Origin of the sequence: Streptomyces sp. NPDC057424, from assembly GCF_042803315.1 — a bacterium.
Taxonomy (GTDB): domain Bacteria; phylum Actinomycetota; class Actinomycetes; order Streptomycetales; family Streptomycetaceae; genus Streptomyces.
Genome location: NZ_JBHVCP010000016.1, coordinates 67884 through 123486 on the forward strand (window position 1 = coordinate 67884; position 55603 = coordinate 123486).

Annotated in this window: 54 protein-coding genes, 2 pseudogenes and 1 riboswitch (1 of these 57 running past the window's edge); of the genes and pseudogenes, 28 read left to right on the forward strand and 28 right to left on the reverse strand. The window is 72.3% G+C overall.

Translation table 11 applies throughout. The features are described from left to right. Positions 1 to 205, reverse strand: a pseudogene (locus ACFU3E_RS15825) (carboxymuconolactone decarboxylase family protein); the annotation flags it as partial. Next, entirely contained in the window at positions 202 to 720 is a 519-nt protein-coding gene (locus ACFU3E_RS15830; RefSeq protein ID WP_384157333.1) for a carboxymuconolactone decarboxylase family protein, read from the reverse strand. The pseudogene ACFU3E_RS15825 and the gene ACFU3E_RS15830, both read right to left, overlap by 4 nt. Before the next feature lie 47 nt (positions 721 to 767). Here ACFU3E_RS15830 and ACFU3E_RS15835 point away from each other — a divergent pair, with 47 nt between their 5' ends. Beyond that, positions 768 to 2156: a PLP-dependent aminotransferase family protein gene (locus ACFU3E_RS15835; RefSeq protein ID WP_384157336.1), complete on the forward strand. Its 1389-nt coding sequence runs from the start codon at positions 768 to 770 to the stop codon at positions 2154 to 2156. Between the two features lie 48 nt (positions 2157 to 2204). Beyond that, positions 2205 to 2675 carry a carboxymuconolactone decarboxylase family protein gene (locus ACFU3E_RS15840; RefSeq protein WP_384157338.1) on the forward strand — a complete coding sequence of 157 codons (471 nt, stop codon included), beginning with the start codon at positions 2205 to 2207 and terminating at the stop codon, positions 2673 to 2675. Between the two features lie 57 nt (positions 2676 to 2732). Here ACFU3E_RS15840 and ACFU3E_RS15845 read toward each other — a convergent pair whose 3' ends face one another. From ACFU3E_RS15845 to ACFU3E_RS15875, 7 genes are all read right to left on the reverse strand, one after another. Then, the gene (locus ACFU3E_RS15845; protein WP_384157497.1) at positions 2733 to 3533 is read right to left on the reverse strand and encodes an aminotransferase class IV; all 801 of its coding nucleotides are present in this window, start codon (positions 3531 to 3533) and stop codon (positions 2733 to 2735) included. A gap of 13 nt (positions 3534 to 3546) precedes the next feature. Next, positions 3547 to 4725 (reverse strand): FAD-dependent monooxygenase, encoded by a 1179-nt coding sequence (locus tag ACFU3E_RS15850; RefSeq protein ID WP_384157341.1) that lies wholly within the window; start codon positions 4723 to 4725, stop codon positions 3547 to 3549. Continuing rightward, positions 4722 to 6302: an AMP-binding protein gene (locus tag ACFU3E_RS15855; protein ID WP_384157344.1), complete on the reverse strand. Its 1581-nt coding sequence runs from the start codon at positions 6300 to 6302 to the stop codon at positions 4722 to 4724. Before ACFU3E_RS15855 ends, ACFU3E_RS15850 begins: the two co-directional genes overlap by 4 nt. A gap of 23 nt (positions 6303 to 6325) precedes the next feature. Beyond that, entirely contained in the window at positions 6326 to 7849 is a 1524-nt protein-coding gene (locus ACFU3E_RS15860; protein ID WP_384157347.1) for an AMP-binding protein, read from the reverse strand. Further along, positions 7846 to 10464: an aminodeoxychorismate synthase component I gene (pabB, locus tag ACFU3E_RS15865; RefSeq protein ID WP_384157350.1), complete on the reverse strand. Its 2619-nt coding sequence runs from the start codon at positions 10462 to 10464 to the stop codon at positions 7846 to 7848. The genes ACFU3E_RS15860 and pabB overlap by 4 nt, the downstream gene beginning before the upstream one ends. Before the next feature lie 30 nt (positions 10465 to 10494). After that, positions 10495 to 11073, reverse strand: coding sequence for an antibiotic biosynthesis monooxygenase (locus ACFU3E_RS15870; RefSeq protein ID WP_384157353.1), 579 nt, complete (start codon positions 11071 to 11073; stop codon positions 10495 to 10497). A gap of 127 nt (positions 11074 to 11200) precedes the next feature. Then, positions 11201 to 12046, reverse strand: a complete 846-nt coding sequence (locus ACFU3E_RS15875) for a hypothetical protein (protein WP_384157500.1) — start codon at positions 12044 to 12046, stop codon at positions 11201 to 11203. Between the two features lie 126 nt (positions 12047 to 12172). Between ACFU3E_RS15875 and ACFU3E_RS15880 the strand changes: the two genes are divergently transcribed. From ACFU3E_RS15880 to ACFU3E_RS15890, 3 genes are all read left to right on the forward strand, one after another. After that, entirely contained in the window at positions 12173 to 12526 is a 354-nt protein-coding gene (locus ACFU3E_RS15880) for a hypothetical protein (protein WP_384157356.1), read from the forward strand. A gap of 16 nt (positions 12527 to 12542) precedes the next feature. Next, positions 12543 to 13724, forward strand: a complete 1182-nt coding sequence (locus ACFU3E_RS15885) for a glutathionylspermidine synthase family protein (RefSeq protein WP_384157359.1) — start codon at positions 12543 to 12545, stop codon at positions 13722 to 13724. A gap of 148 nt (positions 13725 to 13872) precedes the next feature. Then, positions 13873 to 13958, forward strand: a riboswitch (ZMP/ZTP riboswitch). Next, the gene (locus ACFU3E_RS15890) at positions 13958 to 15439 is read left to right on the forward strand and encodes a glycine hydroxymethyltransferase (protein ID WP_384157362.1); all 1482 of its coding nucleotides are present in this window, start codon (positions 13958 to 13960) and stop codon (positions 15437 to 15439) included. It overlaps the preceding riboswitch by 1 nt. 13 nt (positions 15440 to 15452) lie before the next feature. Here ACFU3E_RS15890 and ACFU3E_RS15895 read toward each other — a convergent pair whose 3' ends face one another. Continuing rightward, entirely contained in the window at positions 15453 to 16160 is a 708-nt protein-coding gene (locus tag ACFU3E_RS15895; protein WP_384157365.1) for a hypothetical protein, read from the reverse strand. Positions 16161 to 16435: 275 nt separating this feature from the next. Between ACFU3E_RS15895 and trpS the strand changes: the two genes are divergently transcribed. Then, positions 16436 to 17449, forward strand: coding sequence for a tryptophan--tRNA ligase (trpS, locus tag ACFU3E_RS15900; RefSeq protein ID WP_384157368.1), 1014 nt, complete (start codon positions 16436 to 16438; stop codon positions 17447 to 17449). Between the two features lie 139 nt (positions 17450 to 17588). Continuing rightward, a complete protein-coding gene (locus ACFU3E_RS15905; RefSeq protein WP_384157371.1) occupies positions 17589 to 18167 on the forward strand; it encodes a 2'-5' RNA ligase family protein in 579 nt (192 codons plus the stop codon). Positions 18168 to 18179: 12 nt separating this feature from the next. On the opposite strand, the gene ACFU3E_RS15910 is transcribed toward ACFU3E_RS15905, so the two are convergent. Continuing rightward, the gene (locus tag ACFU3E_RS15910) at positions 18180 to 18935 is read right to left on the reverse strand and encodes a decaprenylphospho-beta-D-erythro-pentofuranosid-2-ulose 2-reductase (protein ID WP_384157373.1); all 756 of its coding nucleotides are present in this window, start codon (positions 18933 to 18935) and stop codon (positions 18180 to 18182) included. A 22-nt stretch (positions 18936 to 18957) separates the two neighbouring features. After that, the gene (locus ACFU3E_RS15915; RefSeq protein ID WP_384157377.1) at positions 18958 to 20340 is read right to left on the reverse strand and encodes an FAD-binding protein; all 1383 of its coding nucleotides are present in this window, start codon (positions 20338 to 20340) and stop codon (positions 18958 to 18960) included. A gap of 133 nt (positions 20341 to 20473) precedes the next feature. Between ACFU3E_RS15915 and ACFU3E_RS15920 the strand changes: the two genes are divergently transcribed. The 4 genes from ACFU3E_RS15920 to ACFU3E_RS15935 are packed head-to-tail and all read left to right on the forward strand — an operon-like array spanning position 20474 to position 23286. Beyond that, on the forward strand, positions 20474 to 20995 hold the full coding sequence (locus ACFU3E_RS15920) for a phosphatase PAP2 family protein (protein WP_384157380.1): 522 nt from the start codon (positions 20474 to 20476) through the stop codon (positions 20993 to 20995). Beyond that, positions 20988 to 21932: a decaprenyl-phosphate phosphoribosyltransferase gene (locus ACFU3E_RS15925; RefSeq protein ID WP_384157383.1), complete on the forward strand. Its 945-nt coding sequence runs from the start codon at positions 20988 to 20990 to the stop codon at positions 21930 to 21932. The genes ACFU3E_RS15920 and ACFU3E_RS15925 overlap by 8 nt, the downstream gene beginning before the upstream one ends. Beyond that, the gene (locus tag ACFU3E_RS15930) at positions 21929 to 22381 is read left to right on the forward strand and encodes a GtrA family protein (protein WP_384157386.1); all 453 of its coding nucleotides are present in this window, start codon (positions 21929 to 21931) and stop codon (positions 22379 to 22381) included. The genes ACFU3E_RS15925 and ACFU3E_RS15930 overlap by 4 nt, the downstream gene beginning before the upstream one ends. Then, complete coding sequence (locus tag ACFU3E_RS15935; protein WP_384157389.1) at positions 22369 to 23286, forward strand: YihY/virulence factor BrkB family protein; 918 nt, start codon at positions 22369 to 22371, stop codon at positions 23284 to 23286. The genes ACFU3E_RS15930 and ACFU3E_RS15935 overlap by 13 nt, the downstream gene beginning before the upstream one ends. Here the strand turns inward: ACFU3E_RS15935 and ACFU3E_RS15940 are convergent. Continuing rightward, positions 23234 to 24538: a D-alanyl-D-alanine carboxypeptidase family protein gene (locus ACFU3E_RS15940; RefSeq protein WP_384157392.1), complete on the reverse strand. Its 1305-nt coding sequence runs from the start codon at positions 24536 to 24538 to the stop codon at positions 23234 to 23236. The two genes, ACFU3E_RS15935 and ACFU3E_RS15940, sit on opposite strands and share 53 nt — an antisense overlap. Before the next feature lie 91 nt (positions 24539 to 24629). Between ACFU3E_RS15940 and ACFU3E_RS15945 the strand changes: the two genes are divergently transcribed. Then, on the forward strand, positions 24630 to 24869 hold the full coding sequence (locus ACFU3E_RS15945) for an SCO4848 family membrane protein (protein ID WP_190902210.1): 240 nt from the start codon (positions 24630 to 24632) through the stop codon (positions 24867 to 24869). A gap of 22 nt (positions 24870 to 24891) precedes the next feature. After that, on the forward strand, positions 24892 to 26535 hold the full coding sequence (locus tag ACFU3E_RS15950; RefSeq protein WP_384157396.1) for a metallophosphoesterase: 1644 nt from the start codon (positions 24892 to 24894) through the stop codon (positions 26533 to 26535). Positions 26536 to 26591: 56 nt separating this feature from the next. On the opposite strand, the gene ACFU3E_RS15955 is transcribed toward ACFU3E_RS15950, so the two are convergent. From ACFU3E_RS15955 to ACFU3E_RS15965, 3 genes are read right to left on the reverse strand one after another with little or no spacing between them, the layout of a single operon-like run. Further along, positions 26592 to 27335, reverse strand: coding sequence for a TetR/AcrR family transcriptional regulator (locus tag ACFU3E_RS15955; RefSeq protein ID WP_384157399.1), 744 nt, complete (start codon positions 27333 to 27335; stop codon positions 26592 to 26594). Positions 27336 to 27367: 32 nt separating this feature from the next. Continuing rightward, complete coding sequence (locus tag ACFU3E_RS15960; RefSeq protein ID WP_384157402.1) at positions 27368 to 27862, reverse strand: thiol-disulfide oxidoreductase DCC family protein; 495 nt, start codon at positions 27860 to 27862, stop codon at positions 27368 to 27370. Between the two features lie 12 nt (positions 27863 to 27874). Beyond that, on the reverse strand, positions 27875 to 28282 hold the full coding sequence (locus ACFU3E_RS15965) for a hypothetical protein (RefSeq protein ID WP_384157405.1): 408 nt from the start codon (positions 28280 to 28282) through the stop codon (positions 27875 to 27877). A gap of 119 nt (positions 28283 to 28401) precedes the next feature. Between ACFU3E_RS15965 and ACFU3E_RS15970 the strand changes: the two genes are divergently transcribed. Both ACFU3E_RS15970 and ACFU3E_RS15975 read left to right on the forward strand, forming a co-directional pair. Further along, positions 28402 to 28794, forward strand: a complete 393-nt coding sequence (locus ACFU3E_RS15970; protein WP_384157407.1) for a hypothetical protein — start codon at positions 28402 to 28404, stop codon at positions 28792 to 28794. Then, positions 28794 to 31283 carry a DUF4132 domain-containing protein gene (locus ACFU3E_RS15975; RefSeq protein WP_384157410.1) on the forward strand — a complete coding sequence of 830 codons (2490 nt, stop codon included), beginning with the start codon at positions 28794 to 28796 and terminating at the stop codon, positions 31281 to 31283. The genes ACFU3E_RS15970 and ACFU3E_RS15975 overlap by 1 nt, the downstream gene beginning before the upstream one ends. Before the next feature lie 221 nt (positions 31284 to 31504). Here ACFU3E_RS15975 and ACFU3E_RS15980 read toward each other — a convergent pair whose 3' ends face one another. From ACFU3E_RS15980 to ACFU3E_RS16005, 6 genes are all read right to left on the reverse strand, one after another. Beyond that, a complete protein-coding gene (locus tag ACFU3E_RS15980; RefSeq protein WP_384157413.1) occupies positions 31505 to 32161 on the reverse strand; it encodes a Uma2 family endonuclease in 657 nt (218 codons plus the stop codon). 152 nt (positions 32162 to 32313) lie between these two features. After that, positions 32314 to 33093, reverse strand: coding sequence for a succinate dehydrogenase iron-sulfur subunit (locus ACFU3E_RS15985; RefSeq protein ID WP_384157416.1), 780 nt, complete (start codon positions 33091 to 33093; stop codon positions 32314 to 32316). Continuing rightward, positions 33093 to 34847, reverse strand: a complete 1755-nt coding sequence (gene sdhA, locus ACFU3E_RS15990; protein WP_384157419.1) for a succinate dehydrogenase flavoprotein subunit — start codon at positions 34845 to 34847, stop codon at positions 33093 to 33095. The genes ACFU3E_RS15985 and sdhA overlap by 1 nt, the downstream gene beginning before the upstream one ends. A gap of 19 nt (positions 34848 to 34866) precedes the next feature. Continuing rightward, a complete protein-coding gene (locus ACFU3E_RS15995; RefSeq protein ID WP_107455798.1) occupies positions 34867 to 35349 on the reverse strand; it encodes a succinate dehydrogenase hydrophobic membrane anchor subunit in 483 nt (160 codons plus the stop codon). A gap of 5 nt (positions 35350 to 35354) precedes the next feature. Continuing rightward, positions 35355 to 35735, reverse strand: a complete 381-nt coding sequence (gene sdhC / locus ACFU3E_RS16000; protein WP_031107855.1) for a succinate dehydrogenase, cytochrome b556 subunit — start codon at positions 35733 to 35735, stop codon at positions 35355 to 35357. Positions 35736 to 35927: 192 nt separating this feature from the next. Further along, a complete protein-coding gene (locus tag ACFU3E_RS16005) occupies positions 35928 to 36422 on the reverse strand; it encodes a 2-oxo-4-hydroxy-4-carboxy-5-ureidoimidazoline decarboxylase (RefSeq protein WP_384157422.1) in 495 nt (164 codons plus the stop codon). A gap of 290 nt (positions 36423 to 36712) precedes the next feature. Here ACFU3E_RS16005 and ACFU3E_RS16010 point away from each other — a divergent pair, with 290 nt between their 5' ends. From ACFU3E_RS16010 to ACFU3E_RS16025, 4 genes are all read left to right on the forward strand, one after another. Beyond that, the gene (locus ACFU3E_RS16010) at positions 36713 to 38308 is read left to right on the forward strand and encodes a glycoside hydrolase family 20 protein (protein ID WP_384157503.1); all 1596 of its coding nucleotides are present in this window, start codon (positions 36713 to 36715) and stop codon (positions 38306 to 38308) included. 95 nt (positions 38309 to 38403) lie between these two features. Continuing rightward, complete coding sequence (locus tag ACFU3E_RS16015) at positions 38404 to 38910, forward strand: hypothetical protein (protein ID WP_384157425.1); 507 nt, start codon at positions 38404 to 38406, stop codon at positions 38908 to 38910. A 108-nt stretch (positions 38911 to 39018) separates the two neighbouring features. Further along, a complete protein-coding gene (locus ACFU3E_RS16020) occupies positions 39019 to 39573 on the forward strand; it encodes a hypothetical protein (RefSeq protein WP_384157428.1) in 555 nt (184 codons plus the stop codon). Between the two features lie 156 nt (positions 39574 to 39729). Beyond that, entirely contained in the window at positions 39730 to 40125 is a 396-nt protein-coding gene (locus ACFU3E_RS16025) for a hypothetical protein (protein WP_384157431.1), read from the forward strand. 2 nt (positions 40126 to 40127) lie between these two features. On the opposite strand, the gene ACFU3E_RS16030 is transcribed toward ACFU3E_RS16025, so the two are convergent. Then, entirely contained in the window at positions 40128 to 41336 is a 1209-nt protein-coding gene (locus ACFU3E_RS16030; protein ID WP_384157434.1) for an N-acetylmuramoyl-L-alanine amidase, read from the reverse strand. A gap of 216 nt (positions 41337 to 41552) precedes the next feature. Here ACFU3E_RS16030 and ACFU3E_RS16035 point away from each other — a divergent pair, with 216 nt between their 5' ends. The 4 genes from ACFU3E_RS16035 (at position 41553) to ACFU3E_RS16050 (ending at position 45252) form a co-directional block, all read left to right on the forward strand. Further along, positions 41553 to 42170, forward strand: coding sequence for an RNA polymerase sigma factor (locus ACFU3E_RS16035; protein WP_384157437.1), 618 nt, complete (start codon positions 41553 to 41555; stop codon positions 42168 to 42170). A gap of 156 nt (positions 42171 to 42326) precedes the next feature. Beyond that, positions 42327 to 43112 carry a hypothetical protein gene (locus ACFU3E_RS16040; RefSeq protein ID WP_384157440.1) on the forward strand — a complete coding sequence of 262 codons (786 nt, stop codon included), beginning with the start codon at positions 42327 to 42329 and terminating at the stop codon, positions 43110 to 43112. A 383-nt stretch (positions 43113 to 43495) separates the two neighbouring features. After that, positions 43496 to 44170 carry an RNA polymerase sigma factor gene (locus tag ACFU3E_RS16045; protein ID WP_384157442.1) on the forward strand — a complete coding sequence of 225 codons (675 nt, stop codon included), beginning with the start codon at positions 43496 to 43498 and terminating at the stop codon, positions 44168 to 44170. Next, a complete protein-coding gene (locus ACFU3E_RS16050) occupies positions 44170 to 45252 on the forward strand; it encodes a hypothetical protein (RefSeq protein ID WP_384157444.1) in 1083 nt (360 codons plus the stop codon). The genes ACFU3E_RS16045 and ACFU3E_RS16050 overlap by 1 nt, the downstream gene beginning before the upstream one ends. A gap of 156 nt (positions 45253 to 45408) precedes the next feature. Here ACFU3E_RS16050 and ACFU3E_RS16055 read toward each other — a convergent pair whose 3' ends face one another. Continuing rightward, on the reverse strand, positions 45409 to 46257 hold the full coding sequence (locus ACFU3E_RS16055) for a L,D-transpeptidase family protein (RefSeq protein WP_384157447.1): 849 nt from the start codon (positions 46255 to 46257) through the stop codon (positions 45409 to 45411). 140 nt (positions 46258 to 46397) lie between these two features. Between ACFU3E_RS16055 and ACFU3E_RS16060 the strand changes: the two genes are divergently transcribed. From ACFU3E_RS16060 to ACFU3E_RS16070, 3 genes and pseudogenes are all read left to right on the forward strand, one after another. Further along, positions 46398 to 47978, forward strand: a complete 1581-nt coding sequence (locus ACFU3E_RS16060) for a methylmalonyl-CoA mutase (protein ID WP_384157450.1) — start codon at positions 46398 to 46400, stop codon at positions 47976 to 47978. Positions 47979 to 48029: 51 nt separating this feature from the next. After that, entirely contained in the window at positions 48030 to 48677 is a 648-nt protein-coding gene (gene leuE, locus ACFU3E_RS16065; RefSeq protein ID WP_384157453.1) for a leucine efflux protein LeuE, read from the forward strand. 23 nt (positions 48678 to 48700) lie between these two features. Beyond that, positions 48701 to 48787, forward strand: a pseudogene (locus tag ACFU3E_RS16070) (TetR family transcriptional regulator); the annotation flags it as partial. A gap of 23 nt (positions 48788 to 48810) precedes the next feature. Here the strand turns inward: ACFU3E_RS16070 and ACFU3E_RS16075 are convergent. The 4 genes from ACFU3E_RS16075 to ACFU3E_RS16090 form a co-directional block, all read right to left on the reverse strand. Further along, complete coding sequence (locus ACFU3E_RS16075) at positions 48811 to 49728, reverse strand: class I SAM-dependent methyltransferase (RefSeq protein WP_384157456.1); 918 nt, start codon at positions 49726 to 49728, stop codon at positions 48811 to 48813. Between the two features lie 63 nt (positions 49729 to 49791). Then, entirely contained in the window at positions 49792 to 50943 is a 1152-nt protein-coding gene (locus tag ACFU3E_RS16080) for an acyltransferase family protein (RefSeq protein WP_384157459.1), read from the reverse strand. 172 nt (positions 50944 to 51115) lie between these two features. Continuing rightward, a complete protein-coding gene (locus ACFU3E_RS16085) occupies positions 51116 to 52447 on the reverse strand; it encodes an alpha-2,8-polysialyltransferase family protein (protein WP_384157462.1) in 1332 nt (443 codons plus the stop codon). Next, positions 52447 to 53433, reverse strand: a complete 987-nt coding sequence (locus tag ACFU3E_RS16090) for a glycosyltransferase family 2 protein (protein ID WP_384157465.1) — start codon at positions 53431 to 53433, stop codon at positions 52447 to 52449. The genes ACFU3E_RS16085 and ACFU3E_RS16090 overlap by 1 nt, the downstream gene beginning before the upstream one ends. 198 nt (positions 53434 to 53631) lie before the next feature. On the opposite strand from ACFU3E_RS16090, the gene ACFU3E_RS16095 reads away from it, so the two are divergent. Together ACFU3E_RS16095 and ACFU3E_RS16100 are read left to right on the forward strand one after the other, a co-directional pair. Further along, positions 53632 to 55005 (forward strand): DUF6716 putative glycosyltransferase, encoded by a 1374-nt coding sequence (locus ACFU3E_RS16095; protein ID WP_384157468.1) that lies wholly within the window; start codon positions 53632 to 53634, stop codon positions 55003 to 55005. Between the two features lie 35 nt (positions 55006 to 55040). Then, a protein-coding gene (locus ACFU3E_RS16100; RefSeq protein WP_384157471.1) for a cytidylyltransferase domain-containing protein crosses the window boundary here: on the forward strand, positions 55041 to 55603 show its 5' portion. The gene runs 715 nt beyond the window's last position; the window shows 563 of its 1278 coding nt (coding positions 1–563); the start codon lies at positions 55041 to 55043; the stop codon falls past the right edge of the window.

Below are 55603 nucleotides of genomic sequence, written 5' to 3' on the forward strand. Positions count from 1 at the left end.
TGGCGGCCTGCTCGTACACCTCCTGCGGCACGAAGCCTTCGGTCAGCACGGTCACCGCCTCCGTCAGCGCCGGCGCGGCCCGCTCCCGCTCGGCGAAGACGAGTTCGGCGAGGGCCGGATCGCCGAGTCCCTTCTTCGCCGTGGCGCCGAGAGCCGGCATGGCCCGGCCGACCGCCGGGTCCAGCAGCCGGGTGCGGGGCGTCACTTGTACTGCACCGGCTGGTAGTGCCCCGGCGCCATCCGGCAGGTCACCCCGAACCGGTTCCAGGCGTTGATCACCGTGATCGCGGCGATGACCTGCGCCAGTTCGGCCTCGTCGAAGTGCTTGGCGGCCTGCTCGTACACCTCCTGCGGCACGAAGCCTTCGGTCAGCACGGTCACGGCCTCCGTCAGCTCCAGCGCCGCGATCTCCTTCGCGGTGTAGAAGTGCCGTGACTCGTCCCAGGCGCTGAGCTGCACGATCCGCTCGACGCTCTCACCCGAGGCGAGGGCGTCCTTGGTGTGCATGTCGATGCAGAAGGCGCAGTGGTTGATCTGGGAGGCGCGGATCTTCACCAGCTCGTACAGCGTGTGGTCGAGGCCCTTCCGGACGGCGGTGTCCAGCCGGACCATCGCCTTGTAGACCTCGGGCGCGTGCTTGGCCCAGTCCAGGCGGGCGGGCTGCTCGGGGGCGTACTCCACCGTCGTCGTGGTCGTCGTCTCGTCGGGATGCGTCGTCATGCCCTCGACCCTAGGAAGGAAGCAGCCCAGGAGTATGGTCCATTTCCATGGCGGAATCCTGGGCCACTCTGGGCATCGACCTGCATGTGGAGCCGGCCGGGCCGGGCCTGCGCCGGGGGCTGACCGACGCCCTGCGTGAGGCGGTGCGCTCCGGCCGGCTGACCCCCGGCACCCGGCTTCCCTCCTCCCGCGCGCTCGCCGCCGACCTGGGCATCGCCCGTAACACGGTCGCCGACGCCTACGCCGACCTGGTCGCCGAGGGCTGGCTCACCGCGCGGCAGGGCTCGGGCACCCAGGTCGGCGAGCGCCGGGTCGTCCCGCCGTCCGGCACGGCACCCCACCCCCGCGCACCCACCCGCCCGGCCTACGACCTGCGCCCCGGCAGCCCCGACCTCGCGGCCTTCCCGCGCGCGGAGTGGCTCAGGGCCGCCCGCCGTGCCCTCACCGCCGCCCCGCACCACGCGCTCGACTACGGCGACCCGCGTGGCCGGCCCGAGCTGCGGGCCGCGCTCGCCGGATACCTCTCACGGGCCCGGGGTGTGCGCGCGGACCCCGGACACATCGTGGTGTGCGCCGGGTTCGCGCACGGCCTGAAGCTGCTCGGCGCCGTCCTGCGGGCGCGTGGCGCCCGGACGGTCGCGGTCGAGTCGTACGGCCTCGACGTGCACGGGAGGATCCTGGCCGGCTCCGGCCTGGACACCGCCCCGCTGCCCTTCGACCGACAGGGCACCGACCCGGGCGGGTTGTCCGGAGCCGACGCGCTGCTGCTCACCCCGGCCCACCAGTTCCCCATGGGCGTGCCCCTGCACCGGGACCGCCGTACGGCCGTCGTGGACTGGGCGCGGCACACCGGCGGGCTGGTGCTGGAGGACGACTACGACGGTGAGTTCCGCTACGACCGGCAGCCCGTCGGAGCCCTCCAGGGCCTGGACCCCGACCGGGTGGTCTACCTGGGCACGGCGAGCAAGTCCCTCGCCCCCGGGCTGCGGCTGGCCTGGATGGTGCTGCCGCCGGGCCTCGCCGAGGAGGCCGCCGCGGCGAAGGGGGGCGTCGACACCTGCGGCGTGCTGGACCAGCTGACCCTGGCCGAGTTCCTCACGTCCGGCGCCTACGACCGGCACGTCCGCGCGGCCCGCCTGCGCTACCGGCGCCGCCGGGACGCCCTGGTCGCCGCTGTGACCGCCAGGGCCCCGCAAGCCCGTGTCACCGGCATCGCGGCCGGTCTGCACGTCCTGCTGCGGTTGCCGCCCGGTACCGAGCAGCCGGTGGTCCAAGCGGCGAAGTGGCGGGGCCTCGCGCTCCACGGTCTCGCCCGCTACACCAACCCCGCCGCGCGGACCGAGCCCGTCGACGCCCTGGTCGTCGGATACGGCACACCACCGGACCATGCTTGGTCGGGGGCGCTGGACGCGCTGTGCGCGGTACTGCCCGGATAATCGCGCGAATTCCCCTTCGAAATACCATCAGAACGATATGGTCACCCCATGACTGAAGGTTCTTCCATATCCCGCGTGGCCCTGAAGGAAATCACCCCCGACGTCTCCACGGCAATGGGATCCCTGCACGCCGCCGCCGTTTCCGCGGCCCAGGACGCGAAGCTCGAACCGGAACTGCTGGAACTGGTGAGGATCCGCGCCTCGCAGATCAACGGCTGCGCGTTCTGCCTCGACATGCACACCAGGGACGCCCGCGAACGGGGCGAGACCGAGCAGCGCATCCACACTCTGAACGCCTGGCGGGAGACGCCCTTCTTCACCGGACGCGAGCGCGCCGCCCTGGCGTTGACCGAGGCGGTGACGCTGGTCCACGACGGCCGCGTACCGGACGCGGTCTACGCCGAGGCGGCCGAGGTGTTCGACGAGAACCAGATCGCGGCCCTCATCTGGTCGGCCACCGTCATCAACGCCTACAACCGCATCGCGATAGCGACGCGCATGGTCCCGAAAAGCCGATAAAGGAAAGGGGAAAGCCGCCGGGTCGAATTCGGCCCGGCGTTGCTGTTTCCCTTCGATTCAGCCGGCCGGCAGCGGCTCCGGCATTCCGTCCAGCCATGTCCGCCATTCCCCGGCCCGTTCCACCGGAGGCACCCGCATCGGCCGTCCGGTCCAGCCCGTCACGGGCCGGATCCCGTGCAGCGCGTTCACCAGCCACACCTCACAGCCGTCCAGCTCGGCCACGGTCCGCTCGCGGTGCGCGATCCGGAACCCCGAGCGCAGCGCCCGCTCCTGGAGCAGCCCGGCCGTCACACCCGGCAGCACGGGCAGCCGCGGCGGGGGCAGGCACAGGGTGTCGTCCTCCCACCACAGGACACTGGCGGTGGCCGACTCCAGGACCGTGCCCGAGGGGGTGATCAGCACCGCCTCCTCCGCGCCCTCACCCGTGGCCCGGCGGCGCACCCGGGCCAGGGTGTCCAGGTCCGGGCCCTTGCGGCGGGGCACGGCCCGCGGGTCGGACTGACCCGCGGCCCACAGGCGCACCCCCGCGCCGAGCGGCGGAGCGGGCCGCAGCAGCAGCCGCAGCTCCAGGGACCCCGCCGCCAGTTCCACCCGGGGGAACCACACCCCCGTGCGCGGCAGCGCCGCGGTCACGTCCTGCCAGAACGCGACGAGCCGGCGCGGCTCCGGCCCGCCGCACTCACCACAGGACCGCGAGAACCGCTCCCGGTGCCGGCCGTAGGCCCGCACCTCACCCTCACGCAGCAGCCACGAGTCCGCGACGAGCAGCCGCCCTCCCGCCGTCCGCTCCGGAGCCGGGGCCAGGCCACGGCCGGGCGCCCACGCCCACAGGCCCTCCGCCACCGCCGGTCTTGTCACCACGACGTCCTCCTCAGTACCTGCGGCCCGCGACGGCGGACGCCCCGTGCCGGGGCCCGTACGGCGCGTGCTCCAGCCAGGATCCACACCACGGCAGGACCGGCGCCAGGGCCGCCGCGGCCCGCTGCCCGACCCGGACGATCCGGCGGCGCGGCCGCAGATGGTCCAGGGCCCTACCGGCGGCGGCCATGTTGAACAGGCCCGCCGCGCGCCGCACGTCGGCGAAGTGCGCGACCGCCTCGCCGGTTCCCGCGGCGATCGCCTCGGCGGCGGCCGCCGCGTCCGCGATGCCGCTGTTCATCCCGCGCGCCCCGAACGGCGGGAAGAGGTGCGCCGCCTCACCGGCCAGCAGCACCCGCCGGTGGGGATCGGTGAACGAGGCCGCCACCTTGCGCAGGAAGCGGTACGTCGACACCCACAGGAGCCGGTCGCCGTAGCCGTCCCCGACGATCGCGGGCAGCCAGCGCCGTACGGCCTCCTCGGTGCCGAACTCCTCCGGCCGGTCGTCGTCGCGGCACTGGAGGTCGATCTGGAAACCCCCGGTGAACGGCACCCGCATCACACTGCGCCCACCGGCCCCGGGATGCTCGTAGTGGAAGACCCGCTCCAACGGCAGCTCGGCACCCGGCACATCGGCGACGTCCACGACGACGTGGAAGCCCTCGCCGCGGGTGCCCTCCAGCTCGATGCCCAGCTCGCGCCGGACCGCGGAGCGTGCCCCGTCGGCGGCGACGACGTGGGAGGCGCTCCACTCCCGGCCGTCCGCACCCGACAGCCGGACCCCGCTCCCCGTGCTGTGCACGCCCGTCACCCGGGCGCCCCACACGACGTCGGCCCCGGCCCGTTCACAGGCCGCGCGCAGAAAGCGTTCGGTGTCCCTCTGGCGCAGGCTGGTGAAGGGCGGCGGGCCGGACGGGGGCGGGAAGGTCCGGGCGTAGACCTCGCGGCCCCGGTAGCAGGTGCGCCTGGTGTGCCAGGTCCGCCCGTACGAGGTGATCTCGGCGGCGAGGCCGGGCAGCATCGCGTCCAGCAGCGAGAGCGTCTCCCGGTGCACGAACAGGGCCCGGCTGCCCGGACGTTCGCGGTCCCTGGGGTCGGCCTCCAGCAGCGTGACCGGCAGGCCGTGCGCCCGCAGCGCGAGGGCCGCCGACAGGCCCACGGGCCCGGCGCCCACGACCACGGCCGGGGTCATGCCCGGGCGCCTTCGACCCTGGAATCCGGCACACCGGACAGCATCCGGGCGATCTCCACCCGCTTCACCTTCCAGGTCGCCGTCATCGGCAGCTCCTCGAACCGCCACTGCCGCGGCTCGGCCATCGCCGGCAGCCCGGCCGTGGCCCGCCGCCAGCGCCCCGGATCCAGGGGCCGCTCGCCGCGCACGCACACCACCGGCACCGGCTCACGGTCCGCGCCGGGCACGATCACGACCTCGCGCAGCTCCTCCAGCCGGGACATCAGCGTGTCCTCGACCTCCAGGTTGCTGTGCACGGCGTCGATCCGGTCGATCTCCCGGTCTATCAGGTACAGCGCGCCCAGACGGCTGCGGTGGCCCAGGTCGCCCATCTCCCACCAGCCGTCGGTGAGCTGACGGTCGTAGAGCTCCGGCATGCCGAGGTAGGTGAGGATCCGGCCCCGGGTCCGCGCCTCGATACGGCCCGGTGTGCCGGGCGGGACCCGCCCGCCCCCGGCGCCGGTCACCCGGACCCGGGTGAAGCCGGGTATCCCGAACCCGACCCGGCGGCCGTCCGCCCGGGCCGCACTGCGCCGGGTCACCACCTGGAACGCCACCGGGCCCGTCTCACTCTGCCCGTACAGCTGGATCAGCCAGGGCGTACGGCGCCGGGACGCGCCCAGCAGCCGCCGCACGGTGCGCGGATGGATCGCGTCGAACGTCGAGCCGTACGACCGGACCCGGGACAGCGGCGCTCCGGGCGCGCCGGCCAGCTCCTCCCACAGCACGAACGTGTTGGGGTGCGTCTCCACGATGCCGGGCCGGTGCCGGACCAGCAGCGGGCCGACCGCGGCCGGGTCCGGGTCGGTGATCAGCACGAGCGGGCTGCCGAAGTGCAGCAGCACGCCGAGCAGATGGTAGAAGCGCGAGTGCACGAAGGACAGGTGCAGCGCGGCGGGCTCGCCCCGGGTGGGCCAGCCCATCGCCAGCTGCGGCACGAGCCGGTTCCACATGGTCCGCGCGCAGTGCACGGCCAGTTTGGGGACGCCGGTGGTGCCCGAGCTGTGGGTGATCAGGGCGGGTTCGCCCGGGTGGAGCCGGACGGGCGGAGGCGGTTCGGCGCCGGTGTACGTCGCGAGCGGCTCGGCCCCGGGCGCGTCGTCCACGGACAGCGTCCGCCGCACGAGCCCGGACAGGGCGACGTCCTCCAGCCCGCCCAGCGTCGCGCCGTCGGTGATCAGCCAGGGCCGCCGCAGCCGTGCGAGGAGCTGCCCCGCCACCGCCGGGGCCAGGGCGGGCGACAGCAGCACGGGAACGGCCCCGATACGGGAGACGGCACAGGTCAGCAGCATGATGTCGACGTTGTCGGCCTTGTGTACGACGACCTGTTCCGAGGGCCGCACCCCGGCCTCCCACAACCGGCCGGACAACTCCTCGACCACCTCGGCCAGCACGCTGTAGCTCAGGTCGACCCCGAGGGAGGGGGCGACGTCGAGCGGCCGGTCGAGGGTGACGAAGACCGCCCCGTGCCGGTCGGCCGCACGCCGGAAGACCGGTCCCAGGTAGAAGCCGCGGTCGGCGAGCAGGGGCTGTCGCATGGGCTCGTTCCTCTCCGTGGTGTTCACCAGGCGCCCTTCCGGACCAGATGGCGGCGGAGCTTCCCGGTCGGGGTACGGGGCAGCGACGGGACGAAGCTGACGCTGCGGGGGACCTTGAACGCGGCGAGGTTCTCGCGCGCCAGGCCGGTCAACTCCTCGGCCAGACCGTCCCGGACGGGCGGGACGGGAACCACGAAGGCCCGCAGCCGGCTCGCGCCGCGCCCGTCGGGAACGGCCGCGACCGCCACCTCCCGCACTGCCGGGTGGCCGCGCAGCACGGCCTCCACCTCCAGCGGGGAGAGGGTGATGCCGCCGGCCATCTCCATGTCGTCGGCGCGGCCCAGGTGCCGGAAGGTGCCGTCCGGTTCGCGGCGGGCCAGGTCCCGCGTGGCCAGCCAGCCGCCCACGAGGGCCCGGGCGGTCTCCTCGGGCCGGTTGAGATAGCCGGGCGTCACCGTCGGGCCGCGCACCCACATCTCGCCCTCCTCGCCGTCCGGCACCGGACGGCCGTCATGGTCGCGCAGCTCCACCTCGAAGCCGGGAACGGGAGGGCCGACGGTGCCCGGGTGGTTGTGGGCGAAGCCGTTGGCGCAGAACGCGTGACCGGCCTCGGTGGATCCGATCTGCTCCAGCACCGGCGCGCCCAGCAACGCGGTCACCTGCCGGGCCAGCTCCTGCGGCAGCGCCTCACCGGCCGACACCGCGGCCCGCACCGAGGCGAAGCAGCCCTCGTGCCCGCGACCCCGCTCGGCGACCAGCGTCGCGTACGCGGACGGCACGGAGTACAGCAGTGTCACCCGGTGCCGGGCCACGAGTTCGTCGACGGCGGCCGGACCGGGCCGCCGGTCCACCAGCACGGCGGACGAGCCGGAGAACAGCGGGAAGACGAAGGCGTTGCCGAACCCGTAGGCGAAGAACAGCTTCGACACCGACAGGGTGACGTCCTCCGCGGTGATCCGCAGCACCCGCCGGCCGACCAGGTCGTGGTACGTCCGTGGATCTCCGTGTGTGTGCACCACGCCCTTGGGGCGGCCCGTGGTGCCGGAGGTGTACTGCACGTAGAGCGGGGTGTGCGCGTCGACCTGGTGGGCGGGGGCGGGCCCGGCGGTGGGGGCGAGGGCCATCAGCTGGTCGGCGCCCAGGGCCGCCCGGCCGGCGAACCGCTCCTCCAGACCCGGCCCCGTCACACACAGCGCGGCGTCGGTGTCCTCGGCCAGGAACGCGTGATCGGCGGCGGGGAGTTCGGGGTTGACCAGGACCGCGACGGCGCCGAGGCGGGCGGTGGCGAGGAACGCCGTGACCCAGGCGAGGGAGTCCGGCAGCACGAGCAGCACCCGGTCGCCGGGGCGCACCCCGTGACCGGCCAGCACGCCGGCCGCGCGGGCGGCGAGGCCGTGTACCTCACCGTGGGTCCAGGCCCGGTGCCCCTGGTGGAAGGCGGCCCGCCCGGCCCACCCGCGCCGCTCGGTGAGCTCCGCCAGGTGGGCCGCGAGATTCCCGGGCGCCTCGGTCGCGGCCGGGCTGAGCGTGACCTGCGGACTGGTCATCGCCTGGCCTCCCCGGCCGCCCCGGCCTTCTGCCCCGGCGGGCCCTGCTGCCGCATCCGGCCGGCGGTGTGCTGATGGAGGGCCCGCATCGGGGCCGCCGTCTTCAGCAGCATCTCCTCGTACTCGGCGTCCGGATCGGAGCCGAGCACGATCGCGCCGCCCGCCCCCAGATGCATCCTGCCGTCGGCGAGGACGGCGGTCCGGATCACGATGCTCAGGTCCGCACCGCCGCCGCATCCGAAGTAGCCGAGGGCGCCTGAGTAGACGCCGCGGGCCTCGGTCTCCAGCGAGTCGATGATCTCCAGCGTGCGCAGCTTCGGCGCGCCGGTCATCGACCCGCCCGGGAAGCAGGCCCGCACACAGTCCACCGCGTCCGTGCCGGCCCGCAGCCTGCCCTGCACGGTGGACACCAGCTGGTGCACGGTGGCGTAGGTCTCCGTGGCCATCAGCTTGGAGACCCGCACGGTCCCGGTCCGGCAGACCTGCCCCAGGTCGTTGCGCAGCAGGTCCACGATCATCAGGTTCTCGGCCCGCGTCTTGGCGTCCGAGGCGAGCGCGTCCCGCAGCCGGGCGTCCTCGTCCGGCACGTCGCCCCGGGGCGCGGTGCCCTTCACGGGCCGGGCCTCGGCGATGCCGTCCCGGCCGATCCGCAGGAACCGCTCGGGCGAGGAACCGGCCACCTCCAGCTCCCCGAACCTCAGGAACGCCGCGTACGGGGCCGGGTTGTCGCGGCGCAGCGTCCGGTAGAACTCCAGCGCGTCGGGCGGAGCGGGTAACCGGGCGGCGTTGGTCAGACAGACCTCGTAGCTGGTGCCGGACCGCAGCGCCCTCCGGCACGCCTCGATGTCCGCGAGGTACGTCGCCCGGTCGCGCACCAGCCACGGCTCGGCGGCGCCCGGGTCGGCCGGCTCCGGCGGTCCGGGCAGCGGCGGGCGTTCCGTCGCCACGCAGGAGAGGCCGGTCAGTACACCCTCCAGCCATTCGGCGGCCTCCCGCGCGGCCTGCGGGGTGTCCTCCGCCAGGCACACGGCGTAGGTGAAGCCCTCCTCGTGGTCCACCGCGATCACCCGGTCGGCGAACAGCCAGGCGGCGTCCGGGGCGGGGGAGCGGTGCCGGTTGGACGACCCGCAGTCGGCCTTCATCTCGTAGCCGAAGTAGCCGACGTAACCGCCGGTGAAGTCGAACGGCAGCCCCGTCGCGTCCACCCGGCGGTTGCTCAACTGCCGCTTCAGGTAATCGAAGACACTCGCCCTCACCCGCCGCACGGGCCGCCCCGCCCGCTCGATCTCACACCGCCCGGCATCGACGTCGTACCGCACGAACTCGGCGAGCGGCCCCTGGTCGTCCCCGAGGAACGAGAACCGCGACCGCCCCGGCTCGACCAGCGAACTGTCCAGCCAGAAGCTCCGCGGCGACCCCGCGAACATCCGCCCGAAAACCGCCTCGGCATCAACGGCACCGGCGACCCGCCGCGTGTGCAGCCGGTACCCGACCCGCCCGGGGCGCCGGGGCCGGGGGATGGCGACACCGGCCGGGACGGCCCTGGCCGACGGGGCGGCTGCGTCCGTCGGGCCGGCGCCGCGGGGTGCCGGGGCGCATGGGGCGGCCTCGGTGTGTGTCCCCTGCCCCGCGGTCGGGCCGGTCCCGGCTGGTGAAGTGGCTGCGTCCGTCGGGTTGGTGCCGCGGGGTGCGGGGGCAACCGGGGCGGCCTCGGCGGGTGTCCCCCGCCCTGCGGACCTGACGGCTCCGCCGGACGCCCCGCCCGACGCGGCGCCCTCGCTCGACGCGGCGGCTTCGCTCGACGCGGCGGCTTCGCCGAACACGACCGCCCCGGCCCCGCCAAACAGGTTCGCCGCGCCCCGGGAGACGGCAGCGACCTGGAAGACGGCCGCGGCCACGGGCTGACGAAGGTCACCGGCGCCCGGAAGGACCGCCGCCCGCCGCCCGAGACCCGCATCGCACTCCGGGACGACGGACCGCCGCCGGATCCCCTCGTGCGACGGCACGGCCGTGTTCTTCGTGCGCAGCTTGCCCGCCCGCTCGGCGGTGAGGTTGCGGAAGTTCACGAGCATGCGGTGCCCGTACTCGGTGAGGACGGACTCCGGATGGAACTGCACCCCCCACAGCGGCCGGCCCCGGTGCCGGAGCCCCATCAGCACGCCGTCCTCCGCCCAGGCCGTGGCCTCCAGCGTCTCCGGCAGCGGCTCGCGCACGGCCAGGGAGTGGTAGCGGACGGCGGTGAAGTGCTGCGGCAGGCCGTGGAACAGTTCCCGTCCGTCATGGCGGATCGTGGACAGATGCCCGTGCCGCGGTTCCGGAGCGGGCCCCACAAGACCGGCCTCCCCGAGCGCGATGCCCTGATGCCCCAGACACACACCGAGCACGGGAACCGGGGAGGTCGCGACCAGTCTGCCCCCGATGCCGAAGTCCCGCGCCTCGCCCGGATGCCCGGGGCCGGGGGACACCACGAGGTTGTCGAACGCCCGGAGATCAGGAAGAGCGTCGACGGGCGCGTCGTTCCGGACCACCACCGGCTCCTCGCCGTTGACCTCGGCGATCAGCTGGAACAGGTTGTACGTGTACGAGTCGTAATTGTCGATGAGCAGGGTCTTCACCCGCCCACCTCCCTCTGTTCGTTCGCGGGCCTAGACGGCCCGGCGTTTGTGCCGCCCGCGCAGTGCCCGGAGCGACGGGTACAGCCATTTCCTGAAGAAACGCTGGAGCCGCGGCATGAGAATCCAGGTGACAAGGGCCGTCACACACAGGCACAACAACAGCGTGCGAAACAGTGCATTGAGGTCACCGAGATAAGGAAGCACCGTCAGATTGAACAGGAGCACCGGCGGGAATACCGCGCTCATATTCACGAACCACAGTTTCCATTTGGACGGTGGAGCCGGCGGCGCGGGCGTCAGCGTCTGCGCGTCGAACCAGGCCCGTGCACCCGGCACCCTACGGCGCTCCGCCTCCCGGGCGAATCCCGCCAGCCGGGCGTCCCACTGCTCCCGGGAGGACGATTTCTCCCAGGCCAGGGCCGAACCCTCGCTGGCGAAGCGATAGACGACATGCCACTCCGCCCCTCCGTCGACAAGTACCCCACCCCCCAGAAACCCCGGCTGCCGCGCCGTCGCGGCCAGCATGGCCCACCCCCAGGAGTGGAAGTCGGCCGCACGGCCCGGCGTCACGCGATAGGCCACGGTGACCGTGACGGGATTACTGGTCACCCTGTCCCATACGGAAAGCGCTCACCGCGCGTTCAAGATTCAACAAGCAATTTTCCGGTTACCCCGGAGGCTGCTGGAAGATTGCCCGGAAGGTGAAGACTCCCGGCAGCCGGGAAAGCCCTTCCGCTCACCGTGCCGCGACGGTGCTCTCCGCCGCGTCCACCGGCGCCTCCCCGAACCGCGACAACGCCAGCGCCCCCGCCACCGCAACCGCGAACCCGAGGATCGCCAGCCACGCGAGCCCCGGCCGCGTACGGTCCCCGAGCCACACCACACCGATCAGCGCGGGCGCGACGGTCTCCCCGAGCACCAGCCCGGCCGTCGCCGTGGTCACCGACCCCCGCTGCAGGGCCGAGGTCAGCAGCAGGAACGCCGCCCCGCCGCCCAGCAGCAGCGCGTACGTCGCCGGATTGGGGAACAGCTCACCGGGGGACAGCCCGTCGATGAGCCGCACCGCAACCTCCACCACCCCGAACCCCAGCCCCGCCCCGAGCCCCAGCGTCAGCGCCCGCCCCCGCTCCGGCAGCCGCCCGCCCGCCGACCCGAGCAGCAGCACCCCGGCCGCCGCCCCGAGCATCGCCCACCTCAGCCAGGCCGGCCCTTCCTCGTCGCCCTCCGCCCCGGACGCCAGCCCCAGCAGCGCGAGCCCGGTGCACACCACCGCCACCGCCGCCCACTCGACCCGGCTCAGCCGGACCTTGAGCAGCCGCGCCGCGACCACGGCCGTCACCGCGAGGCTCGCGGCCAGCGCCGCCCCCACGGCGTAGATCGGCACCGACCGCAGCGCGAGGATCTGCAGGACGAACCCGAGCCCGTCCAGTCCGAGGCCGGCCAGATACCGCCACTGCCGCAGTGCCCGCCACAACAGCGCCACGTCCCCGCCCGGCCCGGTCGCCGCCGCCGACCGCGCGGCGATCGCCTGCAGCACCGTCGCCGTACCGAAGCAGACCGCCGCACCAAGGGCGCACACCATCCCAAAGATCACAAATCGACAGTAGGGGAGCGGCCTCGGGCAGGGGGTCATGCGCGCCCGTTCACACCGGTCTCTAGGCTGACCGTCTGTCAGTGCACAACGGGGAGACACGGGGGAGACGCGCACATGGCTGAAACACGGCGAAGGCTGCGTTCGAGCACGGTGGTGCTGGGCGGCATGGGCGTCCTCGCGGCGGCCCTGTCCGCGTGCGGCTCCGACCCCGACCGCCGCTGTGTGGACCGGGACAGCTACGACTACATCAACGGCTACAAGATCGTCGCCGACAGGAACTGCTCGTCCGGCACGTCCTCCTCCGGCACGAACCGCAAGAAGACCGGCAAGAGCGGAGCCACCGACTCCGACTGGTACTACGACGCCGACGTCAGCGGCGGCTACGCCGAGCACGGCACCTTCAGCCGCAGCGAGGCCGTCGACCGGGGCGGCTTCGGCTGCTCCGGCTCCGGCAGCGGCGGCGGCTGACGGGCGGGCACAGCAGATGGAACGCCGGACCATCGAGCCCCGCCCCGGCTGGCAGCGGACCGTCGAGGAACAGGGCCTGATCTACCCCCTCACCCGCTACCCCGACGACTCCCTGCGCCCCTACTGGGACGAGAGCGCGTACTACGTCTTCTCCCTGGAGGAGATCGAGGCCCTCGAAGAGGTGGTCGAGGACCTCCACCGCATGTGTCTGGCGGCGGCCGACCACATCGTCACCCGGGACCGCTTCGCGGACCTGGGCATCACCGACCCCCGCGTCGCCCGCACGGTCGCAGAGGCCTGGCACCGCCGATCCGAACTCCCCTCCGTGTACGGCCGCTTCGACCTCCGCTACGACGGCACCGGCCCCGCCAAGCTTCTGGAGTACAACGCCGACACCCCCACCTCACTGGTCGAGGCCGCGTCCCCCCAGTGGTTCTGGATGGAGGACCGTTTCCCCGGCGCCGACCAGTGGAACTCGCTCCACGAACGCCTCATCGACGCATGGAAGAAGCAGGCCGCCCTCCTCCCGCCGGGCAGCCCCCTCTACTTCGCCTACTCCTCCGCCGACGAACTCGGCGAGGACCTGATGACGGTCGCCTACCTGAAGGAGACCGCCGAGCAGGCGGGCCTCGCCACCGACTGGATCTCCATGGAGGAGATCGGCTGGGACCGCCTCTCCGGCCGCTTCGTCGACCAGCGCCTGCGCTTCATCCGCAGCGTCTTCAAGCTCTACCCCTGGGAATGGCTCACCACCGACCGCTTCGCCGGCCACGTCCTGGACACCCTCGACAACGGCGGTGGCACGGGCTCCACCCTGTGGATAGAACCGGCCTGGAAGATGCTCCTCAGCAACAAGGCGCTCCTGGCGATCCTCTGGGAGCTCCACCCCGACCACCCGAACCTCCTCCCGGCCTACCTGGACGGCCCCCGGGACCTGCCGCCCAAGGGCTGGGTCGCCAAGCCGCTCCTCGGCCGGGAGGGCGCGGGCGTCACGGTCCACGAGCCCGGATCCGACCCCACCCTCCGCGACGAGCCCTGCTGCTACCAGCAACTGGCCCCCCTGCCCGACTTCGACGGCAACCGGGTGGTCCTCGGCGCCTGGGTGGTGGAGAACGAGCCGGCGGGCCTGGGCATCCGGGAGTCCTCGGGCCTGATCACGGATGAGTACGCACGATTCCTCCCCCACGTGATCCTTTAGACAGGGCCTGGGGGCACGCCCCTGGAAGGGGCGCGGGGAACTGCGCGATCAACCACGAAGGACCCGCACCCGGTACCTATGAGCAACCCGGCAGACACCCACGAGCAACCCGGCAGATGCTCCCCGCCCACCCCACCCGGTAGGCTGATCGCCGGGCCGTGACTGGCGCGCTGGGATGGACGAACCATCGGGGAGCGGTCCGAGCAGAGAGAGCCGTGCGCCTGGGCCGTACCGTGAACGCTGAACGCAACGTCCGGAGGTCCACCATGCCAGCCGAGCCCCTCTCCCCCGCTTCCACCGCCTACCGCGCCGCCCTCGACGTGATCCGCGCCGTCGAACCCCGCGTGGCGGACGCCATCGGCCAGGAGGTCGCCGACCAGCGCGAGATGCTCAAGCTGATCGCCTCCGAGAACTACGCCTCCCCGGCCACGCTCCTGGCGATGGGCAACTGGTTCAGCGACAAGTACGCCGAGGGCACCATCGGCCGCCGCTTCTACGCCGGCTGCCGCAACGTCGACACGGTCGAGGGCCTCGCCGCCGAGCACGCCAGGGAACTCTTCGGCGCCCGCCACGCCTACGTCCAGCCGCACTCCGGCATCGACGCCAACCTCGTCGCCTTCTGGTCGGTCCTCGCCCAGCGCGTCGAGGTCCCCGCCCTGGAGAAGGCCGGCGTCCGCCAGGTCAACGACCTCTCCGAGGCGGACTGGGCCGAGCTGCGCCGCGCCTTCGGCAACCAGCGCATGCTCGGCATGTCCCTGGACGCCGGCGGCCATCTCACCCACGGCTTCCGCCCGAACATCTCCGGCAAGATGTTCGACCAGCGCTCCTACGGCACGGACCCGGCCACGGGCCTCATCGACTACGAGGCGCTGCGGGTCTCCGCCCGGGAGTTCAAGCCGCTGATCATCGTCGCCGGCTACTCCGCCTACCCCCGTCTGGTGAACTTCCGGATCATGCGGGAGATCGCCGACGAGGTCGGCGCGACGCTCATGGTCGACATGGCGCACTTCGCCGGCCTGGTCGCGGGCAAGGTCCTCACCGGCGACTTCGACCCGGTCCCGCACGCCCAGATCGTGACGACGACCACCCACAAGTCGCTGCGCGGCCCCCGCGGCGGCATGGTCCTGTGCGACGACTCCCTCAAGGACCAGGTCGACCGTGGCTGCCCGATGGTCCTCGGCGGCCCGCTCCCGCACGTCATGGCCGCCAAGGCCGTGGCCCTCGCGGAGGCCCGCCAGCCCGCCTTCCAGGACTACGCCCAGCGCATCGTCGACAACTCCCGCGCCCTCGCCGAGGGCCTGATGCGCCGCGGCGCGACCCTGGTGACCGGCGGTACGGACAACCACCTGAACCTGATCGACGTCGCCTCCTCCTACGGCCTCACCGGCCGCCAGGCCGAGGCTGCCCTGCTCGACTCGGGCATCGTCACCAACCGCAACGCCATCCCCGCCGACCCGAACGGCGCCTGGTACACCTCCGGCATCCGCATCGGCACCCCCGCCCTGACCACCCGCGGCCTGGGCACCGCCGAGATGGACGAGGTCGCCGGCCTCATCGACCGCGTCCTCACCACGACGGAAGCGGGCACGACCAAGTCGGGCGCCCCCTCCAAGGCGTCCCACGTCCTCGACGCGAAGATCGCCGACGAGATCTCCCACCGCGCCACCGACCTCGTGGCCGGTTTCCCGCTGTACCCGGAGATCGACCTGGGCTGACGCCCGAGGCTCGTCACCCGTCCAGGTCGATCAGCACCTGACGCGGTTCCTCCCGCGGCGGTCCGGCTTCGCGCCGGGCCGCCGCGCGGCGTATCAGCAGCGTGCCGCCGGCACCGGCCGCGAGCCCCAGTGCCCCTGCCGCCACCGCCCAGCGGGCCTCACCCCGCGCCGCACCGGGCGGGTCGGCGGCCGTGCTCCCGGCGGGACCGCCCTCCGCGGCACCGAGCAGCCGAGCCCCGTCCAGCCGCTCGAAGAGCGACCGCGGCGCCCGGTGCCAGCGGATGTCGTCGTCCTCCACGGCGGGCGCCGGATCCGTGCGGACCCAGGGCGTACCGTCCTCGGCCACCACCAGCTGGTCCTGCCGCTCGACGGCCACGTCCCCGCCCGGCGGCCGGCTCGTGCTCGGCCGGCCGCCGACACCGGACAGCCCCCACACCACGGTGAGCCTCACCTGCGGAAAGTTCCCCTCCGTCCATTCCTCCGGCACCCGTTCCGTCCCCCTGGACGTGGGCTGCAGCAGCTGCCACAGCCGGGCGAAGGCCGGCTGGCCCGAGCGCACCGCCGTCGTCCGTCCCGTGCTGCCCGCGACGACCATCGCCACGTCGGGGGCGTCCCGGGCCGGCACCGGACGGGCCACGGCGGACGGCACCGTCACACACCCGGCCAGAGCGCCCACCACCGCCACGACCAGCGTCCGCCACACCACGACGCGCCGCGACACCCCCGCCCCACCGCCCGAGCGGGAGGCTCCCGCTGCCGGGCGCCGCCCGCGCACCACCGCTCGCGCCCCGCCCCGGCCCCGCCCTCTCCCGGCCCCGTCCCGTGCCCGCATCGGTTCCCCCTCCCTGTCCGCACCGCGTCCGCGACGCCCGGAACGCGGCAAGGGCCATGCCCCTCCCGTGCCCCACCCCTTGTTACACCGCCGGGGCCGAACGGGATCCCGTCTGTTTCCGGCCGGTTCCGGATCGGCCCCCGGGACCTGAGAGAATGGTGGGCATGGCCTCTGACCGACCTCGCGTGCTCTCCGGGATCCAGCCCACCGCCGGCTCGTTCCACCTCGGCAACTACCTCGGCGCCGTCCGCCAGTGGGTGGCCCTGCAGGAGACCCACGACGCGTTCTACATGGTCGTCGACCTGCACGCGATCACCGTCCCGCAGGACCCGAAGGACCTGCGCGCGAACACGCGCCTCGCCGTGGCCCAGCTCCTCGCGGCGGGTCTCGACCCCGACCGCTGCACGCTCTTCGTGCAGAGCCACGTCCCCGAGCACGCACAGCTCGCCTGGGTCATGAACTGCCTCACCGGCTTCGGCGAGGCCGGCCGGATGACCCAGTTCAAGGACAAGTCCGCCAAGCAGGGCGCCGAGCGCGCCTCGGTCGGCCTGTTCACGTACCCGATCCTGCAGGTCGCCGACATCCTGCTCTACCAGGCCCACGAGGTCCCGGTCGGCGAGGACCAGCGCCAGCACATCGAGCTCACCCGCGACCTCGCCGAGCGCTTCAACGGCCGGTTCGGCCCGACCTTCACCGTGCCGAAGCCGTACATCCTCAAGGAGACGGCGAAGATCTACGACCTTCAGGACCCGTCGATCAAGATGAGCAAGTCGGCCTCCACGCCGAAGGGCCTCATCAACCTCCTCGACGAGCCGAAGGCCACGGCCAAGAAGGTCAAGAGCGCCGTCACCGACACGGACACCGTGATCCGCTACGACGTCGCCGGGAAGCCGGGCATCAGCAACCTCCTCGGCATCTACTCGACCCTCACCGGGGCCGGCATCGCCGAGCTGGAGGAGAAGTACGAGGGCAAGGGCTACGGCGCGCTCAAGACGGACCTCGCCGAGGTCATGGTCGAGTTCGTGACGCCGTTCCGGGAGCGTACCCAGCAGTACCTGGACGACCCCGAGACGCTCGACTCGATCCTGGCCAAGGGCGCCGAGAAGGCACGTGCGGTCGCCGCGGAGACCCTCGCGCAGACGTACGACAAGGTCGGCTTCCTGCCCGCCAAGCACTGAACCCGCCCCCGCGCACAGCCATACCACCGAACAGCGCTGTACATCACTTCGGTTGCGCCTGCCCGTAACCCGGTCGTGGCCGTACAGTCGATATCCGGGTGGTCGTATCAGCGGCCACACTGACACGACAGGAGATGACGTGGGGACCGTAACGATCGGTGTCTCGATCGCGGTCCCGGAGCCTCACGGCAGCGAGCTCCAGCAGCTGCGCGCGGGCTTCGGCGACGCCTCGGCGCACGGCATCCCCACGCACGTCACCCTGCTGCCGCCGACGGAGGTGGACGAGGCCGCCCTGCCGGCCGTCGAGGCGCATCTGGCCGAGGTCGCCGCGTCCGGCCGCGCGTTCCCCATGCGGCTGTCCGGCACCGGCACCTTCCGGCCCGTGTCGCCGGTGGTGTTCGTCCGGGTCGTCGCGGGCGCTGAGGCCTGCACACAGCTCCAGCAGCAGGTCCGCGACCCCGCCGGGCCTGCCGCGCGCGAGCTGCAGTTCCCCTACCACCCGCACGTCACCGTGGCGCACGGCATCGACGAGGCGGCCATGGACCGCGCCTTCGAGGAACTCGCCGGCTACGAGGCCGAGTGGCCCTGCACCGGCTTCGCCCTCTACGAGCAGGGCGCCGACGGCGTCTGGCGCAAGCTCCGCGAGTTCCCCTTCGGCGGCTCGGTGGTCCCACCGCAGGGCGGGCATGTGGAGCGCGGCTCGGTCCCCCTGCGCTGATCCGCCGCCGGATCAGACCGGCAGCCGCCGGAACACCCCGCGCGGCAGGTGCCGCAGCGCCGCCATCACCACGCGCAGCGTCCCGGGCACCCACACCGTCTCCGAGCGGCGCCGCAGCCCCAGTTCCACGGCCGACGCGACCGCCTCGGGCGTGGTCGCCAGCGGCGCCTCGGGCAGACCGGCGGTCATCCGCGTCCGGACGAAGCCGGGGCGTACGACCATGACGTGCACGCCCGTGCCGTGCAGCGCGTCGCCCAGGCCCTGCGCGAAGGCGTCGAGGCCGGCCTTGCTGGAGCCGTAGATGAAGTTCGCCCGGCGGGCCCGCTCGCCCGCAACGGAGGACATCACGACGAGCGAGCCGTGCCCCTGGGACTGGAGCGAGCGGGCGCACACCAGACCTGCCGAGACCGCGCCGGTGTAGTTGGTCTGCGCGACCCGCACCGCCGCCTCCGGCTCCCGCTCGTCGCGGGCCTGGTCGCCGAGGAGCCCGAAGGCGAGCAGCACCATGTCGACGTCGCCCTCGGCGAAGACCTTGCCGAGCACGGCCTCGTGGGAGGCCGGGTCGAGCGCGTCGAAGGCGACGGTGTGCACGTCGGCCCCGAGGCCGCGCAGCTGCCCGGCGGCTGCCTCCAGGGCGGGGGAGGGGCGGCCGGCGAGCCACACCGTGCGGGTGCGGCGGGCGATGAGCCGGCGGGCGGTGGCCAGCGCGATCTCGGACGTACCGCCGAGGACGAGCAGGGACTGGGGGAGGCCGAAGGCGTCCTTCATGACAGCAGCTCCTAGAGGTTGCTCAGAGACTGAGGCGGCGGGCCAGGTCGGACACGAACACCCCGCGCGGGTCCAGCTCGGCGCGCAGCTCGCGGAAGTCGTCGAGGCGCGGGTACATGGCCGCGAGGAGCTCAGGACGCAGCCGGGCGTCCTTGGCGAGGTAGACGCGCCCTTCCGCGGCGGCGACCTCCTCGTCGAGTTCGTCGAGGAACGCCCCGAGGCCGGGCAGACCCGCCGGGATGTCCAGCGCCAGCGTCCAGCCCGGCACGGGGAAGGACAGCCAGCCCGGGTCGGACTCCCCGAAGCGCTTGAGGACGGCGAGGAAGGACGGGCAGCGGCGTTCGGAGATGCGGCGCACGATGCGGCGCAGGGCGTCCTCCCGGCCGTGGCCGACGACGAACTGGTACTGCACGAAGCCGCCCCGGCCGTAGACGCGGTTCCAGTGGGGGACCCCGTCCAGGGGGTGGAAGAAGCCGGAGATGCGCTGGAGTCGGCCGGTCCGCGCGTGGGGGGCCTTGCGGTACCAGAGCTCGTTGAAGAGGCTCACGCTCGTCCGGCTGAGCAGGCCCTCGGGGAGGATCGCGGGGGTGGCCGGGAGGCGGGGGGTGCGGAAGGCGAGCGGGTCCCGGCGCAGGCGGGCGGGGAGCGCGTCCAGCGGGGCGTGGTCGCCGCGGGTGAGGACCGCGCGGCCGGTGGCGGCGCCCCGGGCCAGCAGGTCGATCCAGGCGACCGAGTAGCGGTAGCGGTGGTCGGTGGCCGCCAGCCGGGCCATCAGGTCGTCGAGGTCCGTCGCCCGCTCGGTGTCGACCGACATCAGGGAGGTCTCGACCGGCTGGAGCCGGATCGTCGCGGTGAGGATCACCCCGGTGAGGCCCATGCCACCCGCGGTGGCGTCGAAGAGCGGCGTGCCGGGGATCACCGTGCGGATCTCGCCGTCCGCGGTGAGCAGTTCGAGGGCGAGCACGTGCCGGGCGAAGGAGCCCGAGACGTGGTGGTTCTTGCCGTGGATGTCGGCGCCGATCGCCCCGCCGACGGTGACGTAGCGCGTGCCGGGGGTGACCGGCACGAACCAGCCGAGCGGCAGCAGCACCTCCATCAGCCGGTGCAGGGAGACGCCCGCGTCGCACAGCACGGTCCCGCCGTCGGCGTCGATCGCGTGCACGCGGTCCAGGGCCGTCATGTCGAGCACGGACCCGCCCGCGTTCTGCGCCGCGTCCCCGTACGCCCGTCCCAGGCCCCGGGGGATGCCGCCACGGGCCCCGCAGTCCCGGACGGCTGCCGCGGCCTCCTCGTACGTCCGTGGGCGGATCAGCCGGGCGGCGGTGGGGGCGGTGCGGCCCCAGCCCGTGACGGTGGTGTGGTCCAGGCCCATGACGTCCGGGTCGGAATCGGTGTCGGCAGACATGTCCGCGACCGTATCGCCCTGATGTGAGCGATCAGTTCGAGAACATGGCATCTCTCCCCGAAATGGGTGATTAATGGGATGTCGCCCAATATTGCCGGAGTTCAGGCCTGGTGGGCGTGAACAGTGAGTCCACATGGACGACCTCGACGACCTGCACGACATGGACCACCGGATCGTTTCGGCGCTCAGCAAGTGCGGCACGGACCCGCGCGTGGCCGGTGCCGCGCGTGCCCTGTCCTGGGCGGGGGAGCACGCGGCGCTGTGGCTGGCGGCGGGGCTCGCCGGAGCCGCCGTCGACGGCAGGCGACGCGGTGCCTGGCTGCGCGGCACGGCCCTCACCGCCGGGGCACACCTCGTCAGCATGGGAGTGAAACGGGTCGTGCGCAGGCCGCGTCCCGCGCACGTCGTGCCCCTGGTGCGCACCGCCGGCCGGCACTCCTTCCCCAGCTCGCACGCCACCTCCGCCGCGGCCGCCGCAGTCGCCTTCGGCGCCCTGGGAGCACACGCGGTGCCGCCGCTCGCCGCCGCCGTGTGCGTCTCGCGCCTCGTGGCCGGCGTCCACTACCCCTCCGACGTAGCCGCCGGCGCGGCCCTCGGCGCTCTCACGGCCCGGCTCGGCGCCCGCTGGATGAGGGGAGGCGCCCACCATGACTGAGACGGCCGTCCTGCGGCAGCGCACCCACCGGGAGCGGCCCGCGCCACCCCGCAAGGGCGGTCTCCCGGCCGGTCTCCTCCGGACCGCGCGCCCCAAGCAGTGGGTCAAGAACATCCTCGTGATCGCCGCCCCGGCCGCCGCCGGCGAGCTCTTCTCCCGGCACGCGCTGAGCCGACTCGCCCTCGTCTTCGTCCTCTTCACCGCCTGCGCCGCCGCCGTCTACCTCGTCAACGACGCCCGCGACGCCGACGCCGACCGCGCCCACCCCGTCAAGCGGCACCGCCCGGTGGCCGCCGGGCAGGTCCCCGTGCCCGTCGCCTACGCCGTCGGCGGCTGCCTCGGCGTCCTCGCGCCCGCCGCGGCGGCCTGGCTGTGCGGCCCCGCCGTCGCCGCCCTCCTGACCGCCTACCTCGCCATGCAACTGGCCTACTGCATCAGCCTCAAGCACATTCTCGTCGTCGACCTCGCCGTCGTCACGACCGGCTTCCTGATGCGGGCCATGGTCGGCGGACTCGCCCTCGGCATCCCGCTGTCGCGCTGGTTCCTGATCACCACCGGCTTCGGCGCACTGTTCATGGTGTCGGCCAAGCGCTACTCGGAGGCCGTCCAGATGGCCGGAAAGGCGGGTGCCACCCGCGCGTTGCTCACCGAGTACACCACCGGCTACCTCCGTTTCGTCTGGCAGCTCGCGGCCGGTGTCGCCGTCCTCGGCTACTGCCTGTGGGCCATGGAGGAGGGCGGCGTCCCGCACACCAGCGTGCTGCCCTGGCGCCAACTGTCCATGGTCGCCTTCATCCTGGCGATCCTCAGGTACGCCGTCTTCGCCGACCGCGGCACGGCCGGCGAACCCGAGGACGTCGTCCTGCGCGACCGCGCGCTCGCCCTCATCGGCGTGTCGTGGGTGGCGATGTACGGCCTGGCCGTGGCGAATTGGTGACCCCCCGCGCGTGGCGAAGCCCCGGCGTCCCGTGCCGCCGGGAGCTGATCGGCTTCGCCACCGTCGGTCTCCTCGCCTACACCGTCGACCTCGCCCTGTTCACCGGCCTGCGCGGCCCCGCCGGACTCGACCCGCTCACCGCCAAGTCCCTGTCCTTCCTGGCCGCCTGCACGGTCGCCTACGCGGGCAACGCCCTCGGCCCCTACCGGACCACACGCGCACCGGGCCTGCGTCCGTACGCCGTGTTCTTCGCGGTGAACCTCGCCGGTGCCGCCGTCCAGCTGCTCTGCCTGGCCGTCAGCCACTACGGCCTCGGGCTCACCTCGCAGCGCGCGGACACCGTCTCCGGCGCGGTCATCGGTATGGCACTGGCCACAGTCCTGCGGTTCTGGGGTACCCGTACATGGGTGTTCCGGGCGGAGGGCAGAGTCGGATCATGGACTGGCTGAAAAAGCTCCCGGTGATCGGGCCGTGGGCGGAGCGGCTGATGATCACGCACGCGTGGCGGTCGTACGAGCGGCTGGACCGCGTGAAGTGGACGCGGCTGGCCGCCGCGATGACCTTCACGAGTTTCGTCGCGCTGTTCCCGCTGCTGACGGTGTCCGCCGCCATCGCCGCCGCCACGCTCAGCACCGAGCAGCAGGACACGCTGCAGGACAAGATCGCCGAGCAGGTGCCCGGCATCTCCGACCAGCTGGACATCGCCGGCCTGGTGGACAACGCCGGCACGATCGGCCTCATCGCGGGCGCCCTGCTGCTGTTCACCGGCATCAACTGGGCCGGCTCGATGCGCGAGTGCCTGCGGGCGGTGTGGGAGCTGCCCGACGACGAGGAGAACCCGGCCCTGCGCTACGCCAAGGACGCGGGGGTCCTGGTCGGCCTCGGCGGCGCGCTCCTCGTCACCATCGCCGCTTCCACCGTCGCGTCCGCGATGATCGGCTGGATCACCCGGCAGCTGGGCATCGACGAGGGCGGCTGGAGCGGCGTCCTGCTGCACGTCGCGGCGTTCCTGATCGCCGTGCTCACCGACTTCCTGCTCCTGCTCTACGTCCTGACCCTGCTGCCCGGCGTCGAGCCCACGCGCCACCGCCTGTTCGTGGCGGCGCTGACCGGCGCGGTCGGCTTCGAACTGCTGAAGCTGCTGCTCAGCGGCTATCTGCAGGGCGTGGCAGCGAAGAGCATGTACGGCGCGTTCGGCGTGCCCGTCGCACTGCTGCTGTGGATCAACTTCACCTCGAAGCTGGTGCTGTTCTGCGCCTCCTGGACGGCGACGCAGAGCAAGCAGGACGAAGTCCCTGAGCTCACGGACGAGTCCGGCGACGCACCAGATCCGGCAGCGGCCAGCGGCGGTTGACCAGGAACGCGCCGCCCGCGAGCAGCACCAGCACCCCGCCCGTGATGCCGAGCGCGGTCCCGATGCCGCTGGAGCCGTCCGCGGCCGGGGCACTGGCCACCGGCTTCGCACCGGTCCCGGCCGTGCCGCCGCCGTCCCCGGAGCCGCCGGCCTCGCCGGAGGGGTTCGCGCCGGGCTGGGCACCGGCCGGCGCGGCGCCCCTGGGCGGCACCAGCTCGCCCACCGGCTGCACCTTGCCGGCCGCCTTGAAGCCCCAGTCGAACAGCCGGGCCGTCTCCTTGTAGACCTCGTTGTGCTCGTCCTTCTCCGGTTTCATCACCGTGACGAGCAGCACCTTGCCGTTCCGCTCGGCGACACCGGTGAAGGTGGCGCCGGCGTTGGTGGTGTTGCCGTTCTTGACGCCCGCGATGCCCTGGTAGACGGGCACGTCCGAGTCGCCGGCCAGCAGCCGGTTGGTGTTCTGGATCTCGAAGGGCTTGCGGACCGTCTTGCCCTTCTTGTCCTTCTTCGTCTCGCCGGGGAACTTCGCGGTGACCGTCGAGCAGTACTCCCGGAAGTCCTTCTTCTGCAGCCCCGAGCGGGCGATCAGCGTGAGGTCGTACGCGGAGGAGACCTGCCCCTCGGCGTCGTAGCCGTCCGGGCTGACCACGTGCGTGTCGAGGGCCTGGAGCTCCTCGGCGTGCTCGTTCATGTCCTTGACGGTGTTCTCGACGCCCTTGTTCATGGCGGACAGCACGTGCACGGCGTCGTTGCCGGAGCGCAGGAAGACGCCCAGCCACAGGTCGTGGACCGTGTACGTCTCCTCCTCCTTTATCCCGACCATGCTGGAGCCCGGGCCGATGCCCGCCAGGTCGGAGGGGACGACCTTGTGCTTGGTGTCCCTCGGGAACTTCGGCAGCAGCGTGTCCGCGAACAGCATCTTCAGCGTGCTCGCCGGGGCGAGGCGCCAGTGCGCGTTGTGCGCGGCCAGCACGTCACCCGACTCGGCGTCGGCCACGATCCAGGAGCGGGCGCTCACGTCCTTCGGCAGCACCGGCACGCCGCTCGCCAGGTTCACCTGCGTCCCCGGCTGCCCGAGACGGGTGCCGCCCACGGTCGACATCGACGCCGGGGGAGTGGCCGAGGGGCTCGCCGACGGGCTGCCCGAGGGGCTCGGGGCGGCGACGGCGGCGGGTGCGGCCAGGGCGAGGGACGACAGGACGGCAGAGGTGACCAGCAGGGATCGCCTGATGGTCTTATTCGGAGCGGGCACGGTCGGAAACGTACATGCCGTACGAGGGGAAGTCCCGCCCTCAGCCCCACCCCGGGAAAGGAACCGGACAGGCTCTGGCGATACTGGTCTCATGAAGCTCAGCCGCCCCGTCTCCTGGTTCCTGCTCGCCTTCGGGGTGTGGAGCTGGGTCATCTGGATCACTTTCGTCAAGAACCTTGTCAAGGACAGCAGCGGGCTCGCGTTCGACGACGGTGATCCCACGGCGTACTTCTGGGTGCACCTGCTGCTCGCCGTCGTTTCCTTCGTATTGGGGACGGTCGTCGGGGCCATCGGGTTGCGTGGTCTGCGCGCACTGCGCCGGACGTCATAGGGCGATCGGGAGACACGACACCGTGGTCATCGTTTTCGTACTCGTCGTAGTGGCGGTCCTGGCCGTCGTCGTGACGGCCAACTGGTACGTGTGGCGCCGCCTGTTCCGCGACACGACCCGCGGCCCGGGCCTCACCCGCCGCGCGGGTGCGGTCCTGATCGCCGGCGGCTGGGTCCTGGCGATCGCGGCCCTGGTCGCCGAACGCTCGGGCGCCCCGTTCTGGCTCCAGCAGGTCCTCGCCTGGCCGGGCTTCCTGTGGCTGGCCCTGTCCATGTACCTGCTGCTGGCGGTCCTGGCCGGGGAGATCGTCCGGCCGTTGCTGCGCCGCTTCCTCGAACACCGGGCGAGACGAACGGACCGGGCCCGCCGGCCCGGCCCGGCGACGACCACCGGGGACCCGGTTCCGACGCGGGCCCCGGCCCCCGAGCCCGGCCCGCAGGGGGCTTCCGTGACGTCGGCAGGCCCGCAGCCGGGCGGGAGCGCGCCCGGCGCACCCGCACCCGCGAGGGCACCCGCAGCCGCCTCCCGGCCGGACCGCGGCGCCGGTGTGCCCTCGGCCACGACAGCCGCGCCGCAGGCGAAACGCAGCGGCGCGCCCTCCGCGCCCGAGGCCTCCGCGCCCGAGGCCTCCGCGCAGGCGGGCAGCGCCGCTGGGGCGTCCGCCTCCGCGGCGGCGGCAGGCCCGCAGCCGGGCCACGGCGCGACCCACACATCCGCATCCGCAGCCGCCTCCCGGCCCGACCGCGGCGGTGCGACCGCCTCCGGTCCGCAGGCCGGCCCCGTACCCGGCGCCGAGGGCGCACCCCAGCGGCTCACCACGGCGGACGCCGCACCCACCGGCCCCTCCCGGCGTCTCTTCGTCTCACGGGTCGTCGCCGGGGCCGCCGCGGCCGCTGCCGTCGGGACCGTGGGGTACGGGACGTACGGCGTGCTGCGTGGGCCGAAGGTCAAGCGGGTCACCGTGCCGCTGGCCAAGCTGCCGCGGGCGGCGCATGGGTACCGGATCGCCGTGGTCAGCGACGTGCACCTCGGCCCGGTCCTGGGGCGCGGCTTCGCACAGAAGGTCGTCGACACGATCAACGCGACCCAGCCCGATCTGATCGCGGTCGTCGGCGACCTGGTCGACGGCAGCGTGAAGGACCTGGGCCCGGCGGCCGCACCGCTCGCCCGGCTGAGGGCCCGGCACGGGTCCTACTTCGTCACCGGCAACCACGAGTACTTCTCCGGCGCCGGGCAGTGGGTCGAGGAGGTCCGCCGCCTGGGCCTGAACCCTCTGGAGAACGCACGCAGGGAGATGCCGTACTTCGATCTGGCCGGCGTCAACGACCTCGCGGGCGAGGACGAGGGCCAGGGCCCCGACTTCGCGAGGGCGCTCGGCGACCGGGACACCGCACGCGCGTGCGTACTGCTCGCCCACCAGCCCGTCCTGATCCACGACGCCGTCGAGCACGGCGTCGACCTCCAGCTCTCCGGCCACACCCACGGCGGCCAGCTCTGGCCCGGGAATCTCATCGCCGCCGGGGCGAACCCCACCCTCGCCGGCCTGGAGCGCTACGGCGACACCCAGCTCTACGTCTCACGCGGCGCCGGCGCCTGGGGCCCGCCCACCCGCGTGGGCGCACCGTCGGACATCACCCTGATCGAGCTCGCGTCGAAGCAGGCCTGACCGCGCGGACCCTCGGCCCGTCGACCTGTGCTGCGACCGCCCGCCCCGGTCGCGGCTCAGGGATCGGTGCGCCGCCGGGCCGCCGGATCGGGGATGGCGTTCGTCATCCCCGGCAGGAACTCGGTGAACAGCGCGTGCACGTCACGCACGAGCGGCCGCAGCACCCGGAAGCGGGCCAGGGCGACGCCGCGCGCCGTGAGCCGGGCGCCGCGCTCGGCCAGCCGGTAGCTGCGCTCGCGCCCCTCGGTGCGGTCGAAGATCCAGTACAGGACGAGCCCCATCTGCGACAGCCACATCAACTCGGGCAGGACCTCCCGCAGTTCCTCGGGCACCTTGGTCTTCGTGGCCCCGGCGAGCACCTCCCGGTGGACGCTGATGGCCTCCTCGCGCGCGTGCTCCGACTCGGGGGAGAAGGGGCTGAGCGGGCTGTCCGGGTCGGCGGCGTTCTTGAAGAACTGCACCGCGAACTCGTGGTACGGCGCCGCGATGTCGAGCCAGGCCCGCAGCACCCCCGCCAGGCGGGCCTCCAGGTCGCTCTCCCGGTCCAGGATCTCCCGGACCGCCACCTGGTGCTCGGCGGCGATCCGGTCGTAGAAGCCCTGGATCAGGTGCTCCTTGCCCGCGAAGTAGTAGTACGCGTTGCCGACGGAGACCCCGGCCTCCGTGGCGATGGCCCGCATCGTCGTCTTGTCGTAGCCGCGCTCCTGGAACAGCCGCATGGCCGTCTCCAGGATCAGGGCGCGGGTCTGCTCGGACTTGGTGGGGGCGCCGTCGTCGGGGCCGTCGTTCTTCGCGGGCACGGAAAGAGAGCCTAACGTCAGCACCGGTGCGGCTACCGAGGGGCGCAGGTGCCGTCGGCGCAGCCCGGTGGGGTGTAGCTCCAGCCGCCGGCGGGGTCGTACGACCAGCCGTCCGCCCGCCGGTACACCCGGCCGTCCCACTGCGCGCCGCCGCGCCGCCCCCGGTGCCCCTGCGCACCGCGCCACTTGGCGGCGGCGAGCACCGCCCCCTTGGCGAGCCGGGCACCGGACGGCGTGCTCAGCCGGTGGGCGAGCGGCCGGTGCTCGCGCAGCGCCCACAGGGTGACCACCCAGGCGGCGGGGCCCCGGTAGACCTGCCCGGCGTCCCCGACGACGGTGATCTCGTCGAGGGTCGCGCCGTGGTCGAGGCCGGGGAAGCGCCGCCGGGCCTCCTCGGAGGCGGCCGGGACCAGCTCCAGCGGCACCAGTTGGGGCTGCCGCAGGAGCCAGTCGCGCAGGAACGCGCACAGGGAGCACTCGGCGTCGTACAGGACGGTGAGCCGGCGGACCGGTGCGATCGCGTTCACGCGGGCCTCCGCTCAGGCCCTCGCCGACGGGGTGGCCCAGCCCTGCGGCGGCACCGGCGGCACCTGCTCCCGCTCCATGGCGCCCCGGCGCCGGATCCGGTTGAGCACGTAGACGTTGCTCAGGTGCATCACGCCGAGCACCAGCAGCACCACGCCGAGCTTGGTCGACAGGGCCTCGAAGATGCCGCGCGCGTCGGCGATGGTCTCGTCGTCGCTCAGGTACAGAGCGACGAACCCGAGGTTGACGAGGTAGAAGCCGACCACCAGGAGGTGGTTGACGGCGTCGGCGAGCTTCTCGTTGCCGTGCAGCACGTCGGCGAGGAAGATCCTCCCGTTCTTGCTGAGCGTGCGGGCCACCCAGACGGTCAGGCCGATGCTGACCAGCAGGTAGATGACGTAGGCGATGACCGTGCGGTCCATTGCCCCACCCTTCTTGAACACGTTCAAAACGCTGTCGGGGATGACTCTAGACATACTTTTGAACATGTTCAACACAAGGTCCGGGGTGATTGTCAGTGGCGCCTCGTACTGTCGTCGGCATGGGAATCGTGACGTTCGTCGACGAGACGACGGCGGGGGAGCGGCGGACGGCCTGGGGGCTGGAGATCGCCGAAGAGCGGCTGACCGTAGGGGAACTGATCCGGCGCCGGGTGTTCCAGGAGGTCGCGGAGTACAACGCCCGCACGCCGGAGATCTTCCAGGGCCTCGTACAGCCCGAGGACACCGAGCGCGTGCTGAACGGCTACGCGGTGCGCACGCCCCGCCGGATCGACCCCGAGGCGCAGACGGCCCTGGCCCAGCGGGCCTTCGCAGCGAACGGCTTCCTGGTGCTGGTGGGGGACCGTCAGGTCACCGACCCGGACGAGGAGATCGAGTTGACGCTCGGCACCGAGGTCACGTTCCTGAAGCTCGTCCCCCTGGTCGGTGGCTGATGACTGCCTTCCGCACCCCCCGGTCGCACACGGACCGGCTGCGCAACAGGATCGCCGAAGGCGACACCGGCCGGGTCGCCGACGAGGCACTGCGCATCATGGACTCCAGCCGCGGCAGCTGGGGCGGATGCTGGGAGCAGGTGCTGGACCAGCTCCGGGCCCTGCCGGCCGACGACCGCCGCGAGCTGCTGCACGCCCTGGCCGACCGCTTCGACCAGGCCGGTGACGACACGGAGGCCCGCTGCCGCCATCTCGCCCTGTGCGCCCTGGTCTCCGAGGGCCTCGGCGGCGCGGAGAGCCTCACCGACGATCCGCTGGCCGCCGAGCGCCGCAAGGCCCTGGACGACCTCGCCCGGCGGCAGTCCTTCTGGTACGCGGCGCGTTTCGAAGTCCTGGGCCGGGCCGAGCTGGCTGCGGGAGGCCCTCTCCCGGCCCCCGTCGTGGCCGTGGTCCGCCGCGCGGCCCTGGACGCCTACCGCGCCGACGACCTCGTCGGGCTGGCCCGGCAGCTCACCGACCCCGTCCTCAACGTCGGCGAGGCCTGGGCCGAACAGGCCCTGAGTGACGCGACCACCCCGGAGTGGCAGGCCCTCCTCACGCACGCGTCGACGGCCACGGCCTCCAAGCCCACGGCCAAGTGGGACAAGCAGGCCCGCACCCTGCTGGACACCCTCGGCACCGACCGCGTCCGCGAAACGGTCCTGTCCTGGCTCGCCCTCGTGGGCCGCCCCCGCACGCTCCCCCTGGAACGCCAGACGTGGGAGCCGGACATCAACAACGCCTACGACCCGTACAACGCGACGGCCCTGCGCGGCGTGGCCTGGCTCCTCTCCCTGCTGCCGCCCCACCCCGGCACCGCCCGGGCCCTGGGCGCCCTGGTCGAGACCTCACTGAGGAAGGTCGCGGGCATCGGCCCCCGCAACCCGAAGGTCGCCAACGCGGGTGTCGTCGCGCTGGCCCGCATCGACTCCGAGGCGGCCCTCGCCGAACTCGCCCGGCTGGCCACGCGCGTGACGTACAAGAACACGGCCAAGCTCCTCGACACGGCCCTGGAGGCCCGTGCCACCGCGCTCGGCCTCGGCCGCGAGGAGATCGAGGAACTGGCTGTCCCGGCGTACGGCCTGACGGAGGTCGGCCGGGCGACGCACCACCTCGGCGAGGCGACGGCCCTGTTGGAGATCCACGGCACCCGGGCCGTGCTGGGCTGGCGCAACGCCGCGGGCAGGCCCGTCAAGACCGTGCCTGCCGCGGTGAAGCGCGACCACCCCGACGAACTGAAGGAACTCAAGACCGCGGTCAAGGACATCGACAAGATGCTCTCGGCGCAGAGCGAGCGCCTGGACCGCCAGTTCCTGGCCCGCCGCACCTGGCCGTACGCCGTCTGGCGCGAGCGCTACCTCGACCACCCGCTCGTCGGCACGCTGGCCCGCCGCCTGCTGTGGACGATCGACGGCAGGACGGCCGGCTGGGTGGACGGCGACCTGCGCACACTCGCCGACGAACCGCTCACGGAGGGCAGCCGGGTCGAGCTGTGGCACCCGGCCGGCCGCGAGCCCTCCGAGATCGTCGCCTGGCGCGACCGGCTGGAGCGGCACGGCATCACCCAGCCGTTCAAACAGGCCCACCGCGAGATCTACCTGCTCACGGACGCCGAGCGTGCCACCGGCAGCTACTCCAACCGCTTCGCGGCGCACATCCTGCGCCAGCACCAGTTCAACTCCCTGGCCGCGATCCGCGGCTGGCGCAACAAGCTGCGCCTGTGCGTCGACGACTCGGCCCCGCCCGCCACCCGCGAGCTGCCCCAGTGGGGTCTGCGCGCCGAGTACTGGATCGAGGGCGAGGGCGAGGAGTACGGCGTCGACACCACCGACTCCGGCAGCTATCTGCGCCTGCGCACCGACCAGGTCCGCTTCTACCCGATCGACGCCCCGGAGAACTCGGCGCACTGCTACGGCGGCGAGTACGCCATGTGGCTCCGCGACGGCCGGGACCCCGTCGCCCCGATCCCCCTGGAGGACATCCCACCCCTGGTCCTCTCCGAAGTCCTGCGCGACGTCGACCTGTTCGTCGGCGTGGCCAGCGTCGGCAACGACCCGACCTGGCAGGACGGCGGCCCCGGCGGCCGCTTCCGCGAGTACTGGACGTCGTACGGCTTCGGCGAGCTGAACGCGAGCGCCGAGACCCGCCGCACGCTGCTCGACCGCCTGATACCCCGCCTGGCCATCGCCGACCGCTGCACCCTGGAGGGCCGCTTCCTCCACGTCCGCGGCGACCGCCACACCTACAAGATCCACCTGGGCTCGGGCAACATCCTCATGACCCCGAACGACCAGTACCTCTGCATCGTCCCGAAGTCCGACCCGACGGCCCCCGGGACGGGCTACCTCCCCTTCGAGGGTGACCGCATGCTGGCGGTCATCCTGAGCAAGGCGATGATGCTGGCGCAGGACACGAAGATCACGGACCCTTCGATCCTGAGCCAGTTGTGAGAGGGGCCGGGGCCCCACGACGTCACCCGATGCCGATACGGGTCTTCCAGTAGTCCGCCCGGGCGATGATCTCCGTACCGGAGCCGCTCAGAGCGGTCTTGCTTTGCGGAAGCGGATGCGCCGGAGTCCGGCCCGGTCGAGTGGGTGGCCAGTCGGCCTGGTGAGGACGAGGCCGCTGACTCTCCAGTCCGGCCCTGTGGTCTCGCGCTCCTTGTGCTTCTTCAGAGAGTGGATGGATTCGGTGAGGAGGGCGATGCGGAGTCGCTTGTTTTCGGCTGGCCGGCCTTGAGGATTTCCGCCACGTCGAGGGTCACCTTCGCACCGATGGAGTCCGGCAGAGTGACGAGCTCGCCCGGGGCATGCGGACGGTGGTTCTCGTAGGTGCTTCCGACCGGGGCCGTCAGGACGTGGAGGCGTTGGTGCTTGCGGTCCACGACGACGTAGACCGGGACCTTCGCCTCGGCGTAGGCGGCGACCTTCGTCTTCAGGTCGTTCTTCCAGTTCGTGGAGGTGACCTCCAATACGAGGCGGAAGCAGACCGGGTCGTAGGCGTTGTTCTCGACGCGGTGATCCTCGAAGTCGGCGTCCACGACCGCGAGGTCGGGGATGGCATAGTCCTCCGGCTCCATGGGCAGCCAAAGGCCGACGCCCTGAAGGACCTCGGTTTCGCCTCCATCCAGATCGGCTGCCATGAAGGGACGCATGAGCTTGGTCAGCGCGCGAGCATGGGCGCCGTCAGGGGACGGGGTCACGAGGAGATGGCCTCCGATGATCTCGACGCGGTAGCCCGGATGGCGCTCCATGATCTCGTCGGCGATGGTCGTCAGGGTGACCGGCTCTTCGTCGTGGAAGGGCTGCTCGACGGAAGCTGCGGACATCAGGTGCCTCCTGGGGGCTGGTGTCGAGAGCATCATCGTAGGCAGGACGACGTCCGTGCGGCCCGTTCCGCTGCGCTCACCCGAAGGTGTGGCATATGCCAGAGGGCCCCGTCTCCAGCGGAAACAGGGCCCTCATGAGCAAGCGGTCGATCTCAGTAGCGGCGCGTGATCAGCGCCCGCTTCACCTCTGCGATCGCCTTCGTGACCTCGATACCGCGCGGGCAGGCGTCCGTGCAGTTGAAGGTCGTGCGGCAGCGCCAGACGCCGTCGCGGTCGTTGAGGATCTCCAGGCGCTGCTCGCCGGCCTCGTCACGCGAGTCGAAGATGAAGCGGTGCGCGTTGACGATGGCGGCCGGGCCGAAGTACTGGCCGTCGTTCCAGAAGACCGGGCACGACGTGGTGCAGGCCGCGCAGAGGATGCACTTCGTCGTGTCGTCGAAGCGCTCGCGATCCTCGGCCGTCTGGAAACGCTCACGCGTCGGCTCGTTCGTGTCCTTCGTGACGAGGAAGGGCATGACGTCCCGGTACGCCTGGAAGAACGGCTCCATGTCGACCACGAGGTCCTTCAGGACCGTGAGGCCCTTTATGGCCTCGACCGTGATCGGCTTCTCGGGGTTGATGTCCTTGATCAGTGTCTTGCAGGCCAGACGGTTCTTGCCGTTGATCCGCATGGCGTCCGAGCCGCAGATGCCGTGCGCGCAGGAACGGCGGAACGTCAGCGTGCCGTCCAGGTCCCACTTGATCTTGTGGAGGGCGTCGAGGACGCGCTCCTTCGGGTCGATCTCGACCTGGAAGTCCTCCCAGGTGGCGTCCGCAGCGACCTCCGGGTTGAACCGGCGGATGCGGAAGGTGACCGTGATGTAGGGGGAGTCGGCGAAACCGGGCTCGGGCTTGCCGGCCGCGTCTTCCTTGTCCAGAACAGGGGTAGCCATCAGTACTTACGCTCCATCGGCTGGTAGCGGGTCTGGACGACCGGCTTGTAGTCGAGACGGACGGTTTCGGAGCCGTCGGCGCCGACCTCGCGGTACGCCATGGTGTGCCGCATGAAGTTGACGTCGTCGCGGTTCGGGTAGTCCTCGCGGTAGTGACCGCCGCGGGACTCCTTGCGGGCGAGCGCGGAGACCGCCATGACCTCGGCGAGGTCGAGCAGGTTGCCCAGTTCGACGGCCTCCAGCAGGTCCGTGTTGAACCGCTTGCCCTTGTCCTGGATCGAGACGTTCTTGTAGCGCTCGCGCAGCTCCGCGATCTTCTCGACCGCCGTCTTGATCGTCTGCTCGGTGCGGAACACCATGACGTTGGCGTCCATGGTGTCCTGCAGCTCACGCCGCAGCTCCGCCACGCGCTCGTTGCCGGTGGCGTCGCGCAGCCGCTCCACCTGCTCGAGCACGAGCTCCGCCGGGTTCTCCGGCAGCTCGACGAACTCCGCCTTCTGCGCGTACTCCGCGGCGGCGATACCGGCGCGCTTGCCGAAGACGTTGATGTCCAGCAGCGAGTTCGTGCCGAGACGGTTGGCGCCGTGCACGGAGACGCAGGCGACCTCGCCGGCCGCGTACAGGCCCGGGACGACCGTGGTGTTGTCCGCCAGGACCTCACCCTCGACGTTGGTCGGGATGCCGCCCATGGCGTAGTGCGCGGTCGGCTGGATCGGGATCGGGTCCGTGTAGGGCTCGATACCGAGGTACGTGCGGGCGAACTCCGTGATGTCCGGGAGCTTCGCGTCCAGCTGCTCCGGCGGGAGGTGGGTGAGGTCGAGGTAGACGTGGTCGCCCTCGGGACCGCAGCCGCGGCCCTCACGGATCTCCGTGTAGATGGAGCGGGACACGACGTCACGCGACGCCAGGTCCTTCATGACCGGCGCGTACTTCTCCATGAAGCGCTCGCCGTCCTTGTTGCGGAGGATGCCGCCCTCACCGCGGGCGCCCTCCGTCAGCAGGATGCCCATGCGCCAGATGCCGGTCGGGTGGAACTGGAAGAACTCCATGTCCTCCAGCGGCAGGCCGCGGCGGTAGACCGCCGCCTGGCCGTCGCCGGTCAGCGTGTGCGCGTTGGACGTCACCTTGAAGAACTTGCCGCAGCCGCCGGACGCGTAGACCACGGACTTCGCCTGGAAGACGTGGATCTCACCGGTCGCCAGCTCGTACGCCACGACACCGGCCGACCTCTTGACGCCGTCGACCTCGGTGATCAGCTGGTCCAGGACGTAGAACTCGTTGTAGAACTCCACGCCCTCCTTGACGCAGTTCTGGTACAGCGTCTGGAGGATCATGTGGCCGGTGCGGTCGGCCGCGTAGCAGGAGCGGCGGACCGGGGCCTCGCCGTGGTTGCGCGAGTGACCGCCGAAGCGGCGCTGGTCGATCGTGCCGTTCGGGGTGCGGTTGAACGGCAGGCCCATCTTCTCCAGGTCGAGGACCGAGTCGATGGCCTCCTTCGCCAGGATCTCGGCGGCGTCCTGGTCGACCAGGTAGTCACCGCCCTTGACCGTGTCGAAGGTGTGCCACTCCCAGTTGTCCTCCTCCACGTTGGCGAGCGCGGCGGCCATGCCGCCCTGCGCGGCGCCCGTGTGGGAGCGGGTCGGGTAGAGCTTGGTCAGCACGGCGGTGCGGCTGCGCTTCGTGGACTCGATGGCCGCGCGCATGCCCGCGCCACCGGCGCCGACGATGACGGTGTCGTACTTGTGGATCTTCATGATTCTCGCAACCCCGTGCCTAGCGGATGTTCGGGTCGAAGGTGAAGATCACCAGCGTGCCCAGCAGGATGGTGAACACCGTGGCGGTGTAGAGCAGGCCCTTGAGCCACAGCCGGGTGTTCGCGCGCTCCGCGTAGTCGTTGATGACCGTGCGCAGGCCGTTGGCGCCGTGCAGCATGGCGAGCCACAGCATCAGCAGGTCCCAGACCTGCCAGAACGGGGACGCCCAGCGGCCCGCCACGAAGGCGAAGCCGATCTTGGAGACGCCGCCGTCCAGCACGAGCTGGATCAGCAGGTGGCCGAGGACCAGCACGACCAGCACCACGCCGGACAGGCGCATGAACAGCCAGGCCGCCAGCTCGAAGTTGCCCCGGGTGGTCTTCGGGGTCTTCTTGGTGCGCTGGCGCGGGGCCTCGATGAAGGGCGCCGGGTTGTCGACGGTGTAGACGGCGCCGCCCTCGACGGGGCCGACGCCGGCGGCGGTCTTCTCAGACGTGGACATTGGCGTCAGCTCCCGAAGAGTTCACGAGCGGCGTGGCCGAGGACGGGGTAGATCGCCCCGAGCATCAGCACGACCCACAGGGCGACGACGGTCCAGAGCATCTGCTTCTGGTAGCGGGCGCCCTTGATCCAGAAGTCGACGGCGATGACACGCAGGCCGTTGAGCGCGTGGAAGAGGATGGCGGCGACGAGGCCGTACTCCAGCAGCGCGACGATCGGCGTCTTGTACGTGGCCACGACGGTGTCGTAGGCCTCAGGGGACACACGGACGAGGGCGGTGTCCAGCACGTGGACGAACAGGAAGAAGAAGATGAGGACGCCGGTGACTCGATGAGCCACCCAGGACCACATTCCTTCCCGGCCGCGGTACAGCGTTCCAGCCGGCACGGAAGTTTCCTCCGGGAGCGGGGATTGGGGCCGCGCCGGCTTGGTGTGTCGGTCGGGCCCGGCCGGGTACGGTCCACCGGCCCCCAGCATCGTAGCGATGCGCTGCGGCTGGGCTGCGCCGGGGTCTGGCTGTGTGATCAAACTGGCATGCGTACGGGCTAGCGGAAACGGTTTTTGGGGTGGGGCGTCCTGTTATCGGCCGGAGGCGGGTGCGCTGTGGTTGTTCGCGCAGTTCCCCGCGCCCCTGAGGGCGCTGACCAGCCGCCCGCTCGCCAGGCGCCGGAGTTCATCGGCCACGACCACCCGCTCTTCTTCCGGATCGTTCGTCAATCGTGACCGGATGGCTTCGAGGAGGCGGTCCAGGGTCTCGGACGGGGAGACACCGTCCAGGCAGATGACGAACACGTGTCCGAAGCGGGCCTCGTAGGCGGCGTGGGCCGCGCTGAGGGCGGTGTGGGCCGCGGAGTAGGTGTCCGGCGGGAGCGTGGGCAGGGGCTCGGCCGCCAGCGCGTCCGTGAGGTCGGGCCAGGTCAGGTCGTAGGCCGCCTCGTCCGCGGCGGCCAGCAGGGAGTCCAGGTCCGGGTAGGGGCGGTGGTCCACGACGCGCCGGGCCCAGCGGAGGCTGCGCAGGCAGGAGAGGAGGGCCTGCTCCAGGTCCGGTGCGGAGGCTGCGTTGAAGTGCTCCACCGGTATGGCGAGGCGGCCGGGGAGGTCTGGGAGACGGTGCGCGGGCAGCGTGGGTCCTCGTGGGCGTCACGTGTGTCGGCAGGGCAGGTTGTGAGAGATGTGACGTCACGCTATCGAGTACGACCATGACGTGTCCGAAGGATGCCTGAATTTCACTCGCGGGAGAGAGTTTCGGAACGCGTGGTGGACGCGCGCCGTGTGGCGCCGGGTTTTAGGTTGGCTGTGTGAGTCAGCACAGGCGCCGGACTTCGGCGAAGCAGGAGAAACAGCGGCAGGTGCTGGTCGTGGCCATGGCGGTAGCCCTGGTCGTGGTCGCGGCCGGGGTGAGTCTTGGGCTCTGGGCGGCCTCGGGCGGTGACAGCGGGCCCACGGCCTCGGAGGCCGGATCCTCGCGGGGGGCCACCGCGGCGGCACCACCGGACGGAGCGCCGGAGGCGAGCCCTGGCCCGTCCCGCTCCTACGCCCTGTCCGAACCGCCGCGCACCATCCCCGCCGTGCGTGACCACGAGCCGGCGCGGGGCCCGGGCTGGCGCCCCGAGAAGGGCAACCGGGTGGTCGTGGACGACCCGGCGCTGGCCGACGAGGGCCGGCTGGTCGCCGGCGAGCTGGGGATGGCGTACGCGGGCGAGAAGGACGACGAGCGGGCCGGGGACCTGCGGCTGGCGCTGAACGACGGCAAGGGCGCGAACCCGGAGTCGTACGTGATGACCGTGCGCGACGGGCGGGCCGAGATCAGCGGGCCCACCGACACGGGCGTCTTCTACGGCACCCGCACGCTCAAGCAGGAGACGCACGAGGGCGGCACGGCGCCCGAGGGGGTCGTGAAGGACGAGCCGGCCAAGGCGCAGCGCGGCTTCATGCTGGACATCGCGCGCAAGAACTTCACGGCCGGCTGGATCGAGGACCGGATCCGGGAATTGGGCGATCTGAAGTTCAACCAGCTGGGGCTGCACTTCTCCGACGACCAGGGGTTCCGGATCGAGTCCTCCTCGCATCCCGAGATCGTGTCGCAGCAGCATCTGACCAAGGCGCAGGTGCGGAAGATCATCGACCTCGCGCAGAGCCGGCACATCACGATCGTGCCCGAGATCGACTCGCCCGGGCACCTCGGGGCGGTCCTCGACGCCCACCCCGACCTGCAGCTGCGCACCGCGCAGGGCTCGGCGGTGCAGGGCGCCATCGACATCTCCAAGGCCGAGAGCGCCGAGATCGTCGACGACCTGCTCAACGAGTACGCGGACCTCTTCCCCGGCGGGCCGTGGCACCTCGGCGGCGACGAGTACCAGGCGCTGACTCGGTCGAACCCGGAGGCGTCGTTCCCGCAGCTGGCCGCCGCCGCCCAGGAGAGGTACGGCTCCGGGGCGACGGTCGCCGACCTCGCGACCGGCTGGCTGAACGACCGGGCCGACACCGTCCGCGCCCACCAGCGCACCCCGCGCGCCTGGAACGACGGCTTCTTCCGCGGCACCTCCGTCCAGGCCGCCGAGGACATCCAGGTCGCCTACTGGACCGGCAAGGAGATCGGCGCCCGGGCGCCCCTGGAGTACCTGCAAGCCGGCCGCAAGGTGATCAACTACAACGACGAGTTCCTGTACTACGTGCTCGGCGAGCCGCAGACGTTCGTCTACCCGACGGGTCAGCGGATCTACGAGCAGTGGACGCCGCGGGTGCTGCGCGGCACCGCGGCCGTGCCGGAGCGCTACGACGGCCAGATCCTCGGCGGGTCCTTCGCGGTGTGGTGCGACCTCGCGAACTCCCAGACACAGGACCAGGTGGCGGCCGGGATCCGGATGCCGCTGCGGGCGACCGTCCAGAAGCTGTGGGACCCGGACAGGCCCGAGCTGTCCTGGGCGGAGTTCCGGGCGCTGGCGGACAGGCTCGGCTGACCGGCGCGAATTGGCGCATACGGCTGCGAACCTCCGTACGGCTGTGGTGGTCTTCTGACGCGAGCCGATTCGAATATGCCGGGGGGAACCGGGACATGGGCTACTGGGGATACTTCGTCGTGGGCCGGGGAGAGCGGCCGCTGCCGGGGCTGGACGCGCTGGCGGGTGCCGGGGACGCTCCGACGCAGCGCGCCTCGGCGCCGGGCGGATGGCAGGTGTGGGAGTACCCGAGCAGTGACGGCGACATCGGGAACATGAACGCCCTCGCCCGGGAGACCGGAGCGCCCGCGCTCTTCGGGTACGTCATGAACAGCGAGTGCGTGGTGCTGGAGGCCGCGGCTCCGGAGAGCGGGGCGTGGACGACCTGCCTCGCGCGCTCCGCGATGGCCGGGTACCTGGGGGCGGGCCGCGAGGGCCTGACGCTGGAGGACTACTTCCTGGAGCCCGGCGACGCCGCCGAGCGTGCCGTGCGCTGGGCCGCCGAGGCCGGACGCGAAGTGAACGCCGGCGCCTTGGTGGACGTACTGACGTCAGACCCCGGTCCCTTGGCCGAAAACCTCTTGTTCCGCTTCCTCGACCGACTGGGCGTGGTGCCCCTGTGACACTCCGGGGCCGTTGCACGCAGTAAGGGGAAGTGCGGGTTCCGTGAGGGGTGAGGGCTGGCAGTGGCCTGATCGGGCCCCGGAGAAGGCCCGCGGAGGGAGGCGTGGATGAGCCTGGTGGAGTTGATCGCACAGGCCGACGAACGCGGGCTGGCCGCGAGCGGGCTGGCTTGTTTGGATCGGTGCGTGCCCCTGCTGGGCGGCGGCGACGAGACCCTGCGGCCGGTGTGGGCGAGTCTCAGCGACGGCGCGGGTGCCGGCGAGTGGGGTGAGCGGCTGGAGCAGGTGCGCGGCAAGCTGGACGCGGCCGGCGCCGGGGACGAGGCGGTCGTGCTCGCCCACCGGATGCTCGAGGCCGCTCCCGCCGAGCGGTCCGCCGCGGGAGTCCGGGCGTGGGCCGACGCCTGCTCCGTCGCCTCCCTCCAGATCCACCGGCTGCTGGACACCGCCGAGGACGAGGCCTCGTCCGTCGACTCCCGCCGCGAGGGCCTCACGGACGGCATGTCGCCCCTCGTCGCCGCTGAACTGCGCCGCCAGATCACCGTCCTGGAGGTCCTGGCCGGGCACGGCCCGGCCGGGCTGCGCCGGGCGCTGGAGGTGTCGACCGAGGGGCGGCGGGTGCTGCGCGCGGTGGTGTCCCGCCGGAGCAGGCAGCAAAGCTGAGGGAAGAAGTGGCCACCGATGGCCCGGCCGGCCTAAACCCGGTTCCTGGAAGGGTCCTGTGACTGTCCGTTGAGCGAGCTGGGGCGGTCCTGCGCGGCTTCGGGGAAGCCGCCGGATCAGGGTGACGAAACGCTTCGCCGCAGCGCTTTCCGTGATGTGACGATTCAAGCGGAGACCAGGCCATCGGCGGCTGCGAAGCCGCTGCGATGGGCGGCGGACACAGTGGCGACGATGCGCGAGGGAGCACGGCTGCACCTCGACTACTCGGCACAGAGTCTGTGGAGCATCGACCGGATGATCGAGGGGATACGGCGGGAAGGGGCGCCCCGCGCCGCCGTCGGGGAGGTACTGCGCGGCTTCGGCGCCTACACCGGTGAGGTGATGGTGCGCCAGACCGGCGCCGAGTGGTGGGCGACCGGCGGCGACCACTGGATCCGCACTCCCGACGGGCGCCTGTGGGACCCCATCGACGAGGCCCGCCGCTGCTACGCCGGCCATGGATCGCTGCGGCTGCTGTGCCGGGACGCGGTGAGCGCCGAGCCCCGGCGGTAGCGTCAGCGCGCGAGCACGTCCTCGCCCCCGCCCTCGCCCCCGCCCCCGCCCTCGTGCTCGTCCTCGTCCCGGGGCCCGGGCGGCTCCGGCGCGGGCTCGGCCGGCTTGCCGGCGTTCGCGGCCAGGGTGCGGATCTCGGGCAGGTCGTCGTAGAGGTTCTGCCCGGGGCACTCGGTCGGATAGCCGTCGCGATGGCCGGAGACGCGGTGGAACGTGGCCTTCTGGCCCAGCTTGTACTTGCCGTTGTCGGCACCGGAGGTCAGCACGACCGTCCCGGTCGGGTCGATGCCGTAGAGGCCGAGCTTCCACGCCGCGACCTTCGCGACCGACTCGCGCACCGCGGCGTTGGTGGCCGCCGCGGAGTATTCGCCGAGCACCGAGACACTGCTGGTGGCGGTGTTGAACCCGTAGGCGTGCGCGCCGAGGACGGGCTTGTCGGTGCCGCCCGCACGGCCCTCGAAGACGGTGCCGCACTTGTCGACGAGGAAGTGGTAGCCGATGTCGTTCCAGCCGTTGCTCTTCACGTGGTAGAGGAACACGCCGCGCACGATCGACGCCGACTCGGAGCAGGCGTAGTCGTTGGTGCCCGCCGTGTGGTGGACGAACATCGCCTTGGTGTCGCCGGTGTAGGTAGGCGGATCCTTCACCAGGGACTCGTCGGCGCCCCAGGAGGAGCGTGACGTCAGGACGGGGCGTTCGGCCGCGAGCGGACCGGCGGCCTGCCCGACGACACCCGGTCCGACGACCGCGGTGTGCACGGCGTCCGACCCGGCCTCGGGGTCGATCAGTTCGACGCGCAACCCGGCCGGCAGGCGCGAGCCCGAGACGCGCACCTGGACTCCGTCCGAGGGCCCGGTCCACAACGGCTGGGTGCTGCCGCGCACCCCGGCCCGGTCGTGGTCGGGACCGGTCTCGGGCGTACGGACGTCCGTCTCCAGAGGACGCCACGCGCTCCACGTGCCGCTCTCCCGGGAGCGGGTGCGCACCCGGGCGGTGCCGTCCAGGGCCGCGTCCGGGTCGTCCCACGTGACGCCGATCAGGCTGAACGGCTCGGTGGTGCGCGGGGCGAGGGACCGTTCGCCGGGGTCGCCGCCCGGCACCCGGACGGAGTGCACACCGTCCGAGGAGGTGGCCCGGGCGGGCTGGGTCAGGCCGAGGGCGCCGAGGGCCAGTGCGGTGGCGACGGCGGTGCGCAGGAGGCGGGGTGTCATACGGCGCTCGCCTTTCGTGGGCGGTGGCATCGCGAGCAGAGCTCCCCGGTACGTCACTTGGCCGAAACCTTCCCGGGGCCGGGCTCCCGAGGACGGCGGGCCGGGTTGACCCGAACGGTCGTCGGCGCCCGGCGCCTGACGCGCTGTGACACTTCCGCGCGGACCGGCGCTGATGAGCGTGGGAGGGCGCGCACTCGGCACGGACGAGGACGGTACTTGGGTCAGGGAACGGAACCCCGGCGCGGACAGGCGTACGACGGAGAACTGGGCGCGGCCGTCGCGCGGGCCCAGCAGGGCGACGAGGCGGCCTTCGCGGTCGCCTACCGGTTCGTGCAGCCCGGACTGCTCGGCTATCTGCGCGGCCTGGTCGGGGACGACGCGGAGGACGTGGCGTCCGACGCCTGGCTGGAGATCGCCCGGGACCTCGGGCGGTTCCGGGGCGACGGGGCCGGCTTCCGTGGCTGGACGGCGACCATCGCCCGGCACCGGGCGCTGGACCACCTGCGCCGGCAGCGGGTACGGCCCCGGTCGTCCGCGCTGGAGCAGGACGTCCTGGAACTGCCCGGACCGCAGAGCACGCACGACCAGGCGCTGGAGGCCATCTCCACCGAACACGCCCTGGAGCTGGTCCGGGGGCTGCCGCGCGACCAGGCCGAGGCCGTGCTGCTGCGGGTGGTGGTCGGCCTCGACGGCCCGGCCGCCGCACGGGTCCTGGGCAAGCGGCCGGGCGCGGTACGCACGGCCGCCCACCGGGGCCTGAAACGCCTCGCCCGGCAGCTGGGCGCGGAGAGTGTGACGGATGAGGCTCCCCGGACGCTGGGTGAGTCGACGTGAGCGGAACCGGCGGTTTCGCGGACGGCGCGGGCTGGTCCCGCGGACTCGGCGCCCTGAACAGGGCGGACCGGCGGGCCGTACTGGGGCCCGGTGGGCCGGCCGGCGTCGGCGGCGGAGCGGAGGGAACGATCGGATCGAGCAGGAACGGAAACGGACATGGGTGAACGGCAGAGCGACGGCGGGCTTTCCGGCCGTGGTTCCCGTCACGCCCTCCTCGACTCCGACGTGGAGGCGCTGATCGTCGCCTCCCTCATCCGGGACGGTGTCGACGCGGAGGCCGAGCAGCGGGCCGTGGCCGCCTTCCGTGCCGCCCGGGACGCCGGGGCCCCGCGGACGCGCACCCGCCGCCGGGACGACTGGCGTGCCCGGCAACGGCGCCACCTGGGACGGTCCCTGAAGACGACCCTCTCCGTGCTGCTCGCCAGCCTCACGCTGGGCGGTGTCGCCGTGGCGGCGATCGGCGTGGCGGGATCGTCCGAGGAGGGCACGAAGGACACCCCCGGGCGCCCGCCCGCCCCGAGCAGCGCCCCGCGCGACCCGGCGGAGAAGCCTCCCCGCGACAGCCACAGCCCCGGTACCGGCTCTGCCACGGCGCACCCGGACCGGCCGGCCCCCGCCCAGGACACCGAGGCCCACTGCGGCGCCTACGAGCGGGCCGGGCGGCGCGGCAACGCCATGGACGCGACGGCCTGGCAGCGTCTCGTGGCCGCCGCGGGCAGTGAGAGGAACGTCACGGCGTACTGCGCCGGGCAACGGGCGGAGCCGAAGGGCGGCAGCGGTGGCCCCGGGAACGGCGACCCCGCCGAGGGCGACGGCGCACCCGCCGCGAACAGCGGCGCGGGCAACGGGCCGGACAGCGGCGGGGACAACGGGCCCGACAACGGGGCGGGCCGGAGCCGGAGCGAGGACAAGCGCTCCCAGCCCAACGGCAGTCACCGGTAAGGGATTCCACGAACGCCATCCGTCATGGCCGGGCGAGGCCCACACGTCCGCAGGCACCCGCCATGGCAACGGCCGAGGCCGCCACCCCCCACAGGAGAGGCCCCGGCCGTCGCGCGGCACGGGCCGCGCGGCGGCCCGTACTTCCTACAGCGCCCCGTGTGCGTTTTCTGTCACACCCCGCCGCGTCACGGCTTAGTTGCATCTCGGACGGACATGGACGGGGAGTGGTTTCAGGTCGTAACGTGCCGTTCGCGCCAACGCGGAGGCGGCAAGACCACCGCAACCACCTGCGGGCTTGTAACCGCAACCACCAATTGAGCAACCACGACGGCGAGAACCCGGCCCGCGAGAGCGGCGCCGGTTGAGGCGCAGAAGGGCGCGCGGTGCTGGGGGACGACGCGGAGCTGACCGCCGCGGTGCGCGCGGCACAGGACGGAGACGAAGACGCGTTCCGGACTGTGTACCGCACCGTGCATCCGCGGCTGCTCGGGTACGTACGGACGCTGGTCGGCGACCCCGACGCCGAGGACGTCACGTCCGAGGCGTGGCTTCAGATAGCCCGCGATCTGGAGCGGTTCACCGGCGACGCGGACCGGTTCCGCGGCTGGGCCGCCCGGATCGCCCGCAACCGCGCGCTGGACCACATACGCATGCGTGGGCGCCGGCCCGCGATCGGCGGTGACGAGACCGAGCTGACCGGCCGGGCCGCCGAGGCGGACACCGCCGGCGAGGCCATCGAGGCGCTCGCCACCGACGGCACGTTCTCCCTCATATCCCGGCTGCCGCAGGACCAGGCCGAGGCGGTCGTGCTGCGCGTGGTGGTGGGGCTCGACGCGAAGACCGCGGCCGAGACGCTCGGCAAGCGCCCGGGCGCGGTCCGCACCGCGGCGCACCGGGGCCTGAAGCGGCTCGCCGAACTGCTCGGCGACCACCCGCAGGCCGATCCGGAATCGGCCGGGGTGCTCGACGCCCTGCCGCCCCAGCGAGAACCGCGCGGTGGTGCGGTGACGTCCGCAGGTGTGACGCACAGCGTTGCGCGGACGCAGAAGGATGTGTGATGGCCGACGAGCAGTACAGGTGGCTGGACCGCGAAACGGCGGAGCGTTTGCTGAGCGGAGAGCCACCCGAAGCTGTCGAAGGCACCGGCAGGGACCAGGCCGAACACCTCGCCAGGGCCCTCGGCGCGCTGTCCACCGCACCCCCGCTGACCAGCGATGAACTCCCCGGCGAGGCCGCCGCGGTGGCCGCTTTCCGCAAGGCCCGCGCGGAACGCGCCGACGCGGCGGCGGCCCGCTCGGTCACCGGCGGACAGGACGCGGCCGAGGTCGCCGACGCCGGGCTGGTCCGTATCGGAACCCCCGGCGGCAGCGGCACCGTCATGGCCCGCAGACCCCGCTGGGCCCGTCCCGCCCGCTTCGCCCTGGCCGCCGTGCTGGCCGCCGGCATGGTCGGCGGGGTCGCCCTCGCGGCCGGAACCGGAGCCCTGAGGGCGCCGTTCGGCGGCGACGCGCCCGACCCCGGCGCCTCCGTCTCGGCCTCCGTCACTCATCCCGAACGCCCGCTGATGTCGCCCTCGCCGAGCGGCGCCCCGCAGGGCGGCTCGACCCCCGGCGACGCCCCGGGCGGTACCTCGAGGGGCGGGGCCGGTGCCCAGGGTGAGGACGAGGAGCGCGACGACGCGGCGCCGAATACGGACGACCGGAAGAACCGCTCCGGCGACCACCGCAGGGAGATCACCTCCGCCTGCCGAGACCTCCGCGACGGCAAGCGGCTGGACCCCGACCGCAGGCGTGCCCTGCGGGACGCGGCGGGCGGCCTCCGGGCGGGGAGGTACTGCAAGGGCGTCCTGTCCAAGGCCGACCCTCGTTCGGGGGAGCGCGGGAGCGACGCCCCCGCGGACAGGGGCCGTCACCAGGGCGAGGACGCCGACCGGGACCGGGACCGGGACCGGGATCGCGGCCGGGACCGGGACCGGAAGCAGGACAAGGCTGAGCCGAAGGCCGACCGTAAGGCCGGGCAGCGCGCCGAGAAGAAGGACGACGACGAGGCCGACGCGGACCGCGGCCGGTTCCGGAGCTCTCTCGCACCGCTGCGACCTGCGGTTTCGCACTCCGTGAAAATCTCCTGGCCGAGGGTGTGACGTTTTCGGCCGCCCTGGCGCAGTACTGAGTGAGCCGACTGGTCATCGGCCGTCGCACAGAGCCGGGGTTCCCCCCGTACCTACGGCTCGTGCACCTGAGCGCGGGCGGGACACGTTCCCCCGGTCCCGCCCGCGCCCCACTCCCTCTCCCCGCTGTCACCAGGACACGACGACCCTGTCGCCATCGCGGACCTGCGCGTACAGCTCCGCGATCGCCGGCTCGTCCCGTACGTTGACGCAGCCGTGCGAGGCGCCCGCGTAGCCCCGGGCGGCGAAGTCCGCCGAGAAGTGCACGGCCTGGCCGCCGCTGAAGAACATCGCATAGGGCATGGGCGAGTCGTAGAGCGTCGAGACGTGGTCGCGGGACTTCCAGTAGACGGAGAAGACGCCCTCCCGGGTCGGCGTGTACTGGGAGCCGAAGCGGACCGCCATCGTCGACACGGTGCGCCCGTCGACCATCCAGCGCAGCGTCCTGCTGGTCTTGTCGATGCACAGCACCCGGCCGGTCCGGCAGCGCGCGTCCGGCGGGTCGGCCGGCTGGCCGCCCATCAGGTACAGGTCCCACCGGCCCGGCTCGCGCGTCATGCGCAGCAGCCGCTGCCAGGTGACGGCGTCGGTCTTCCCGGTGCGCGGCAGCCCGCGCTTGCCCTGGAACCCGCTCACCGCCCGCTCCGTCGGCTCGTCGTACGCGCCGGTCGGCCCGTCGAACAGCCAGGCGACCTGCCGCAGCCGGGCCTGGAGCTCCCGGACGTCCCGGCCGGTGTCGCCGCGGGACCACAGCACGCGGGGCGGGGCGGGAGCCGCGCCGGGCTTGTCGTCGTCCGACGGCGGCGCCGGATCCGGCTCGCCGCCGCCACCGGCGGGCGTGCGGTCCGGGGACGGGGTGCCACCGGGCAGCTCGATGTGCACCGGTGAGCGGCGCTTTCCCTCGCCGTCGGGGGTCTGCACCGTGCAGCCGGTCAGCGCGGCCAGCACGGCGAGTCCCGCCACGAACGCTCTCCCCATGCCCGTAGTACGCACACGGCCCCCCGCTCGTCTCACCGGTGTGCCCGGATGTCACCTGAGATGTTCCCCGGGCGTGACCCGTCGCGAACCAGAGGGCATGGTGGTGAGCGAGGTCACTGCTCTGCGGGAGGCAACCCACCATGGCGCGTGAGTCGGAGTCCGGACTGCCCATCGAGCCGGTCTACGGGCCGCAGGCCCTTCAGGGCTGGGATCCGGCGGAGAAGCTGGGGGAGCCCGGGGCGTACCCGTACACCCGGGGCGTGTATCCGTCGATGTACACGGGCCGGCCCTGGACGATGCGCCAGTACGCCGGTTTCGGAACGGCCACGGAGTCCAACGCCCGGTACCGGCAGTTGATCGCTCATGGCACGACGGGTCTGTCGGTCGCCTTCGACCTGCCCACCCAGATGGGCCACGACTCCGACGCGGCGATCGCGCACGGCGAGGTCGGCAAGGTGGGTGTGGCCATCGACTCGGTCGAGGACATGCGGGTGCTGTTCGGCGGGATCCCGCTGGACCGCGTCTCGACGTCGATGACGATCAACGCCCCGGCGGCCCTGCTGCTTCTCATGTACCAGCTGGTCGCCGAGGAGCAGGGCGTCCCCGCGGACCGGCTGACCGGCACGATCCAGAACGATGTGCTGAAGGAGTACATCGCCCGCGGCACCTACATCTTCCCGCCCAAGCCCTCACTGCGGCTGATCGCGGACATCTTCAAGTACTGCCGGACCGAGATCCCGCGCTGGAACACCATCTCCATCTCCGGCTACCACATGGCCGAGGCGGGTGCCTCGCCCGCGCAGGAGATCGCCTTCACCCTCGCCGACGGCATCGAGTACGTCCGCACGGCGGTCGCGGCCGGCATGGAGGTCGACGACTTCGCGCCCCGGCTGTCGTTCTTCTTCGTGGCCCGCACCACGATCCTGGAAGAGGTCGCCAAGTTCCGTGCCGCGCGCCGGATCTGGGCGCGGGTGATGCGCGAGGAGTTCGGCGCGACCGACCCGAAGTCGCTGATGCTGCGCTTCCACACCCAGACGGCGGGCGTGCAGCTGACCGCCCAGCAGCCGGAGGTGAACCTGGTCCGGGTCGCGGTGCAGGGCCTGGCGGCGGTGCTGGGCGGGACGCAGTCGCTGCACACCAACTCCTTCGACGAGGCCATCGCCCTGCCCACCGCCACATCCGCCCGCCTCGCGTTGCGCACCCAGCAGGTCCTCGCCTACGAAACGGACGTGACGGCGACCGTCGACCCGTTCGCCGGGTCCTACGTCATCGAGAAGATGACCGACGACGTCGAGGCCGCGGCCGTGGAACTGATGGCCAAGGTCGAGGAACTGGGCGGCGCCGTCGACGCCATCGAACGGGGCTTCCAGAAGAGCGAGATCGAACGCAACGCCTACCGCATCGCGCAGGAGACCGACACCGGCGAACGCGTCGTGGTGGGCGTCAACCGCTTCCAGCTCGACGAGGAAGAACCGTACGAGCCGCTGCGCGTCGACCCGGCCATCGAGGCCCGGCAGGCCGAACGCCTGGCCGAGCTCCGCGCGGAGCGCGACCAGCCGGCCGTCGACGCGGCCCTGACAGCACTGAAGAAGGCCGCCGAGGGCCAGGACAACGTCCTCTACCCCATGAAGGACGCCCTGCGCGCCCGGGCCACCGTCGGCGAGGTCTGCAACGCACTGCGCGAGGTGTGGGGGGCGTACGTCCCGTCCGACGTCTTCTGACCGGCAGACAGCGGGGCGGGGATGTCAGACCCGCGTGCGACACTCATGCGCATGTTCGGTGTCATCGATCTGCCCACCTACCTGGCGGGTCTCGTCCTGATCATCCTGCTGCCCGGCCCCAACTCGCTGTACGTGCTGTCCGTGGCCGCCCGCCGTGGCGTGCGTGCCGGGTACACCGCCGCCGCCGGAGTCTGGTGCGGGGACGCGGTGTTGATGACGCTGTCCGCGGCCGGAGTGGCCTCGCTGCTCCAGGCGAACGCCGTGCTGTTCGCCGTCGTCAAGTACGCGGGGGCCGGATATCTGACCTGGCTGGCCGTCGGCATGCTGCGGGCCGCGTGGGGCATGTGGCGGACACGCGGGGAGCGGAACGCCGGTGGTGAGGCGCCCGAGCCCGCCGAGGAGCGGCCCTTCCGCCGTGCCTTCGTCGTCAGCCTGATCAATCCCAAGGCGATCCTCTTCTTCGTCGCCTTCTTCGTGCAGTTCGTCGATCCGGGGTACGCCTACCCCGCCTTGTCCTTCGTCGTCCTCGGCACCCTCGCCCAGCTCGCCAGTGTGCTCTACCTCAGCGCGCTGATATTCGGCGGCACCAGGCTGGCCGCCGCCTTCCGCCGCCGCAGGCGCCTGTCGGCGGGGGCGACCTCGGCGGCGGGTGCGCTGTTCCTGGGCTTCGCGGTGAAGCTGTCACTGGCGAGTTCCTAGGGCCCCCGGCCTGGCACCGGCCGAGGTGCGCCCCGCTCGGCCACCGGGACGGCGCGAAGCTGTTCAGCGGCTCACGCTTCACCGGCATCGAGCACGCCGGGCAGATGGAGGGGTCTCATGACGCGGCCCGGCGTCAGGACCGTTTCGCGCGGGCCCGCCGTACGGCCCGGGTGACCACGGGCGGCAGCAGGTCCCTGGCGAGCCTGCGGGCCCGGGAGGGGGCGGGCCGGGCCGGGCGCGCCGCACGCGACTCGGCGACCGTGGGGGCGGGGGCTGCGTGCGCCGGTTCCACGTAGTGCCGTGAGGGCGGGAAGGACGGCGGCTTCATGCCTCGGGACCGGGTCCGGATCAGCCGGTGCCCGGCTGCCTCCTGCGTGCTCAGCCCGACGTCCGAGCGCTGCCGCAGCATCTGGAGCAGTTCCTCCTGGAGCGGCTCGGGATCGCCCCAGGTGGCGTACAGCTTCTGCGTGCTGAGGCAGACCGGGTTCAGGCCGCGGTTGAGGACGGCCTCCCAGGCGGCGACCGAGACACCCGGGGTGTGCTCGGACCGGAAGTCGTCGAGGACCACGACGCCCTCGGGCAGCAGGATGTCGCGAGCCGCGCCGATGTCGCCGTACACGTGCTCGTACAGGTGCGAGGCGTCGATGTGGACGAAGCGGCAGGTGCCGGCGGCCACCGTCTCCGGCACCAGGGAGCTGGGGCCGGTGATCACCGTCGGCAGGGCGTCGTGGAAGGAGAGGTAGTTCCGCTCGAACGCCTGCTGGGTGAGCGAGGCGTACGACTTGGCCGCCTCGGCCTGGTTGGCCCCGTCCGGGGCGTCGCCCTCGAACAGGTCGCAGACCGTGAACCGCTCGCCGTCCTGGAGGTGGTGGCCGAGGAGGATCGCGCTCTTGCCCAGGTAGACGCCGAGTTCCAGCAGGTCGCCCTTTGTGCCGGCCTTCTTCTGCTGTTCGAGGAGCCAGGTGAACAGCATCTGGTCCAGCGGCGGGAACCAGCCCGGGACGTCGGCGAGTTCGCCGGGGTGCTTGTCCGTTGCCTGTGCGTTGGTCATGAGACGAGCCTTCTCTCTGAGCATTGCCCCAACCAACGGCCGGTTGAACGTGCCGTGAACAGGTCAGCGGGCCTTCGCCAGCGCCGCCCGCAGCCGGGGCGTCAGCGGCTTCTCCACATACTTGTTCAGCAACCACGCCAGCAGCAGCATTGACGCCACCGTCAGCGCGAGCGTCACCCCCGACGCCAGCCCCAGACCGCGGTGCAGCGCGTGGATCACCACCCAGCCGAGATGCTCGTGGACCAGGTAGAAGGGGTAGGTCAGCGCGCCCGCGACCGTCAGCCACCGCCAGTTCACCCCGTTGAGCAGGCCCAGCGCGATCGCGGCGACCGCCACGAAGCCGAACGTGACGACGGCGACGATCCCGAACGACGAGCGGTAGGAGAAGGCCTCCGGGTCGGGGGCGTGCCACAGCCCCTGCACCGCGTAGTGCTGGCCGATCAGCCAGCTCACGGCGACGATGCCCCAGCCGTAGACGTCCCGCCGGTCGCGGTGCACGAGGTAGAGGCCGACACCGCCGATGAAGAAGGGCGCGTACTCCGGCATCAGGACGATGTCGAGCAGCGGCATGTGCGCGTTCTCGGCGATCACCGCCGCCAGCATCCAGCCCGCGCAGAACATGATCACCCGGCGGCGGTCGGCCCCGGGCAGCACGACGCACAGGGCGAACAGGGCGTAGAAGCGGACCTCCGCCCACAGGGTCCAGCACACCCCGAGCACCCGGTCGACGCCCAGCGGCATCTGCAGCATCGTCAGGTTCACCAGGGCGTCGCTCGGCGACACGGCCTGGTAGGCGACCACCGGCAGGGCGAACACGCCGGTCACCAGCAGGACCGCCGCCCAGTAGGCGGGCAGCAGCCGGGAGGCGCGGGAGGCGAAGAACGACGTCAGGGGACGGCCCCAGCCGCTCATGCAGATCACGAACCCGCTGATCACGAAGAAGACCTGGACGCCGAGGCAGCCGTAGGCGAACAGCGGGTGCAGGGTGGGGAACTGCTCCTGGGGGGAGGTGCCCCAGGCCTGGGCGACCTCACCGTCGCGCCCGCCGTAGTGGTACGCCGCCACCATCAGCGCGGCCACCAGCCGCAGTCCGTCCAGGGCACGCAGCCGGCCCCCGGAACTCCGGCGCCGCGGGACGGTCGTGGCGCCCGGTGGTTCGGCCGGCACGGCGGCACCGGGCTGCGGCTTGCGGGTGCTGACGACCGTCTCGGTCACGCTGAAACCTCTGTGTGGCTCGTGTGTCCTTTGCCTGAGCCGCCCGTGGGCGGGCGCCTGTCACCCTAGGACGAGCGTTGACGCAAATACGTTCGACGGCAACAGGGTTCGCCTACCGGTCCCCATCGGTTCATCTGGATGTCGCCGGGGCGGGCCGCGGGGCGGGACCGGCTCAGCGGCGTACCGCCTTGCGCAGCGCCCGGGCCCGCCTCACCACCCGGCGTGCGGTGGCGTTGCGGGGCAGGAACGCCAGCCGCTGCGGAATGCCACCGGGCAGTCCGAGCGCGGTGAGACGGCGCTTCTTGAAGTAGCGCCGGGTGAGCGGGCCGAGATGCCGCGCGAGGAACTGCTCCGCCTGCGGGCGCAGGTCCGGGTGGATCTGCGGCTGCATGGTGAACCCCAGGGCCGTGAGGAGGGCGGGCAGCCGCTCGGCCGGCAGGACGTCGCCGCCGTTGCCGCTCTCCAGGCCGGGCAGCAACGCGTCCGCGAGGGTGGCCGGGACCCGGTTGCTGTTCTGGTACGGCGTCAGCCGCTCCAGCAGCAGCTCGGTTCCGATGCGCGCGACGGGCAGGTCGTAGAACGCGGAGGCCGTGAACAGCGCGGTCGAGAAACAGCCGACGACCAGCGCGGGCCGGGCCCGGTCGAACAGCACCTCGGCGAGCACGGGCGTGTCCAGGACCGTGAGGTCCACGCCGAGCTCCTCGGCCTCCCTCTCCAGGGCACGGCTGTAGCGGGCCGGGGCGGTCGGGTGGGGCTTGAAGACGACCGAACGGTGGCCCCGGGCGACGGCACCCCGCATCATCCGCACGTGCAGGTCCTCTTCCTCCTCGGGGGAGAGGATGCTCAGCGCCGACAGGTACTGGCCGAGCAGCAGCGCCGAGTCGCCGGGCAGCGCGGGCAGTTCGGGCACGGTCTCGGTGACCTCGCCGAGTACCTTCAGGAACGCGGGCGAGGGCACCAGGTGCGCCGGCACCCCGAACTCGGTGAGCAGCATCGGCGTGAGCCCCGGCACCAGGTCGAGGTGCAGCAGCCGCCGTACGCGCGTGCCGACCAGCGGGTCGAGCTTGTTGCGGGTGGGGCCGTAGCTCATCAGCCCGTCGGCGTAGACATCGACGGGGGCGTCCGTGAACAGCTGGGCCACCGTCAGGGCGGGCGCCACCTGGATGGACTCCAGCACCAGGCTCACCCGGTCCTCGCCCAGGCCCCACAGCAGCCGCAGATAGCGCTCGAAGAGGGGGATGTCGTTGGCGCGCGGTGTCCAGGCCCCGGGGTGGAAGGGGCGGATGGCTTCGTTCCAGGACAGCACCTCGTCGAAGTGCTCGCGCAGCGGGGCGAAGCCCGGCATCTCGTCGAGGGCCGGGGTGGTCTCCGGGGTCGCGGAGTTGTTGAACACCAGCAGCACCCGGCGGTCCGGCTCCTCGAAGAGGTCCGAGTCGATCGCGGCGGCCAGGGTGGCGACGCCGTACAGCGTCGAGGCGCAGAAGATCTGAGTGGTCCCGGGCATCAGGCGGCCGCTCCCGTCGTGGTCACTCGGCGCCGCAGCCGCCGCAGCTTGGACGAGCGGTCCATGTCCATGGCCTCCAGTGCGTCACCGAGCGCGTCCTGCGGCATGCGCTTGATGGCCGCCGCGCTCATCGACCGCAGCTGCCTGGCCACGGCCGGTTCGAACCTGTCTTCGTTGGAGAGGTGGTGGGCGATGATGGCGCAGTAGGTCCGCACCGCCTTGGGCAGCAGCCGGTCCGCCTCGCGGTCCGCGGCGGTCTCCTCGACCACCTGGTCGAAGGCGCGGATGAAGTCGAGCTGGCGGACGTCGCCGATCTGCGTCAGGGACGAGGCCACCCCGCGCCGGTAGAACACGCCCAGCAGGCTCACCACGGCGAACGACTCCGCCTCGCGGTGCAGCTTCCAGATCCACGGCCGGTCCTCGGCCGTGCGCAGCCCGTCGGTGAAGTGGAGCACGCCCTTGTCGACGAGCCGGCGGTGGTACGCGCCGGCCCAGGCGTAGGCGTAGTCCACCGATGTGGAGCGGTGGGCGGGGAGGATCGCCTCCCGTGGGTCGAACGCCTCCCAGCGCCGCCCGACGGGGACCCGGTGCACGGAACGGGCGCGCGCGGTGGCCTGGACGTGGTCGGTGCGCACGAAGTCGCACCCCAGGCCGTCCATCGCGGACACCAGTTCGGTGAGGTAACCCGGGGCCAGCCAGTCGTCGCCGTCCAGGAACGTCAGGTACTCGCCCTGCGCCGCGTCCAGGCCGGTGTTGCGGGCGGTGGCGAGACCGCCGTTCTTCTCGTGTCGGATGTAACGCACCTGCGCGACATCCGAAAGGTCCTCGGCCGCTCGTTCGAGAATGGCCGGGGTTTCGTCTTTCGAATGGTCGTCGACCAGGATGAACTCAAAATCCCGGTCGGCGTTCAGCCGAAGACTTCTGAGGGTGTCCGGGGCATATTGCTGCACGTTGTAGAACGGCACGATCACGGAAAGCTTAGGCACCCGCGAAACGTTAGAAGGCCGCCCGGCAGCGGAACTTTCCGATGAACGTACACCGGGTGAACTCCATGTGTCAGAACGGTGCACCGCGTGTATTTCCCGCCTTCCAGCAGGCCAGTTCGGCTCTCGGTGGGGTGTTGTTAACTTTTCGTTGAGTCGCGGTTCCGCCATACCTCGGATTCGCTTCCTAGCGTCATCGACGTGCCAGCAAGTACACCGAATCGCCCGCGGATCGCCGTCCTCGCGGACTCAGACACCCGATGGAAATGGGGTGCGCTGACCGCGCACCGCATCGCCCCGGGACCGTCCATGGAAACCGGAGCGTGCGAGGGCGCGCAAACCGGCCCCGTCCTCGACGGATTCCTGCTGCGCGGCCGGGCGACGCCCACCCCGCGCCAGCTGGAGGAGGTGGGCGTGCGTGCCGACTCGCTGCGGGAGGTCACCGCCGTCGAGTTCCTGCGCGCCATGGCCGAGGAGTCCTACGACGTCCTGGTCCTCTCCCTGGTGGGCGGCGGTGTACAGGCGATGCTGCACGGCCTGGCACGCGTCTGGGAGAACCGCGCCTCGCGGCCCGTCGTCGTCACCGGCTACGTCGGTGTCGTCTACGAGAAGCTCGCCGACGGCCTGCTGCTGCGGCACGGCGCGGACCTCGTCCTCGCCAACTCCCGCCAGGACGCGGACCGTTTCCGGGCCGTCTACGAAGGGGTCGGCGCCGACGCCTCCGCGGTGACCGAGGTGGCCCTGCCGTTCCTCGGCGGCGCACCCTACGAAGGCGAGCACGACCCGTACACGGTCGTCTTCGCCGCCCAGCCCTCCGTCCCGGAGAACCGCAGGGACCGTACGTACCTGCTGAACCGGCTGGTGCAGCACGCCCGCAAGCACCCCGAGCGCGAGGTGCTGCTGAAGCTGCGCTCCAAGCCGGGCGAACACACCACCCACATCGAGGAGCTGCCGTACCAGAAGCTGGCGCAGCGCCTCGATCCGCCGGCCAACTTCCGCCTGGTCTACGGGAACATGGGCGAGGTCCTCGACCGGACCGACCTGCTGGTGACGGTCAGCTCCACGGCCGCCCTGGAGTCACTGCACCGCCGTATCCCGACCGTCGTGCTGACCGACCTCGGTATCCGTGAGGCCCTCGGCAACCACCACTTCGTGGGCTCCGGCTGCCTCGCCTCCTGGGACCAGCTCGACGCCGGGCACCGGCCCGCCCCCGACGAGGAGTGGGTCTCCCGGCAGGGCGTCGTGGCTGGGGGCACGTCCCGGACGAAGTCCGGGAGAGGTTCCTACGACTCCGCCTTCGACGCGGCACGCAAACGCATCGCCGGGCTGCTCGGCCGGCCCGGCGGCCTGCCCCCGCTGGCCCCGTACTACACCCCCGTCACCGCGCCCGGCTATCTGCCCGGGATCCTCGCCCGCCACCACCTCGGCCCGGACGGCACCCCGCTGCCCGGTGCGCCCGCCGCCGGCAACGAGCCCGGACCGGTCCGGCAGATCGTGCGCCGGGCGGCGCGCGGCGCCTACCGGCACGGCGTGCAGCGCGTGGCGCCCGTCATCCGGCGGATGGGCGAGCTGTGAGCCGCCCCGAGACCCCTGCCCAAGGAGTAGACCCCATGTCCCAACCGGAAGCGGGCCGAGGCGCCTCGGTGCGCCGCGTGCTCGCGGTGATCCCCGCGCGCGGCGGCTCCAAGGGTGTGCCCGCGAAGAACCTCCTGCCCGTCGGCGGTGTCCCGCTGGTGGCCCGGGCGGTACGCGAGTGCCGGTCGGCCCGGCTGGTGACGGACGTCGTGGTCTCCACCGACGACCAGGCCATCGCGTCCGCCGCCCGGGAGGCCGGCGCCGAGGTCGTGCTGCGGCCCGCCGCCATCGCCGGCGACACCGCCACCTCCGAGGCCGCCGTCCTGCACGCCATGGACGCCCACGAGGCCCTGCACGGGGCGCCGGTGGACGTCGTCCTGCTCGTGCAGTGCACCAGCCCGTTCCTCGTCCGCGAGGACATCGACGGCGTCGCCGGCGCGATCGCCGGGAACGGCGCCGACACCGCGGTGACCGTGGCGCCCTTCCACGGGTTCATCTGGCGGGACGCGGAGTACGCCGAGGACACTGTCGCGGCCGGCTCCGTCACGGAGACCGACGCCGCGGCCGGCGGCGGCTACGGCGTCAACCACGACAAGTC

What these genes read in the sequence shown, in the direction of transcription:
- ACFU3E_RS15915 (WP_384157377.1), bottom strand. Translation starts at nt 20,340, where the DNA reads ATGTCTGCCGACACCGATTCCGACCCGGACGTCATGGGCCTGGACCAC.
- ACFU3E_RS15935 (WP_384157389.1), top strand. Translation starts at nt 22,369, where the DNA reads ATGGACTGGCTGAAAAAGCTCCCGGTGATCGGGCCGTGGGCGGAGCGG.
- ACFU3E_RS15860 (WP_384157347.1), bottom strand. Translation starts at nt 7,849, where the DNA reads ATGACCAGTCCGCAGGTCACGCTCAGCCCGGCCGCGACCGAGGCGCCC.
- ACFU3E_RS15885 (WP_384157359.1), top strand. Translation starts at nt 12,543, where the DNA reads ATGGAACGCCGGACCATCGAGCCCCGCCCCGGCTGGCAGCGGACCGTC.
- ACFU3E_RS15925 (WP_384157383.1), top strand. Translation starts at nt 20,988, where the DNA reads ATGACTGAGACGGCCGTCCTGCGGCAGCGCACCCACCGGGAGCGGCCC.
- ACFU3E_RS16020 (WP_384157428.1), top strand. Translation starts at nt 39,019, where the DNA reads ATGAGCCTGGTGGAGTTGATCGCACAGGCCGACGAACGCGGGCTGGCC.
- ACFU3E_RS16060 (WP_384157450.1), top strand. Translation starts at nt 46,398, where the DNA reads ATGGCGCGTGAGTCGGAGTCCGGACTGCCCATCGAGCCGGTCTACGGG.
- leuE (WP_384157453.1), top strand. Translation starts at nt 48,030, where the DNA reads ATGTTCGGTGTCATCGATCTGCCCACCTACCTGGCGGGTCTCGTCCTG.
- trpS (WP_384157368.1), top strand. Translation starts at nt 16,436, where the DNA reads ATGGCCTCTGACCGACCTCGCGTGCTCTCCGGGATCCAGCCCACCGCC.
- ACFU3E_RS16015 (WP_384157425.1), top strand. Translation starts at nt 38,404, where the DNA reads ATGGGCTACTGGGGATACTTCGTCGTGGGCCGGGGAGAGCGGCCGCTG.
- ACFU3E_RS15985 (WP_384157416.1), bottom strand. Translation starts at nt 33,093, where the DNA reads ATGGCTACCCCTGTTCTGGACAAGGAAGACGCGGCCGGCAAGCCCGAG.
- ACFU3E_RS15975 (WP_384157410.1), top strand. Translation starts at nt 28,794, where the DNA reads ATGACTGCCTTCCGCACCCCCCGGTCGCACACGGACCGGCTGCGCAAC.
- ACFU3E_RS15880 (WP_384157356.1), top strand. Translation starts at nt 12,173, where the DNA reads ATGGCTGAAACACGGCGAAGGCTGCGTTCGAGCACGGTGGTGCTGGGC.
- ACFU3E_RS15840 (WP_384157338.1), top strand. Translation starts at nt 2,205, where the DNA reads ATGACTGAAGGTTCTTCCATATCCCGCGTGGCCCTGAAGGAAATCACC.
- ACFU3E_RS16030 (WP_384157434.1), bottom strand. Translation starts at nt 41,336, where the DNA reads ATGACACCCCGCCTCCTGCGCACCGCCGTCGCCACCGCACTGGCCCTC.
- ACFU3E_RS15945 (WP_190902210.1), top strand. Translation starts at nt 24,630, where the DNA reads ATGAAGCTCAGCCGCCCCGTCTCCTGGTTCCTGCTCGCCTTCGGGGTG.
- ACFU3E_RS15965 (WP_384157405.1), bottom strand. Translation starts at nt 28,282, where the DNA reads ATGGACCGCACGGTCATCGCCTACGTCATCTACCTGCTGGTCAGCATC.
- ACFU3E_RS15850 (WP_384157341.1), bottom strand. Translation starts at nt 4,725, where the DNA reads ATGACCCCGGCCGTGGTCGTGGGCGCCGGGCCCGTGGGCCTGTCGGCG.
- ACFU3E_RS15830 (WP_384157333.1), bottom strand. Translation starts at nt 720, where the DNA reads ATGACGACGCATCCCGACGAGACGACGACCACGACGACGGTGGAGTAC.
- ACFU3E_RS16055 (WP_384157447.1), bottom strand. Translation starts at nt 46,257, where the DNA reads ATGGGGAGAGCGTTCGTGGCGGGACTCGCCGTGCTGGCCGCGCTGACC.
- ACFU3E_RS15910 (WP_384157373.1), bottom strand. Translation starts at nt 18,935, where the DNA reads ATGAAGGACGCCTTCGGCCTCCCCCAGTCCCTGCTCGTCCTCGGCGGT.
- ACFU3E_RS15855 (WP_384157344.1), bottom strand. Translation starts at nt 6,302, where the DNA reads ATGCGACAGCCCCTGCTCGCCGACCGCGGCTTCTACCTGGGACCGGTC.
- ACFU3E_RS16075 (WP_384157456.1), bottom strand. Translation starts at nt 49,728, where the DNA reads ATGACCAACGCACAGGCAACGGACAAGCACCCCGGCGAACTCGCCGAC.
- ACFU3E_RS15835 (WP_384157336.1), top strand. Translation starts at nt 768, where the DNA reads ATGGCGGAATCCTGGGCCACTCTGGGCATCGACCTGCATGTGGAGCCG.
- ACFU3E_RS16040 (WP_384157440.1), top strand. Translation starts at nt 42,327, where the DNA reads ATGGGTGAACGGCAGAGCGACGGCGGGCTTTCCGGCCGTGGTTCCCGT.
- ACFU3E_RS16085 (WP_384157462.1), bottom strand. Translation starts at nt 52,447, where the DNA reads ATGCCCGGGACCACTCAGATCTTCTGCGCCTCGACGCTGTACGGCGTC.
- ACFU3E_RS16050 (WP_384157444.1), top strand. Translation starts at nt 44,170, where the DNA reads ATGGCCGACGAGCAGTACAGGTGGCTGGACCGCGAAACGGCGGAGCGT.
- ACFU3E_RS15875 (WP_384157500.1), bottom strand. Translation starts at nt 12,046, where the DNA reads ATGGTGTGCGCCCTTGGTGCGGCGGTCTGCTTCGGTACGGCGACGGTG.
- ACFU3E_RS15995 (WP_107455798.1), bottom strand. Translation starts at nt 35,349, where the DNA reads ATGTCCACGTCTGAGAAGACCGCCGCCGGCGTCGGCCCCGTCGAGGGC.
- ACFU3E_RS15920 (WP_384157380.1), top strand. Translation starts at nt 20,474, where the DNA reads ATGGACGACCTCGACGACCTGCACGACATGGACCACCGGATCGTTTCG.
- ACFU3E_RS15980 (WP_384157413.1), bottom strand. Translation starts at nt 32,161, where the DNA reads ATGTCCGCAGCTTCCGTCGAGCAGCCCTTCCACGACGAAGAGCCGGTC.
- ACFU3E_RS16010 (WP_384157503.1), top strand. Translation starts at nt 36,713, where the DNA reads ATGGCGGTAGCCCTGGTCGTGGTCGCGGCCGGGGTGAGTCTTGGGCTC.
- sdhA (WP_384157419.1), bottom strand. Translation starts at nt 34,847, where the DNA reads ATGAAGATCCACAAGTACGACACCGTCATCGTCGGCGCCGGTGGCGCG.
- ACFU3E_RS15970 (WP_384157407.1), top strand. Translation starts at nt 28,402, where the DNA reads ATGGGAATCGTGACGTTCGTCGACGAGACGACGGCGGGGGAGCGGCGG.